Source organism: Scandinavium tedordense, from assembly GCF_024764965.1.
Lineage (GTDB): Bacteria > Pseudomonadota > Gammaproteobacteria > Enterobacterales > Enterobacteriaceae > Scandinavium > Scandinavium tedordense.
On the sequence record NZ_JALIGG010000050.1, the window covers coordinates 1 to 57,147 of the forward strand.

Genomic DNA, 57,147 nt, shown 5'->3' on the forward strand with positions numbered 1-57,147 from the left:
GCTTTGTTGTAATTGCGCCAGTTAGTGACTTTAAACTTCTGTTTTGCCATGGGACGACCCGTGTTGCCGGATGATGCGTGATCTGATCCTTTAACTCAGCAAAAGTTCGATTTATTCAACAAAGCCGGTCTGAGTCAGTAAACGGACAAAGTTAAGCAAATAAGGATGGGTATTGCTTGGATCATAGATACCGCAGATATGCGCCGGAATTTTTTCTTCCAGCGGGATGAAATTGATATCATCCCAGTATTGATTGGCGAAACTTTGCGGCACGATAGAGATACTATTGTTCATTGCCACTAAAGCCATCAAGGTGTGTGGTTCGAACACCTCTTTTTCGATGCAGAGATCGATGCCTAATAATTCACAGGTATTTTTCACTAGCAGAGTCGAAGCCGAGTCTTGCCGTTTCATCATGATAAATTGGGATTCCTTTAAATCAGTGAGATGAATCTTTTCAAGTGCGCAAAGCGGATTTTTATTTGAAGTAATCACGCACATCTCATCATGATATATTTTCTTATAATGTAAAGGGGATATATTGATAGTATCGGCATAGCGGGATAATCCAAGATCGATTTTTTTGTTTTTTAGCGCCTTCTTTTGATCCTCCGGTGTCATTTCAAAAATCTGAACTGTAAGGTGAGGTTCTCTTTCATTTATTTCCTTTAAGGCGCGAGCGAGTCCTGCCCAGAAAAAAGAGCTGATTACGCCAATATTAATAGTGGAGTTTATCTCTCTGCTAATTCTTGATATTTTGTTCAGCGAGTTATTGACAATACGGAAAATATTTTCACACTCAGCATATAGTGCTTCACCTAAAATAGTGAGTTCAACGGTTCTGGTGTTTCTTGAAAATACTGTGCCGCCAATGATATCTTCCAGATCTTTTATCATGGTACTTAGCGGTGATTTAGAAATGTTTAAATCTTCTGCTGCTCGGGCAAAATGTTGATATTTTGCAACAGTGTAAAAATATTTCAACATTTTTAACGTGATACGATCAGAGTGGTGCAGCATTGCAGGCATGCAGTTACCTCTTTTAAGTGAGATGGATCACATCTATAATTATTAAATATTTCCCAGGACTCTCATTCCAATAAATGTATCATGACAGGACTTTGTTCTGTATCCGTCTTTTTGTTGTTTATCACACAACAATTGTTCTTTAAAACAGAATGATAGTGGCTTGTCGTCTCTATTGCATTGATTTGTGGTTATTTTTCTATAGACAACATCACTGCTATTTTCAGAGATAGCCGTATAGCTGTCATTTTTTTTAGAATTCCCGGAGATTCTTAATATCTGTAATGTGGCGATGAATTAAAATAGTCGGGAATTTTTCATGATGAACGCTAATCGAATCATAATTGATACTGATATTGGAGATGATGCTGATGACATTCTGGCCATTGCGTTAGCTCTGACGTATTCGCAGGTACAGATTGTCGGCATTACCACTGTGTTTAAAAACACAGGGCTTAGGGCGAAAATAGCCAAACATCTGCTGGCGTTGGCTGATACTCCACAGATACCGGTTTATGCCGGCGCCGGTCATAGCCTGCTGTGTGCAAATGATATCCATGAGGTTCCTTGCCAATATACGGCTGATATGGAGCAGTACACGGCACAAGGAGATGCGCAGGTATTCCTTCGTCACTTTTTTACTTCGGAGAAGGCTGCATTTGTAGCCCTCGGTTGTCTGACGAATCTGGCCATATTTATAGAGGAAAATCCTGAGCTGGTTAGTAATATTTCAGATGTTTATATTATGGGAGGATGTTTTCATCGGCACGCCAATGAATGGAATATTGTATGTGACCCTGAGGCGGCTAGTCTTGTTTTTAATTCCGGATTAATGATCAAGTGCATCGGACTGGATATTACGGCGCAATGTAGGATGACGCAGGAAGATGTTGAGCGTATGGCATACCATGCTAATACACCGTTAAAAAAACTGCTATTGGCAAGCTGCCATCACTGGTTTAACAAGACGGGTTTTCTCCCCATTTTGCACGATCCTCTGGTCATTGGTGCATTGGCTGAACAAATGGATATGGGGTGGCGTACCGAAAATGTCAGCATAGAATTAGCCGGGCAACATACCAGGGGGATGACGGTTTGTACCGACGAACGGATTTGGGGAAAAGAACCCGTCGCTGCCAATGTGCTGGTTGCGACAAAAGTAAATGCGCGTGAATTCATTGATGCTTTTATAGACAGAGTTTTTGTGCAGCAGGGAGGCACGCGATGAAATCTAACAAGCTGTCGGTACGTGAGAAAATTGGCTTTGGTACAGGGGACTGCGCCATCAATCTTTCTCTCATTTCTACTGGTATGTTTATTTACGCATTTTATGTTCAGGTGGTGGGGATTTCCCCGGTAGATGCCGGATGGTTGTTATTAGCCGTCAGGTGTCTTGATGCCTGTACTGATCCAATGATGGGGTGGGTGGCTAACCGCTATAAAACACGCATAGGGCATTACCGACACTGGATATTGCTAGCGGCAATCCCAATGGGTATTTCCATGTATCTGATGTTTATCAACGTTGGCGATAGTTATGGAATGAAATTATTTTGGGCCTATAGCACCTATATCTTCAATTCGTTGATGTTTACGGTGGTGACGATCCCTTATATCTCTATGATTTCGGTGATTACTGACAATCAGAATGAACGCATCACCGCCAATACCTGGCGTTTCTCAATGGCCAAAACTGCGACATTGCTGTGTACCACGATGGTGCCATGGCTTGTCACCGTTCAGGGAGGAACGGCTTCGGCTTATTCGTTATCATTCGTGCTGTTGGGCACTATAGGTGCATTACTGCTGCTGTTCTGTGGGCTGACAACGAGAGAACGCATTAACCTTTCTGCCAACAAAACGCCGTTATTACAGCAGATGAAGTCCGCATTGCGTAACGATCAGTGGGTCATTTTGTGTTCAGCTTGTGTGACTTTGATGCTGGCTTTTCTGTTACGGGCCAATATTGCGTTTATCTATGTAACCGATTTTGCGGGGGCAAAGGGGGGATATGAAGTGTCACTCTTTTTGGGAATGTGGTCTATTGGGGGTGTAATTGCGGCGATTGTGTCTAAACAACTTACCCGACGCTACTGTAAAATCAACGTATTTCGTCTCTCTATGTATTTGTCGGCTGCGTTTGGCATTGCCATGTATTTCATTGTTGATCAGGATAATTTCATGGCGGCGGTAATTTGCTATCTGATTTATTGCTTTCTGACCGATCTCAATACCCCTATTTTTTGGGCTCTTATTTCAGAAGTCACAGAATACGGAAAGCAAAAAAATGGGGTAGATACCGCAGGCTTGTCAATGGGCGCTATCTCTTTCTGCCAAAAATTGGGGATGGGGCTTTCGGGTATTGTCACCGGCTATACGCTTAGCTGGTTTGGATATTCGGTTGCGGAGGAAAAAACAGCGAGCGCGATGATCGGATTGTCACTGTCGCTCTGTATTGCTCCGGCACTCTTTTTCTTGATTACCGGGTTAATTATGGAATAATATATCATTACGAGTGTTTACTACGAAAAAATGAAACTGAGTAAATCAGCGCTGTAATAAGAAAACAAATTCAATGCACTGAGTATTAATCTCGCCAGGGCGCGATCAAGATGCCAGCGAATGTTAAACCTGGTGCCCGGTGGCGCTGTCGCCTACCGGGCCTCTCAGGAAAAATTACCCGCCGAATTGATCCGGGTCTGGTCCGAGCCGTTTCTCTTGGTCCAGCTTTGCAATCTCACCCAGTTCGTCTTTATCCAGACGGAAATCCCATACGTCAAAGTTTTCCGCAATACGCGTTGGCGTAACGGATTTCGGGATAACCACCAGTCCGCTATCCAGATGCCAGCGAATCACAATCTGCGCCGGTGTCTTGCCGTATTTCTCCGCCAGATGGCGAATAATAGTCTGATCGAAAACCCCTTCGCCGCCCTGCGCCAGAGGGCTCCATGACTCGGTCTGGATCTTGTGCGTCGCGTTCCAGGAATGCAATTGACGCTGCTGCATCAGAGGATGAAGTTCAATCTGGTTAATGACTGGCGAGACGCCGGTTTCATCAATCAGACGTTGCAGGTGGCTCACCTGGAAATTACATACGCCGATGCTTTTCACCAGACCCTGTTTTTGCAGTTCAATCATCCCACGCCAGGCTTCAACGTAATGATCGATAGCCGGGACCGGCCAGTGCATCAGATAAAGATCGACAAAATCGAGCTGCAGTTTATCGAGACTTTCCTGGAGCGCTTCGGCCGGACGTTTCTGATCGTCATTCCACAGTTTGGTGGTAATGAACAGATCATCGCGCGCGACGCCAGCACTGGCTAATGCTTTGCCCACGCCATCTTCATTTTTATACGCGGCGGCGGTATCGATAGAACGATAACCTATCTCCAGCGCTTTATGAATGGCGGTAACCACTTCCTCGTTGCCTGCTTTCCACACGCCGAGACCCAGTTGCGGCATGATGTTGCCGTCATTGAGCTTGATTACGGTTGGATGTGTCATGCATTCCTCCTTAGATGAAATTCACCAGAGTGCGGTGGGCGCTCCGGTGAAGTAGTAGCATTAAGTCTGGACGAAATACGAGAAAACGAAAGGCTGAGCGGAAAAACCCTTAGCGTGCCGCTTCGTAAATGCGACGGCTCACGTCGAGAGTAATATCCTGATTTTCACCGATTTGCGTCATGCCGTGCTCTTCCAGTTTTTTCAGCAGCGCGGGGATAGAGCTGCCGTCCAGACCGTAGCCGGACAGGCGCGTCGGCACACCCATCGCTTCGAAGAACTCGCGAGTCGCAGCAATGGCGGCATCAATGCGGGCATCTTCAGAACCTTCAGTAATGTTCCATACGCGTTCTGCGTATTGCAGCAGTTTGGCGCGTTTGGTGTCGCGTTTTTCATTCCACAAAGCAGGCAGAACAACCGCCAGCGTCTGGGCGTGATCCAGGCCGTGCATTGCCGTCAGCTCATGGCCGAGCATATGCGTCGCCCAGTCCTGCGGCACGCCAGCGCCAATCAGACCGTTCAGTGCCTGAGTCGCCGCCCACATCACGTTGGCACGCACGTCGTAGTTTTCTGGCTCTTTCAGCGCTTTCGGGCCTTCTTCAACCAGCGTCAGCAAAATACCTTCGGCGAAACGGTCCTGAATTTTGGCGTTTACCGGGTAGGTCACGTACTGTTCAACGGTGTGAATGAAGGCATCCACCACGCCGTTTGCGACCTGACGTGGTGGCAGGGTGTAAGTGTATACCGGATCAAGAATGGCGAAGACCGGCTGTACGTTCGGATTCATGAACGCCTGTTTGTCGCCAGTGGTTTTGCGAGAAATTACCGCACCCATATTGGATTCAGAACCGGTCGCAGGCAGCGTCAGTACGGAACCCATCGGAATAGCACTTTCAATTTTGCTGCCGCCGGTTTGCAGGATTTCCCACGGATCAACGCCGTCAGCATACTGCGCAGCCGCCGCGATGAATTTGGTGCCATCGAGTACGGAACCACCGCCCACGGCCAGCAGGAAAGTGATTTTTTCTTCGCGGGCAATTTTCACTGCATTCATCAGCGTTTCATAAGATGGGTTTGGCTCGATACCGCCAAACTCCAGCACGTTAAGGCCGTCCAGCGCGGTCATGACCTGGTCCAGAACGCCGGTTTTTTTGACACTGCCGCCGCCGTACGTGACGAGGACGCGCGCATCTGCCGGGATTTGCGCCCGCAGGTCTGTAATAGCGTCTTTACCGAATAAAATGCGCGTTGGAGTGTGCAGATTGAAATTAAACATAGGTTTTCCCTTCATAACGGGTGAAAAAGACGGTAGCGACAGGGCTACCTGATGGAGGGTATTGTGGTCTTGTAGGCTGTTTGTCTCAATGCACATTCCTGCCTATGTATTGCCCATTTCTCCTGCGGGCTGGAGAATATGAATATTATTGTCCACAATACATCCATCGAAATACGTTCCGGATATCGCTAAAAATGAACCGTGAAGAGACCTGTCTGCTGCTGACAGAGAAAATTAAGCAGCTGAAAAGTAATGAAGAAAAACTCATTCATCTGTTGCCGGATATTCGCCTGTTGTACGGCACGCAGCCGGGGACCCGCACGCCGGTAATGTACCAGCCGGGGATCGTATTCCTCTTTTCCGGCCATAAGATAGGCCACATTAACGAGCGTGTTTTCCGCTATGACGCCACGGAATACCTGCTGTTGACGGTGCCGTTGCCGTTTGAATGCGAAACTTTTGCCACGCCGGAAGTGCCGCTGGCGGGTCTGCGTCTGAATGTCGATATTCTGCAATTGCAGGAGCTGCTGATGGACATCGGTGAGGACGAGTTGTTTCAACCTTCGATGGCCGCCAGCGGGATTAACTCCGCCACGCTCTCCGATGAAATCCTCTGTGCCGCCGAGCGTCTGCTCGACGTGATGGAGCACCCGATGGATGCGCGCATTCTTGGCAAACAAATCATCCGTGAAATGCTTTATCACGTGCTGATGGGGCCACGCGGTGGCGCGTTGCTGGCGCTGGTCAGCCGCCAGACGCATTTCAGTCTGATTAGTCGGGTGCTGAAACGGATTGAGAGCCAGTACACCGAAAACCTCAGCGTTGACCAGCTGGCTGCGGAAGCCAATATGAGCATTTCGGCGTTTCATCACAACTTTAAGTCTGTGACCAGCACCTCTCCGCTGCAATATCTGAAATCCTATCGGCTGCACAAAGCGCGAATGATGATGGTGCATGACGGCCTGAAGGCCAGCACGGCGGCAATAAAGGTGGGGTACGAAAGCCCTTCGCAGTTCAGTCGTGAGTTTAAGCGTTACTTCGGGATCACGCCGGGCGAAGATGCGGCGCGTATTCGGGGAATGCAGGGGATGTAGTTTTCCCTCTCTCTAGCCTCTCCCAAAGGGAAGAGGTCATTATTCCCCTCGCCCCTTTGGGGAGAGGGCGAGGGGGAGAAATCAGGCGCTACAATACTTCTTCTTAATCACCACAATCACCGTGCCCAGTAAACCCACAACCAGCAGGAAAATAGGCAGGATCATCAGGAACGTCATCACCTGATCTTCGTGGCGTTTAACGAAGGGGATCATGCTCAGCGCATAGCCGAAGCCAGTCACCACTCCGACCCAGAGCACGGCGCTCAGCCAGTTGAAAATCTGGAAGCGACGGTTAGACAAACCGGAAATACCTGCCATCGTTGGCAACAGGGTACGCACGAATGCCAGGAAACGCCCGGCGAGCAGTGCCAGTAGCCCGTGGCGGTCAAACATGCAGGTTGCACGGTCGTGATATTTGTCCGGCAGTTGCGCCAGCCAGCCTTTCACCGTTTTGGTGTTGCCAAGCCAGCGGCCCTGAACATAGCTCAGCCAGCAGCCGAGACTGGCGGCGGCGGTCAGAATAGCGAGTGTAGGCACAAAATCCATCACGCCTTTGGCGATCAGCGCGCCGGCGAGCAGCAATAGGCTATCCCCCGGCAAGAAAGACGCGGGCAGCAGGCCGTTTTCTAAAAACAGCGTGGCGAACATCACCAGATAAACAACACCCACGACGTGGGGATCCGCCAGCGCGGCAAAATCATGCTGCCAGAGTGCGGCGGCAATCTCCTGGATAACAACCATGGGCTTTCCTGTGGACTGACATTTTCTGAGTGTATTGTACTCCTGAATCGCCCGGGATGCCTTGATCCCAGGCGCAACAATTCCGGCAGTTTTTGCAGGGACTGTCTGAAATTGTGTCCATCAGCTTGCCACTTTACACGATGCGCTCGAAACCGGCCGATAAATCCACAAGAAGATCGTCAACATTCTCTAAACCAATGTGCAAACGAATCAGTGTACCGCTGAAGTCGGGTTTGCCGTTGGGGCGAATGTCCGCCAGCTGTTCTGGCTGCGTCGGCAGGATAAGCGACTCGAAGCCGCCCCAGGAATAGGCCATGCTGAACAGCGTAAAGTTATCGAGATACGCCGTCAGCTCGCTATCGTTCAGGCGCTTTTTGAGTACGAAGGAGAACAGGCCGCTGCTGCCCGTAAAGTCTCGTTTCCAGTACTCATGACCTTTACTGCCCGGCAGCGCTGGGTGGTTGACTCGTTCAACTTGCGGATGCTCAGCCAGCCATTCGGCAATTTTCAGGCTGCTTTCGTGATGCTGACGCAGACGCACGCCGAGTGTACGCAAGCCACGGCTGGTCATATACGCGGTATCTGCATCCACCATTTGCCCCATCAGATAGGCGTTTTCGCGCAGCTGATCCCAGCAGCGAGCATTGGAAACGGCGGTGCCAATCATGGCATCGGAATGGCCAATCAGGTACTTGGTGGCGGCCTGAATCGAAATATCGATATCAAATTCGAGTGCTTTAAACAGCACGCCTGCGGCCCAGGTATTATCGATCATGATGATGGCGTCAGGCGCTACGCGACGGACGGCACTGACAATGGCCGGAACGTCATGCACTTCCATGGTGACGGAACCCGGGGATTCCAGGAACACCACTTTGGTGTTGGGCTGAATCAGGTCGGCAATACCGGCGCCAATAAGCGGGTCGAACCAATCGGTGGTGACGCCGAGCTTGGCGAGGATTTTGGTACAGAAATCCTGGCTCGGTTCGTAGGCGCTGTTGGTCATCAGCACATGATCGCCCTGTTCGACAAACGCCAGAATCGTGTTGGCAATCGCCGCCGCGCCGCAAGGGAACAGAGCGCAACCGGCACCGCCTTCCAGTTCGCACATCGCTTCCTGCAAGGAGAAGTGGGTCAGGGTGCCACGACGACCATAAAACAGCTCGCCTTTGGCACGATTGCGGGTGGCCAGTTTCTTGGCTTCAACGGTCTCGAAAACGAGCGACGAGGCGCGCTGAATCACGCTGTTTACCGAGCCCTGCGTGTATTTTTTACTGCGGCCAGCATTCACCAGCACGGTATCAAGTTGTTTTTTGGACATGTTTTTACCACCTGTTTTTATACGTCTGGACGTCTAAACTAACATGATTGTTTGGGGTTGTACCTTGTGTGAACAGATTAAGCAGAAAATTTTGCCAGAATACGCCAAAGCACCTTTTTTAATGCGTGAGCGCAATGAAAGTTAGCGATGATTGCGTCAATATGTAAATAGTAATGAGAACGACTATCAATTCGACGACGTTTTGATATTATTACGCTCAGATTTTGTGATTTAGATCCTGGAGATACAGAGTGGGTAATAATTTGATGCAGGCGGATCTCTCCGTTTGGGGTATGTATCATCATGCCGACATCGTAGTTAAGGTGGTAATGATCGGCCTGATTCTGGCATCGGTTGTCACTTGGGCAATCTTCTTCAGCAAAAGTACCGAACTGCTGTCGCAAAAACGCCGCCTCAAGCGTGAGCAGCAGCAGCTCGCCGAAGCCCGCTCTTTGAATCAGGCCAGCGAAATTGCTGCCGCTTTCCCGGCGAAAAGCCTCAGCCTTCAGCTGCTGAACGAAGCGCAGAACGAACTGGAACTTTCTGAAGGTGCCGAAGACAACGAAGGTATTAAAGAACGTACCGGTTTCCGTCTGGAGCGCCGTGTCGCTGCTGCTGGTCGTCATATGGGCCGTGGTAACGGTTATCTGGCAACAATTGGTGCGATCTCCCCGTTTATCGGTCTGTTCGGCACCGTATGGGGCATCATGAACAGCTTCATCGGTATTGCCCAGACCCAGACCACTAACCTGGCTGTTGTAGCGCCGGGTATCGCAGAAGCGCTGTTGGCGACCGCCATTGGCCTGTTCGCCGCAATCCCTGCGGTGGTTATCTACAACATTTTTGCCCGCATGATTGGCAGCCACAAAGCGCTGCTCGGTGATGTGGCGGCGCAGGTTCTGCTTCTGCAAAGCCGTGACCTCGATCTCAATAACAGCGGCGCTCAGCCGGTACGTACCACCCAGAAATTACGGGTAGGGTGATAGCCAATGGCAATGCGTCTAAACGAAAATCTGGACGATAACGGCGAAATGCATGAAATCAACGTGACGCCGTTTATCGACGTCATGTTGGTACTGCTGATCATCTTCATGGTAGCGGCTCCGTTGGCCACCGTTGATGTGAAAGTGAATCTGCCGGCGTCCTCCAGCCAGCCGCAGCCGCGTCCGGAAAAACCGGTGTACCTGTCGGTGAAAGCGGATAACACCATGTTCCTCGGCAACGATCCGGTGACCGACGACACCATGGTGAATGCGATTAACACGCTGACCGAAGGCAAGAAAGACACCACTATCTTCTTCCGTGCGGATAAAACCGTAAACTACGAGACGATGATGAAGGTGATGGATACTCTGCATCAGGCGGGATATCTAAAAATCGGCCTGGTCGGTGAAGAGCACGCCACCGCGAAAAAATAAGCGGCACCATTAATGAAATAACCGGCCTCGCGCCGGTTTTTTTATGCCCTAAGTAAAATGGATAACTCGCTGATATATTCTTTTTTTCTCATCTTAACGCCGCCCGAATTTTTGTTGATCGCCACTGACGAGCGGGATAAACCTCTCTACGCTTATTCAGGCGCATCATAAAAAAGCGCGGTGAAAACGGGGCAAAGCACCACCTGCCAGCATGGGCGTTCAGCATGACCCTGGCGACTTTACTCCGCACAGAGCTTCCCCCTTCTCGTGACCTCATTTCACTCTCTGGCATTCGTCAGCGGGCCGATCGCCTGCTAACGGCGCAGACCATGCAGGAGCAGCAACAGGTAAGCCGGAGACCGCGATTTCCGTCTTCAGGCTGGTGTAATCAAGCTTTTTTAGCGACTGGCGTCGGGAGGTTTTCTTCAGGTGCCACAATATTGACGCTGGCGGTACGGCAGTTACCGTCGGCGAGTTTACGCGTCAGGCGCAGGGTGGCGGTTTCGCGCGCCAGAATATGCTGATAGTTCGCTTCAACATGCGCGAGGATTTTTTCTTTTAGCTGCGGGTTTCGGGTCATTACCTCGACCAGCGCCGCGCCATAGATCTCTTCTTTCACCTGGAAGGCGTAAATCTCCCGGCGGTACTGCCACTTCATGCGTACCAGCGCCGCGGGAATCGACACCAGCGCTTTGGCTGTCTCTTCAATCACCGCATTCTTTTCATTTTTTAGTGCCTGAAGATTATGCTTCAGAATGATGGTGTCGCTGTTTTTGTCGTCCAAAGTCAAATAGACGTTATTATCTTCACCCTTTTCCATTTTTATTCGTCCTGAAAATCATAAAAAAGAGGGGCTGCTTTCTCGCGCGTAATCAAATTAATCCAGATTTCGTTTCCGGCTTGATTAATTTTGTCGGTGTGTTCAGCGATAATTTTACTTAATTCCTGACTGTCTATTTCGCCTTCCAATTGCAGATCGTTGAGAATCCGAGCGAATGCTTCTATTTTAACCACCCGAAACAGCCGGTCTTTAATATGGCGGTCACGTTCCTCCAGCAGCATATTTCGCGATTGGCCATGACGAACCGGTGCGGCTAATATATCTGCGGCAATATTTTCGAGGGTAATCTTTCCTTGAGTTAAATCAGTATTATTTTCTGCTGTGCTGGAAATGTGAAAATGGGCCGGAATCAGCGACTCGGGTATCATGCCTGATGTCCTTTTGGTTTCAACAGGATAATGGCGATAAAGGTGTGAGGTTCGTTGACAATATCATGGTGTAAATTTAAAATCAAAAAAAATGGAGCCAACCATGAACAGTATTATCTATTTCGTGATAGCCCTGCTATTGCTGACGGTTGTTATTCTTTTAGTTATCTCTGGTTTGTTTAAAAACGACATGGGGGCAGAAAAAACGCTGCCGGTTCAGGTGAAATCGCTGAGTAAAGAGGAAGGTGAAGACCATTTTGCGATGCTCATGAACGCGATAACGCCGGTATGGTATTGGCGGGTAAATCACGAATATATTGATTTTCTTCACGCCACAATAAAGCGGATGAGTATCACCGAATTAAATGCTGCAGCGGGCTTATTCGAGGCCCAGCGGCGGTGCAGCGATCTCAATTCGGCAGTGTATAAATATTACGACAATATAAAAAAGCGCTGTCTTAATGGGGAGGAAGTCTCGCGTGGCGACCTCGACGTGTTGAACCTGCAGCAGTGTTTTAGGGAATTTAGTTTACATGCTTACCCGGAGCTGGTGGCACTGGTGTGGCCGGAATTTCAGCGGCCAGAGGTTGATCCGCTGGCAGTGTAGGAAGCCTCTCATCTTTAGCGCCTAAGAGCAGAGGGTTTCAATGCTATGCTCATTTCTTTCCTGAAGCGCATAAACGAGGGGAAGAATGGCGACAATCAAGGATGTAGCACTGCTGGCCAGAGTCTCTACGGCGACCGTCTCCCGGGTAATCAATCAAACTGCATGGGTTGAACCCGTCACCCGAGAGCGGGTGGAAAAAGCCATGCGTGATCTCAACTATCGACGTAATGCTGCAGCTCTCGCGTTGGCGAAGCGCAGTGGTGACATGCTTGGTTTGCTAACGGGTAATCTGGCCGATCCTTTTTTCGCGCGTCTGGCCCGTGGCGTGGAAGAGGTGACGCGCAAACATCAGTTCCGGCTAATGGTTTGCAGTGGTGGGCATGATGAGAGCATGGAGAAAGCCGGGCTCGATTTTCTGGTGAACCAGGGGTGTGAGGCTATCGTGGTGCATGCCAGCAGGCTGTCAGACAAAGAGCTGCTGCGCTACAGCGCGCATTTTCCGGCGATGGTGGTAGTGAATCGCTACATTGCAGGCATGGCCCACCGTTGTATCTGGCTGGAAAATCGCAGTGCGGCCCGTGAAGCTACGCTTCACTTGTTAGCGCAAGGTCATCGCTATATTGCCTGTGTCACCTCCGATTTACCGATTATTGACCGCCAGGACCGGCTCGAAGGCTATCGTCAGGCGATGGCTGAATATGGCGTTACGGTGGAAAAACAGTGGGTGATAAGCGTACCGTTTAACGAAGAAGGCGGTGAGCGCGCCGCACATTTGTTGCTTAATAGTGGTATTGCGTTTACCGCGGCGCTGACGTTTAACGATGTGATGGCGGCGGGGATCATGCGTGTTCTTCACCAGCAAGGCGTTAACCTGCCACAAAAGCTTTCCCTTGTCGGTTTTGATGATGTGGTGTTGGCCCGTTATCTCCATCCTGCGCTGACCACCATGCATTACCCAGTCGAACATATGGCTCGTCGTGCTTCGGCATTGGCGATTCAACTTTATCAGGGCGTGACATTGCCACCCAGTGCGAATAGCTTTAGCGCAACGTTGGTCATCCGAGATTCCGTTTTTCCCTTGATTTCAGCCGAAAAATAACCGTCAAGCAGCAAGAGTGTGATTTGCCTCATGGTTTGCAGTTCCATGTAATCGCTTACATGGTGGCGAACTCTCGATCACAGTTGCTGCAAGCCTCTGCGCCTACTCTTGGGCTACCTTACAGACAGGAGCTCTACTATGAGTGCATCACAAAACAAGAAAAAAACGCTTTCATTTGGTTTAGCGCTGATCCCGATCGTCGCGATGCTGTTATTGCTGGTGGTGGGTTATGGCGTCATGGGGTTACGTATCGAACCCCTGCTGCTGTGTTCTGCGACAGTGGCGGCAGTGATGTCATGGTGGCAAGGCTACAGCTGGGACGACATCATTAATTCGGTGGTCGATAAGCTAGCAAAGGCGATGCCGGTTATCATGATTTTAATCTGTGTGGGCGGTTTGATTGGCACCTGGATGTTCAGCGGCACCATTCCTTACATGGTTTATTGGGGACTGAAGCTGATCAGTCCGGAATATATTCTGATTGCCGCCTTCTTTCTGACCAGCGTCGTGTCGGTATGCACGGGTACATCATGGGGTTCTGCCGGAACGGTGGGGGTTGCATTGATGGGGGTGGCTGCAGGGTTAGATGTTTCGCTTGCAGCTGCTGCTGGTGCCGTCGTGTCCGGGGCCTATTTTGGCGATAAAATCTCACCACTTTCAGACTCCACGAACTTTGCCGCCATTGTCGCGGACACCACCTTGTTTGAGCATATTCAGCATTTAATGTGGACCACTATTCCCAGCTTCTTGTTGGCAACCGTGGTTTATCTGATTGCAGGACACAACGACATGCTGGGAGAGGTCGCCACACCACAGCGCGTTACCGATATCGTGAACTCACTGGCGTCGTTGTATCACTTCAATATTCTGCTGATCCTGCCACCGGTGATTGTGCTGTGGGGGGCGATTCGTAAGAAACCTGTTATCCCGTTGATGCTAAGCGCCTGTGTGCTGGCATTGATCCTCGGCGTTGTTTTGCAGGGATTGAGCATCAAACAGGGGCTGGATGCGTTCATCGACGGTTTTAACATCACTATGTTCCCTCAGGGGAGCGAAGGAATCGTCGCAGACGTCCCACGGTTGCTTAATCGTGGTGGCATGTTCTCAATGATGAGTACCATTCTGCTGGTGTTCTGTGCCTTTTCGTTTGCCGGAGCGTTAACCTTAACCGGCGCCTTAACCATCATCATTAACCGTTTGCTGACGGTTATTCATAGCGTGGGGCAGCTGATCGCCGCCACGATTGGCACCACTATTCTGGTTACAGGGGCCACCAGTGACGGCAAACTGGCGTTATTGGTTCCGGCCGAGCTGTTTAAAGACGCCTACCGACGTATGGGGCTGGATACCAAAAACCTTTCACGCACGGTGGAAGACGCGGGGACGGTCATTGAGCCGCTTCTACCATGGACCTCGGCCGGTGTTTATATGGCGACGACACTTGGCGTCAGTACCCTGGATTTACTGCCTTGGGCCGTCCAGTGCTATTCGGCGATATTCTTCGCTCTGATTTATGGTTTCACCGGGATCGGTATCGCCCGGATAGCGCCAGCAGCACAAGCACCAGAACCTGACTCGACCATGATGGAAATAAAAAGGGAACAAGATGGATTTTAATCAGATTGTCGATCGGCATAACACCGGATCGGTAAAATGGGATTTTATTGCGCGTCATTTCGGCGAGGGTGCGGAAACGCTGTTGCCAATGTGGGTTTCCGATTTCGATTTTCCGTGTCCACCTGCGGTACAGACGGCGTTGCATCAGCGGATTGAACATGGTGTTTTTGGCTACAGCGAACGTCACCAGCGTTACTTCGATGCGCTGATTGGCTGGTTTGCGTCGCGTCATCAGCTTACGGTGAAGCAGGAGTGGGTGTGCAGTGTGGAAGGCGTGGTTCCCGGGCTGTCGTTGTTGGTACAACAGCTGACGCAGCCTGGTGAAAGCGTTGTGGTTCAGGGGCCGTATTATGGCTCTTTCGCGAAAATAGTGACGCTGAACGACAGACGATTAGTAGAAAACCCACTGTCTGAAACGGCTGACGCCGGTTACCGAATGGATTTGGCTCATCTGGAGTCGCTTTTTCGTCGCGAATGCCCGCCGCTGATGATTTTGTGTAACCCGCACAACCCGACCGGGCGCTGCTGGTCGGCGGAAGAACTTGAGCGCCTGCTGACACTGTGTGAAAAGTACAACGTGCGGGTTCTGTCTGATGAGATCTGGGCCGATCTCCTGTTGCCCGGGGAACGTTTTACGTCAGTGCTGCATTTGGGGGAGCGCTGGCATTCACGGGTGATAGCCGCGACATCCGCCAGTAAAACGTTTGGTCTGTCGTCGCTGCGTATTTCAAACTTTCTCATTCCGGACCCAAAACTACGCGCCTCTTTTACGCGACGGTTGGATGCGCACGGACTGGATGTTTTTAATGCGCTTTCCGTGCAGGCTGCAACGGCGGCATGGCAAGAAGGGGGCTCCTGGCTGGATGCGTTGCTGGATTATCTTGCGGACAATCGCCGCTGGTTTGAGACGAGAGCCGCAGCCTGTTTACCTTGGGCCAGAATTATTCCCGCCCAGGGCACTTACCTGTTGTGGATCGATTGTCGGAAATTGGGCCTGGACGATGAGCAGCTTAAAGGGGCAATGGCGGATATCGCGGGGATAGCGCCTTCGATGGGCAACAGTTTTGGCCCAACGGGCAGTGGTTTTATTCGTCTGAATCTGGGGTGTCCACGTACATATCTTGAAAAGGCGCTGGAAGGGTTGAGGCGCCTTTAGCGCTGAACAGAGGGAGGCGAAATGCCTCCCAATCACGTTACTTATCTGACGACGCATGCCAAAGGTTCAGCTGTCCGTCCGCCACGTGCTGGTCAATCTGCGCCAACTCCTGCGGCGTAAAGGTCAGATTGTTCAGCGCCTGAACGTTCTCCTCCAGCTGCTCCGGGCGGCTCGCGCCAATCAGCACCGACGTCACCCGGTTATCCTTCAGCAGCCAGCTCAGCGCCATCTGCGCCATGCTTTGCCCGCGTGACTGCGCCATTTCCTGCAACAGACGCAGGCTCTTCAAATTACTTTCGCTGAGCATATTTTCCGTCAGCCCGCGCGCTTTCTTGCCTTCGGTCTGCATCCGCGACCCGTCCGGGATCCCGTTCAGGTATTTACCCGTTAACAGGCCCTGCGCCAGCGGCGTAAAGGCAATGCAGCCGACGCCGTTATTTTCCAGCGTATCCAGCAGTCCGGTGTTATCCACCCAGCGGTTCAGCAAGTTGTACGACGGCTGATGAATCAGCAGCGGGATTTTCCACTCGCGCAGCAGACCCACCATTTGCTGAGTGCGCTCGGTGGAATACGACGAGATACCGATATACAGCGCCTTGCCGCTCTGCACCGCCTGAGCCAGCGCCGCGGCGGTTTCTTCCATCGGCGTTTTCTCATCCACGCGGTGAGAATAGAAAATATCGACATACTCCAGGCCCATGCGCTTCAGGCTCTGGTCGAGGCTCGCCAGCACATACTTGCGCGAACCGCCGGAGCCGTAAGGCCCGGGCCACATGTCATATCCCGCTTTGGTAGAGATAATCAGCTCATCACGATAGGTGATGAAATCGTCACGCAACAGACGGCCAAAGTTCTCCTCGGCGCTGCCCGGTGGTGGCCCGTAGTTGTTGGCGAGGTCAAAATGGGTAATGCCTAAATCAAAGGCTTTACGCAGCAGGTCGCGCTGTGAATCGAGCGACTGAATGTGACCAAAACTGTGCCACAAACCCAGCGACAGCGCGGGAAGCTGCAACCCGCTGTTGCCACAATAGCGATACTGCATTTGTTGATAACGTTCGGAACTGGCGAGCCAGGACATGGAAGCTCCTTGTGGTCTGTATTTTGAAACGACGTTTCTATACTAGCGCCTGAAAATGTTCCGGTAAGTTCGGGCGATCACATTGCTGGCGATTGATAAGGGAGAACCCCGATGACCCGACTGATGGCTGGCCCGCAGACGAACAGCCGAGCCTGCTGCTGCAGGCTGAAAGCAGGACTTCGTTTGCGAAGCTAACTCAGAGGCGGCGTTGGGCTGTTTCATGATTGACGGGTGCTTCGGACATCGACTCTTCTCCTGAAAGGGAGATAAGCGTCTGCCCAATGGCCGCGCCGTTTTTGCCGGTGTGTTTTATCTGATACATCGAGATATCAGCCCGCAGCAGCGCGTCGTTGAAATCGTCATCGTGCAGCACTTCATTAATCCCTATCGATGCGCCTACCGAGGCGGTGCCGCTGGCCAGTTCGAACGGCGTCAACGTCGCACGCAGACAGTTGTGCGCGGTGCTCCAGATAAGCAGGCTGTTGAGCGAAAACGGCAGCAGCAGCACAAACTCATCACCCCCCAGCCGCCCAACAACGGCGCCCGGAGGGCAGGCGTCACGCAGGCGCTTGCTAAGCTGAATGAGAAGCTCGTCACCACAGCGATGGCCGAACCGATCATTCACCGCTTTAAAATCATCCAGATCGATAAACGCCACGCACATGGCGTCGTCCCGTTGCATCAGTGCGAAGTGTTTTAACAACGCATGGCGATTGGCGAGCCCGGTAAGCGGGTCGTGATTGGCGAGCAGGGAAAGCTGTTCCTCGTACTGCTTCTCCTTGGTCATGTCGATGTGGGTGCCGGTGACCTTCAGCGGTTTGCCGTCATCATCCCACTCGCTCACGCGCCCGCGATCTAACACCCAGCTGACGGTGCCGTTTTTGTGCTGCATCCGATGCAAGGCTTCGTAATAGGGCGCTCTGCCTTCCAGATGACTGTAAAAGGCATCGAGAACCTGCTGGCGGTCTTCCGGGTGCAGGTGTTCCCGCCACACGTCAAAATGGGCGCTCAGGGCTTTCGGTTGATAGCCCAGCATCGCGCCCCAGCGACGGTTAAAAATAATTAATTTCCCGCTGGGGATATCCAGTTGCCATAAACAGAGCCCGGTGCCGTCGAGCGCAGCACTGAGCTTACTCTTCGCGTCACGAGCAATGCGTAGCAATCGGGCGTTATGCTTTTTCAGATTCTGGATCTGTTGTTTCAGGGCGATTTCAGACATTTAGATGCCATATGCCGGAGGAAGACATATTCATACTAATAATGTATTGGCGTGTAAATATACAGTGAGAAAAAAGTGACCGGGCCATGACGCCCGGTCGACGGGAAGGGCTTAGCCCTGACGTTTATCTTCGGTGTTGGTGTCGAAATCACTGGCAGAGTGACGCTCATGCAGCTGCTCGTTCAGCGGCCCTTGAGCGCGGTTTACGATGCGTCCGCGTTTTACCGCTGGACGGTTGCCCACGTCCTGCGCCCAGCGAAGCACATTTTTGTAGCTCTGTACGTCGAGGAATTCCGCCGCGTTGTACACCGCGCCCAGCACCACGTTGCCGTACCACGGCCAAATCGCCATATCGGCAATGGTGTACTCCTCGCCCGCCACATAGCGACTGCGCGCCAGCTGTTTATCCAGCACGTCGAGCTGACGCTTGGCCTCCATGGCGTAGCGGTCGATGGCGTACTCAATTTTGACCGGGGCGTAGTTATAGAAGTGACCAAATCCGCCGCCAAGGATCGGAGCCGCGCCCTGTAGCCAGAACAGCCAGTTCAGCGCTTCGGTCCGACCCGCCGGGTCTTTAGGCAGGAAGTGACCAAATTTTTCCGCCAGATACAGCAGGATCGAACCGGATTCAAACACGCGTAGCGGCGGGTTCACCGAGTGATCGCTCAGTGCCGGAATTTTCGAGTTCGGGTTCACGTCGACAAACCCGCTGGAGAACTGATCGCCGTCGCCAATGCGGATCATCCACGCATCGTACTCCGCACCTGTCACGCCGAGCGCCAGCAGCTCTTCCAGCATAATCGTCACTTTCTGCCCGTTCGGCGTGCCCAGTGAATAAAGTTGCAGTGGGTGCGTGCCCACCGGCAGGTCTTTCTCGTGCGTCGGGCCAGAAACCGGACGGTTGATATTGGCGAATGCGCCGCCGTTGTTTTTATTCCACTCCCAGACTTTCGGGGGCTGATATTCATTTTTAGACATACAGAAACCGCCTTGTTGTTTGAGATATTTCCCCGTCACTCTTCGAGTCGCAGGTGCGTTGACCGCACTCTCTAACCCCTGGCGCTTACTTAAGTAAGTGACTGGGGATTCGCTCTTTTGCCGCCTGCCTGCAACTCGAATAATTTAGGGGGACAAAAGGAGGAGTTTAGCAGGTGCGTAAGCTGAGCTTTAGCATTCAGAGTCGTGATGGCCTTAACGGCTTATTTTAAAAACATCTTATATAGATCAATAAGGATATAAGCTTAAGCGAAAATCGCATTTCAAATCGTGTGGGAAAGGCTCCAATATGCGCGCTGAACTGCGCCCGTTGGCAGACAATAATAATGATGGCAAGGAGTTAATAAAGCATGCGCAAGTTGGTTTTCTCCGCCGCGATGATGTCGCTGGCCTTAGGTCTCGCTGGATGCGACGATGCAAAAAATAATGACACCGTAAATGCTCCCTCCGCCGATCAGAATGCCGCACCGAAAGACGGCGGCTCGCTGATTATTGGCATTACCTCCGGCGATCCGCTGGCGGTGAACCCGATTTACGCCAGCGACCGCACCACGCTGACCATCATGCAGGCGCTTTATGCGCCGCTCTATAGCTACAATGACGGAAAAATTGAGTGGGCTCTGGCAGAAAGCCTGACGCCTTCTGCTGATAATCTGAGTTACACCCTGAAGCTGAAACCTAACCTGAAATGGCAGGATGGCCAGCCGCTGACCGCCGATGACGTGGTGTTCACCTTCAATAAATTGCTGGACGAAAAGCAGCACAGTTTTTTCCGCAGCATGTTCATGTTCGGTGGCAAACCGGTACAGGTCAGTAAAGTCGATGATCTGACAGTAAAATTCACTCTACCACAGGTCAGCGCCGCGTTTGTTGGCACCCTGGTGCAGATTTACCCAATTCCACAGCACGTGTTCGCCAATGAAAGCGACCTGGAAAAAAGCAGTAAAAACGATGCGCCGGTTGGTTCCGGGCCGTTCAAATTTAAGGAATATCGCGCGGGCCAGTATTACGCTTTGTCGCGTTTTGACGATTACTGGAATGGCAAAGTGAAGCTCGATTCCGTCACTTACCGTTTCGCCAAAGACAGCAACTCCGCCAACCTTGCGCTGCAAAACGGCGAAATCAACATGAAGATGGTTGACCCACAGGACGTGTCGCGCCTGAAAAACACCGGGAAATTCGACTTTGTGGTTTACCCGGAAGGGCGTCTGGCGTACATGACGTTCAACCAGAATGTGCCGGTGATGAAGAGCAAAGAGTTGCGTCAGGCGATAGCGTACGCCATCAACAAAGACGACCTGGTCACTACCGCGTTTACTTCTCAGGACTACGCCAAACCGGCAACGTCATTCCTGACGCCGGACACGCTGTACCATTCTGACGATGTCGAACAGTACAAATACAATCTGCAAAAAGCCAAAGATCTGCTGAAAGCCTCCGGCGCCCCGGCCAATCTCAAACTGCGTCTGGCCTACGTTAATACCAACAAAACCCAGGAGAGCATGAGCCTCTATATCCAGCAGCAGCTGAAAGCGTTAGGCATTAACGTTGAGCTGATGCCGCTGGATGCTAACGCCATGTCGCAGCGCAGTCTCGATATGCAAAGCACGGCGTGGGAGCTGAACCTCGGGGGGTACATCATGGGCGCGGAGCCGGACGGCTATAAATCGCTGTTCATGAGCAACGAAGCCTACAACTACGCGCATTATAAAAATCCGCAATTCGATGCGCTGTGGGATAAAGGCTCCATTGAGACCGATGCCGCCAAACGCGGTGAAATCTACAAGCAAATTCAGCAGACCGTTGCGAACGACATGACCTACTACCCGATTGCGTACACCAACGCTACCGTGGCAGTCGACAAGCGTTTTGGCGGCACCGCAGAAGCGGAACCGAAGCCGGTATATATGTTCCAGGATCTGTCGAAAATCTATCAAAAATAATCTGTTAGCCCCCAGCTTGGGTGATACCGTTATTTTAAGGTTGTGATATTCGGGGCGACCGCCGGGTCTGGCCTCCCTCCGGGAACCAGATCCCGGCGTTTCCCCGTGTGCATTGCCTGAGATAAACGGTGTCACCCTTGCGGGGGCTTTTTTGTGAAGGGAATGTCGTGAACGCAACGCTAACGCGTCGGCTGCTGCAACTGCTGCCGATGCTTTTCTTTATTTCACTGGTCGCTTTTTTACTGGTGAAACTCGCGCCGGGCGATCCCGTGCAGGCGTACATCACGCCGCGCATGGCCCCGGAGGATATCGAGCGTATCCGCCAGAGTCTCGGGCTGGATAAACCGCTGGTGACGCAGTACTTCCTGTGGCTGAAAAACCTGTTTCAGGGCGACCTGGGCTACTCGCTGATTTATCACCGCCCGGTGCTGGAGATGATCGTCGAACGTATGCCCGCCACGCTTGGCCTGATGGGCGCGTCGCTGTTGCTGGCGATCGTGCTGGCGGTGCCGCTCGGTCTGCTGGCCGGTGCGTTTAAACATCGCTGGCTCGATCACGTCCTCAACCTGTTTGCCTATATCGGCATATCGGTACCGATTTTCTGGTTCGGCATATTGCTGATAACGGTGTTTGCGGTACAGCTCAACTGGCTGCCGAGCATGGGAATGCGCACGATCGGCGTGGAAGACAACTGGCTCGACGTTGTGCGCCACGGTGTGCTGCCGTGTATCGCGCTGACCTTCTACAATCTGTCGACCTATGTGCGCTATGTACGTTCCAACACCATCAGCCAGCTGTCGGCGGACTATGTGCAAACCCAGCTGGCGTACGGCGCAACGTATCGCACCATTCTGTTTCGCCACGTGATGAAAAACGTGCTGCTACCTGTTATCACCCTGTTTGGCCTGTCGTTTGGTGAAATGGTAGTGGGCGCGTACGTCACCGAAAGCGTGTTCTCGTGGCCGGGCATGGGGCTGCTGGGCATTCAGGCGATCTCCTCGCTCGACTACCCGCTGATCATGGCGATCATTTTGCTGTCGTCGTTAATGCTGATCGTCGGCAACCTGCTGGCGGATCTGCTGTATCGCTTCGCCGATCCCCGCATTCGTACCCAGAGGTAACCGCCGATGAGCAGACGTTGGCAAAACGTACGTCACCAGCTGCGCCGCAATCGTCCGGCGCAGTTCTCCCTTTTGGTGCTCTTTATTTTCATCCTCGCGGCGCTGGCTGCGGGGTTAAGTCCTTACGATCCGGATCAGATGTCGCTCGGTGCACGCCTGCTGCCGCCCGATGCCGCACACTGGTTCGGCACCGACGAATACGGTCGCGATTACCTTACGCGCGCGCTGTACGGCGGCCAGATTTCACTGATGGTCGGCTTTATGGTGATGCTGTTTTCCACGCTGATTGGCACCGTCGTCGGCACCGTGAGCGGCTATTTTGGCGGATGGATAGACAACATCATGATGCGCGCCGTCGATATTCTTTTGGCGATCCCGGCGTTCTTTCTGCTGCTGGTGCTCAACGCGTATCTCAAGCCCGGCGTGGACAACATCATCATGATTATCAGCCTGTTGACGTGGATGAATATGTCGCGTCTGATCCGCGCCGAAACGCTGTCGGTGAAGGAGCGCGAATACGTGCTTTACGCCAGGGCGTCCGGCGAGCATCCGTTACGCATTATCGCGCGGCACATCATACCCGGCGTGTTGCCGACGATCATCGTCTCCGCGACGCTCAATATCGCGTCGGCCATATTGATGGAATCGACGCTGAGCTTTTTGGGCCTCGGCGTGCAACAGCCCGCGGCCTCGTGGGGCAGTATGCTCAACAACGCGCAGTCGTACATCGGGGAAGCTACCTGGCTGGCGATGTTCCCCGGCGTACTTATCCTGTTGACGGTATTCAGTTTTAACGTGCTGGGCGACGTGTTCCGTACCGCCTTCGAGCCGGGAGCCAATCGTGATGCATAACTTACTGGAACTCGATAACCTGCGAACGTCGTTCTTCACCCGCGACGGCGAAGTACATTCGGTGCGCGGCGTGAGTTTTGCGCTGAAGCCGGGCGAACTGGTCGGCATCGTCGGGGAATCCGGCTGCGGCAAAAGCGTAACCTGTAAATCGGTGATTCAACTGCTTGGCAAAAACGGCAAAATTACCGGCGGCAGCATTCGTTTTCGCGGCGAAGATCTGGCGCGTAAAACGCCGGAGCAGATGCGCAAAATTCGCGGGAACGATATCGCGATGATCTTTCAGGATCCGATGACCGCCCTGAACCCGGTGCTGACCATTGGCCGTCAGATGGCGGAGATCCTCATCCGCAATAAAAGTCTGTCGAAACGCGAGGCGAAAGCCCAAGCCATCGACATGCTGACCCGTGTCGGGATTGCCGATGCCGATCGTCGTTTCTTCCAGTATCCGCACGAGTTCAGCGGCGGGATGCGTCAGCGCGTGATGATCGCCATTGCGCTCTCCTGCAACCCGGAGCTGTTGATTGCCGACGAACCGACCACCGCGTTGGACGTCACCATTCAGGCGCAGATCCTGCGGCTGTTGAAATCGCTCCAGCAGGAAACAGGCACCGCCATTTTACTGGTCACGCACGATCTTGGCGTGGTGGCGCAGGTATGCAGTCGCGTCGTGGTGATGTACGGCGGGCAGGTGATGGAGGAGGGCAGCGTCGAAGATATTTTCTGGCGGCCGTTGCATCCGTACACCCGTGGCCTGCTGGCGTCGCTGCCGCGCGCCGACGACCCGGAACACCGTTTGTCGCCGATTGAAGGCTCACCGCCGGGGTTACTCAACCCGCCAACCGGCTGCCCGTTTGCCGAGCGCTGCCCGCAGCGGATGGCGCAATGCGACACGCCGCCGCCGTTTTATTCGAACGCTGAGGGTCACCGCACCGCGTGCTGGCTGTGGCAGGATAAGGAGATTCAGGCATGAGCCAGGAACCGTTAATTCGCGTTCGCGACCTACGTAAACACTACGCGCTGAATGGCGGCTGGCTGCGAAAAGGTCGTCAGGTGAAAGCCGTCGACGGCGTCAGTTTTGACATCATGCCGGGCGAGACTTTCGGCCTGGTGGGGGAATCCGGCTGCGGTAAATCGACCCTCGGGCGCGCTATGCTGCGGCTGTTTGATATCACGTCCGGCGAGATTTCCTTTGCCGGGCAGGAGATTGCCCACGCCTCAGAGAAAACCCTCAAACCGCTGCGCCGCCGGATGCAGGCTATTTTTCAGGATCCATATTCCTCGCTGAACCCCGGCATGACCGTCCAGCAGCTGGTTTCCGAACCGATGCAAATTCACGGCTACAGCAAACAGGCGCAGCGTGAACGCGCTGAAGAACTGTTGTACAAAGTAGGTCTTAAGCAGGAGCATTTGCAGCGTTTCCCACATGAGTTCAGCGGCGGTCAGCGCCAGCGGATTAGCATTGCGCGTGCATTGTCAGTGCGTCCGGAGTTTGTGCTGTGCGATGAGCCGCTGTCGGCGTTGGATGTCTCGGTGCAGGCGCAGGTGGTGAATATCCTGCAAGATCTACAGCAGGAATTAGGGCTGACATACCTGTTTATCGCCCATGATTTGTCGATGGTGCGCCACATTTCCAGCAGGATCGGCGTGATGTATCTCGGCAAGCTGGTGGAGGTGGCTGACGCAGACACGCTGTATCGGCAACCGGCGCACCCGTACACTCGGGCGCTGCTGGCCTCGGTGCCGCAGCCCGATCCGCGTGTGCGAAATCTGGAACACGGCGGGCTGAAGGGCGAGATCCCAAGCCCGACCGCAGAGATTAACGGCTGCCGTTTTTGCAGCCGCTGTCCGCACGTGATGCCGGTGTGTCAGCAGCTAGAACCGCCGATACAGGAGATCGCCCCGCGCCATTTCGCCGCCTGCTGGTTGTTTAAGGTGTAGGCGTTCTGTCGCGTATCTCGCGTACCAAATCGATGAACGCTTTCAACCCCGGTGGAACGTGACGTCTACCGGGGTAGTAAAGACGTAGCCCGCCAAACGGCTGACACCATTCGGCCATCACGCTGACCAGTCGCCCGGCAGCGACATCGTCCTGCACGAACAAATCCGAAATAAACGCCAGCCCGATGCCGCTCAGCGCGGCGCGGCGGATGGCGCGCATTTCATTAAGCACGATGCGCGGTGGCACGTTGACGGAGAATTTCTGCTGATGACGCTCCAACTCCCAGTGATAAATCCCGCCGTGCGCCATACGCATCCCGACGCTCTGGTGCTGACGCAGATCGTCAGGCGCCAGCGGCGTGCCGTGTTCGGCCAGATACTCTGGTGTGGCGACGACCAGCATGCGGATGTCCGGCGTGAGCGGCACCGCAATCATGTCCTGCGGCACGGATTCTTCGAGTCGAATCCCCGCGTCGTAGCCTTCCGCCACGATATCCACCATCCGCGATTCGCTAGTGATTTCCAGGCGCATTTGTGGATAACGTTGCAGGTATTCCTCAATCAATGGCTCGTATAAAATCGATACGCTCTCCTGCGGGGCGTTGATGCGTAACGTCCCGGTCGGCGTGTCCGGCACGGCGGTGATCTCTTCCGATGCGCGCTGAATTTCCGCCAGCGCGGGCGCGATGCGCTCGACATAGCGCTCGCCCGCAGGCGTCAGCGCCACGCTGCGCGTCGAACGGTTAAACAGACGCACCTTTAGGCGGCTTTCCAGCCCGGCGACGGCGTTGCTGACCGCGGTAGCCGACATGCCCAACTCCCGCGCGGCAGCGCGAAAACTCTGGCGGTGCGCGACGGCGAGCACAACTTCCAGTTCAGTGAATCCACTGCGATGCATAGATTATCCCGATTTTCGGTACAGTCCGTACAGGATAGACCCACTTATCGTAGCGGTCATCTGTTTCTATACTCCTTCCACGCACTGAAAAACAGAATACGTGGAGAACAACATGCAGCACATCGACAACATCTATATCAACGGTGAATTCGTTACCCCGCACGGCAATGAGCGTTTTGAGCTGTTCAATCCGGCCACCGAAGCGGTAATTGGCACCGTGCGTCTGGCGGATGAAGTGGATGCCGGGCGAGCGATTGCCGCCGCGAAAGCCGCATTTACGGGCTGGTCACGTACCACCAAAGACGAGCGTATTGCGGTACTGAAACGCATGCATAAAGCCGTCGCTGCGCGTGAAGATGCGCTGCTGGAGGCTATCGTTACTGAATACGGCGCACCGCAGGCTCGGGGCCGCTGGATGGCGCAATATCCGGCCGACGTTATCGCTCAGGCGATTGAAACCCTGGAAGAATTTGAATTCGTGGAACAGGCAGGAAGCGCGCAGGTGGTCATGGTGCCGGTTGGCGTGGCGGGGCTGATTACACCGTGGAACAGCAACGTCGGGTTTATTTGCAACAAGCTGGCGACGGCGATGGCTGCAGGCTGCACGGCGGTGATCAAACCGAGTGAAATGAGCGCTATGCAAACGCAGATAGTGACTGAAGCGCTGCACGAGGCGAACATTCCGGCGGGTGTGTTTAACATCATTACCGGGCGCGGTGAGGTAGTGGGCGATGTGATTAATCGTCATCCGGATATCGCGAAAATTTCCTTCACCGGTTCAACGGCGGTGGGCAAACATATTGTCGAAAGCAGCGCGCAATCGTTGAAGCGCGTCACGCTGGAGCTCGGTGGGAAATCTCCGACGGTTATTCTTGATGATGCCGATATCGAAAAAGCCGTCCCGCTGGCGCTGGCGGCAGGCTTTATGAACAGCGGGCAGGCGTGCATTGCCGGGACGCGTATTCTGGTGCCGCGCAGTCGCCAGGCGGAATTTGAACAGGCCTTTGCCCATGCGGTAGGCCAGGTGCAGTCCGGCGATCCGCGTGACGATAATACCGAAATCGGCCCGATGGTCAGCCGTAAACAATGGCAGCGCGTGCAGGACTACATTCGTCTGGGCGTGGAAGAGGGCGCAACGCTGCTGGTGGGTGGCGAAGGGCGTCCGGCGGGCATGGAAAAAGGCTGGGGCGTGAAACCGACGGTGTTTGTCGGGCATAACCAAATGCGCATCGCCCGTGAGGAAATCTTTGGCCCGGTGCTGATGATTATCCCTTACGAAGATGATGCCGACGCGCTGGCGATTGCCAACGACACGGATTATGGCCTGAATGCGATGGTGCTGGGTGGCGATACCGAACGCGCCGTGCGTATTGCGCAGCAGATTGAGTCCGGTCGCGTGATGGTCAACAGCCTGGCCAATGAACCTAAAGCCCCGTTTGGCGGCGTGAAACACTCCGGCCTGGGCCGTGAAATGGGCAAATGGGGGATGCAGGCGTATCTGGAAGCAAAAACGTTGATTGTGGGTTAAGCGTTTGAATGCTCGGCGGCACTGCGTTTGTCGGGCCGACGGGATCTGGATTGATAGCAATTGATTTGGTGTTTTTAAGCCCGGTAAGCGTAAGCGCCACCGGGCAAATTTCTGTCTAGCTCATGAGCCGTTCGGCCCATACGCTAATGTCATCTCCGCTACCCAAATCCGGCTGTACCAAACCATTCACCATAAAGGTCGGCGACACGTGGATACCGTTCTGACGGGCATATTTGCAATGCCATTTGATGACGGTTTGCAATTCCGGCACCGCAAACGGCTCGCTCACGTTTACCCCGCTGTAACGCTCAAGACGTTCAACAATATCCTGCGGCGTGGCCTGCATATTCGGGCCGCTGCAATGGTCGGTAAATTCAAATTCCTCACGATGATCGGCCACCGCCTGCAACACTTTTTTCGCCGCTGCTCTGCCGTCCGGCAAGGTCGATGCCGCCAGAATATAGCGAACGATCACGCCTGAAAACATGTGCCACGGCTGTGATTGCAGACGAATTTTTACCGTTACTTTGTCTTCCCCCACCGCTGCCAGCAGCGCATCAAGTTTGTTGAATGCCTTCACCGAATAGGGGCAAGTCGGTTCCAGAAAAACCTCGAAAGTCCGTGGACCGTGACCCCATTCCAGTGCCTGTGCTTGTAAGCTCATGTTGACTCCTGATGTTGTGTTGTCGTTTCGATTATCTTATCTGTGAGGTGTATGATTAAGCCACTTCTGCCACAGTGTTGGCAATGTGCAGACAACAACAACAGGATTTTCGCTAGCCGCCTGCTTCCCTGAACTGGAAAAATTAGGTTGGACGAATGAGTACTGGAAACTCCAGCAGCGATGCTCCCTTTGGTACGTTGTTAGGCTATGCGCCGGGAGGCGTGGCAATTTACTCCTCCAATTACGGCAGTCTCGATCCCCGCAATCCCCCGGATGACGTCTCTTTCCGCAGCTATATCGATAACGAATACATGGGCCACAAATGGCAGTGCGTAGAGTTTGCGCGTCGCCGAGCAGAATGTCGTTTATCACCCGCTGCCGCAGCCCGCGCTGCCGGGGAAAGCGCTCAACATTCAGGGCGCGCGTCTGGATAATCAGGGCCAGTTTGACGGCGCCTGGCTTAACGAGCAGGAGCTTATAAAAGCCACCAACGAGCTGCATCTGATGTATCTGCACGCTACCGATAAAGTGATGAAGGACGACAACCTGCTGGCGCTGTTTGATATCCCGAAAATCCTTTGGCCGCGATTGCGACTTTCGTGGCAGCTTCGTGTCACCCGGAAGGGGGGCTGATTCTGGAGCAATGGGCCAAAACGGGTTATCGCGGGGACGGGCATAATCCGTCGGAAGAGCTGCTCAGCGAGCTGACTGGCGCGTGGAAACACAGCACCGCCCGACCGTTTGCACACATCATGCAGGACAAGGAGCTGGAGGAAAACTATCACGCCCGCTTTATGCAAAAGGCGCTGACGGATGCCGGGTTCGAAAGCAAAATTCTGTATGGCCTGGACGAACTGCGCTGGGATGCCGCAGGGCTGCTGATTGACGGCGATGACCGTCCGGTGAACTGTGTGTGGAAAACCTGGGCGTGGGAAACCGCCATCGAACAGGTGCGCGAAGTGAGCGAAACCGAATTCGCGGCGGTGCCGATCCGTACGGGACACCCGGACAACGAAGTATGGCTGATTGACGTGCTGTTGCGCCCGGAAGTGATGGTCTTCGAACCGCTGATAGTGAAGAAGGGCGAGTCGTAAACTCGGGGTATTCAGGGGCATGACGCCCCTGAATACTGTATGGCTGTAAACGAATCACAGCGTTTCATTAAACTGCAGCAAGCGGCCGGTGTTCAGTAACACCAGCAGCGTGCTGAGGTTATGCAGTATCGCGGCAATCAATGCCCCGGAGGATCCGAGCATTCCCAGGGCGGCGGCGATAACAATGAGTACCGTCCAGCCCAGCCCGATAATCACATTGACCTGCAACGTGGAGCGACACTGCCTGCTCAGCCTCACTGCAGTCGCCAGGCGGCGTAAATCGCTGCCGGTTAACACCACATCCGCCGAAGCCAGGGCGATATCGGCGCCGTTGCTGCCCATCGCGATACCGACGGCACCCGCTTTTAACGCCAGTGCGTCGTTTACCCCGTCACCGACCACCATTGGCCGCCACCCTTCATTCACCGCCTGATGCACCTTCTGGAGTTTTTCGGCGGGAAGTACTTCTGCGGCCAGCTCACTGATACCGGTCTGCTGCGCCACACGCTGCGCGGCAATCTGTCGATCGCCTGTAAGCAGAAGCTGATGGTCGATACCCAGCATTTTCAGCGTCGCCATCGCCTCGGGGGCTTCCGGACGAAGGGTATCCTCCAGCAGAAACCAGCCGAGAAACACGCCATTTTCTGCAAGGCCGACGACCGGACCGTCATGGATGGGTAACGGAGAGACGCTGACCCGGTAACGCTCAAACAGTTCGCGTCGGCCCAGCAGCACCTGACCTGCGTCCGTCGTGGCAATAACACCCAGGCCGTGCATTTCCTCCACATCACGCAGTGAGATCGCTTTATGATTGTGGCGGGCGTCGACCAGCGCCCGGCTGACCGGGTGATTGCTGACGGCACCCAGCGCTGAGGCCAGTTGCAACACGGCCTCGCGCGAGCGTTCGCTAGACTGAATCAGTTCGGCCAGTCGCAATCGGCCCTGGGTCAATGTGCCGGTTTTATCAATAATCAGCGCGTCAACGTCGGCCAACTCCTCCAGAAATGCCGCATTGCGGATAAGGATCCCGTGCCGGGCGGCGACGGCAATCCCTGCCATTGAGGTGGCTGGAGCCGATAACACCAACGCACACGGGCATGCGGCAACCAGTACTGCCAGCATGGCCTGGCTGTTATAGGTTAAAAACCAGGTGGTCGCGGCAATCAACAGCACCAGGATCAGATAGTGGCCGGCGTAGCGTTCCAACATCCGCGTAATCGGCGGTTTGGCCTGCTCGGCATCTTTCATCAGGGCGATGACTTTGCCCAGTGTCGATTGCTCGCCGGTATGGGTGACTTCGAGGCGCAATAAACCGTTCAGGTTCAGTGTGCCGCCGAAGACGGACATCCCCACCGAGACTTCAACTGGCACCGATTCGCCGGTGATCGACGCTACGTCCAGACTGGCATGACCGGAAAGGATCCGGCCATCGGCAGGGATTTGATCGCCCGCGCGGACCTCGACAATATCCCCAGGTTTAAGATGCTGGCTGCTGATGCTTTCCAGCGAACCATCGGCCCGCACGCGTTTCGCCTGGCTGTGCGTCAGCTTACTCAGACCGGCAATGGCCTGGCGGGTGCCCATCACGCTGCGCTCTTCAAGGATATGGCCGAAAATCATGATGACCGGTAGTAACGCGGCGGTCATCAGGTCGCCCAGTGCCCACGCGCCGAGCATCGCCAGGACGATCAGTTGGTCAGTGACGCCGTGAAGATCGGGGTGACGTAAACTGTGCCATCCTGCGCGGAACACCGGTACAGCGACCAGTAACCATGCGACGCCTGCCAAAATATCGCTGATTGCCGGTTGCTCTGGTGCCATTGCGCGCCAGAGCAGGCTTAGCAACAGCAGCCCGATGGTGACCATCGCCAGCGTGAGCTGACGCGACATGCGACGCTGTTCAGCCGGGGTTTGCAGGTTGTTGCTGAAGTGAATATGTCCGTGACTGCACTGATGGCTCATGGCTGTTTCTCGCTGGCAGGCGGGGTGGCTGATTGCGGCATAAGACCTTGTAAGATCAGACGGCTATCGTCGCCGGGCGCGACGGTAATGACCTGTCCGGCCTGCGCCAGAATTTTGGTGACTTTTTCGCGCCACAGTCGCTGCAACATCCCGCCGTCGGTGCCATCCCGCAGGACCTGTGACAGTTGCAGGATGAGTTGCGTATCGGTGCTGGCTTTTGCCAGCGTTTCCTGGCGGCTGGCTTCGGCTTGCTGAAGCATGCGGTCTGCCTGTTGCTGCGCCTGCTGAGTGCGCAAGGTGGCGGCGGTGCGCGCCGCGGCAATCGCCTGATCGGCCTGCTGGCTGGCAGTCAGTACCGCATTGAATGCCGCAACGGCGTTATCCGGCAGTGAGGAGATAATATCGACCCGCTCAATAGTGATGCCCGGATAGTTGCCGCTGGCACGCATTCGCGCGAGGCTTTGCTGCATATTCTGTTTGAAATCGCTGCGCAGACGGAGTCGTTCCTCGGCAGAGTGCTGGTCATTCAGCGGCGTCTCAGGGCGTGCGACCAGGATAGCATCCAGATTGCGTTCCATTGCAACAACGGCAGCCGCCCGCTCGGCGAGGCGGTCGATCAGCGGATCGATATGCGGACGCTGGAGCGCAAAGCTGATGGGATCGCTGACACGCCAGAACACACGTACATCCAGCTGCACAACCCCTTCATCGCCGGTCAGAAGATATCCCGCCCCGGCGCCGGCATCACCGTCACGATCCCAGCTATTGACGAGATCTAACTGCTCGCCGCGGCGCAGCATCAGGACCTCTCGCTCCATAATCCGTTCTGAGGCTGGTACCCGCTCGATGCTGCCGACGGGATGAGGCCAGACAAACAGCAGCCCCGCATTAGCCACGCGAACCGGTTTGCCAAACTGATAGACCACCGCTCGGCTATCGGGCGACACCTGGTGGATGCAGGAGAATAGCCAGACACACGCGGCAATGATGGCCGTGCCATAAAGCGTGAAGAAAGCGATGCGATAAGACTGCCCCCACGGCGTACGGACGGGCATCATGGTTGAGTTTTCTCTTGCGGCTGGCCCGGCTCCTGCACCAGCGTTTTAAACGGGGCAGCATCCGTCCTCAACACCAGACGGGTGCTGGAGTTCACGATCGAACTCAGGGTGTCCAGCGAGCGCAGAAGGTCATAGAGCTGCGGGTCACTGTGCCAGGCTTTGCCGTATATTCCGGCGGCGTCGCGCTGGGCATTGGCGGTGATGGCGGCGGCTTTTACCGAGGCATCAGCTTCTAGAATGCGGGCATCGCGATCGGCTTTGGAATGAATTTCTGCCGCCAGCCGTTTGCCTTCTGCCGTGCGTTCGGCGGCGATGGTCTCACGTTCCGCACGCATCCGGTCGACGGTGGCATTTAAGGTCACGGCAGGCAGCGTCAGGCGTTCAATGCCGGTCTGGATAACCTCAATGCCATAGCTGTTAAGTAACTGGTTTTTAAGCTGTGACTGAAGCTGCTCTTCCAGTTCGGCAATTTTGACCTTTTTGCCATCGACGTTAACGATATCTGATAGCGCGTAATTGCTGGCGGTGGTTTCCAGCGCCGAGCCAATAAAGGTGCGGATCTGGCGAGCGGCTTCATCCGGTTGGTTTTGTACGGCACGGATGAAACGCAGCACGTCGTCGTTGTCTGATTTTACTTTCCAGATAACCCAGGCTTGCATCAGGACCCGCAGTCCATCCCGGGTGCCGACGTCCTGCAGGCCACTTGAAGTGGAGCGGATGCGTAAATCGACATCAACCGGCGATTCAAAGGGCGCAGGTATCCGCCATGCCAGGCCGGGTGTGAGCAGAACCCGCACCGGATCGCCGAACCGGGTAATGACCGTCGCGCTACCGGCGCGAACTTCCAGCAGACTGGCTGTCAGCACTGCCAGCATCACCAGTAAGGCCGCCACGCCGAAGCGCAGAGCACGTTTTCGTGGTGACGGGGCTTTGGGAAACGTCTGCCTTTTAACCGCATTGGGCGCGTCGTTGGCGGGGGTTATCGCGGTTATCTTCATTTCGTGCTGGCCTTCTGTGGAGCGGTGCTGTCCGTTAACGCGGGAAACTGGCGTAAATCCAGGACGGGTTGGTTCGCGCCCTGGAGGTGAGCGTCGAGAATTAAAAGCGGGGTATGGGCCAGGGTCTGGCTCAGGATTTGGTAGCGTCGTTCAGTGATAAACGCGTCACCCGCCAGGTGCCATGCTTGCTCTTCTGCCGCAAAATTTGTTGCTGCGGCTTGGGCCCGTGACAGATTTTCTGCGGCAGTGGCCTGCGCGCTATGCATACCGGTCTGCGCATTACGTTGCGCTTCGCTGGCCACCGTGGCGGCATAGCCTTTTTCGCGGGAGATTAACGCATTACCCGCGATTTGCGCGGCCTGAACACCATGATAAGCATCGGCTGCCCCGGCGGGCGGATGAATCGCTTCAATACGCGTGAACAGCAATTCCACCCCGGTATTGAGTGCAGTCAGACGCTGCTGGATTTGCTGGCTTAGGGTGGTCGCCAGCGTCGCCCGTTGCTCATCGAGTAATTCATCAAGTTGCTTGCTGGCAAATTGGGTCATCAGCACCTGGCGTGCGACGCTGCGTATCAGGCCTGGCAAGTCTTGCGTCTGATACTGACTGTTAAGTGCGTCTTTATCGGTGAGGCCAACGCGCCAGATCAAACGAATATCAGTATTGACCATCTGGAAGTTCTGACTGTCCATCGCTGTGCTGGCAATAACCTGCGACTGATCGGTGGCATGGTCGTTATCCCACAGACGCCAACTGCTCTGCGGCGCAGGTGCTTCCGCGCTGTCGGGGGGCGTTTCCGCTTGACTCACCTGTGTGTTATCACTGAGCTGTAACTCATGCACTGTACCGTTTTCAACGGCGATAACCCGACCAAAGGGCCAGGGTAATCCGGCGTGCAGACCGGGCTGCAAAATGGCCGTCGGGCGGCCAAATCGTTCATAGATTCCCCGCTGATGTAACGTAATTTCGGTTAATCCGCTGAGTAACCAGCCGAGTGCGGCGATGCCACAAGTCACCGGTAACAGCTTTTTAGCCATCAGGCGGAAGGCCTGGATCTGGCGCAGATCGACGCCAAAACGCTGATGGAATGCGCTCAGCAAAAAAACGAACGGTCGCAGCGGCCACTGATACAGCGCGGTCAGCAGACTCCGCGTGAGAAAACGAGGCTCAGACTCCGTGGGAAGAGGGTGCGTCACGGCCGCCAGAGCGCGTAGCAGATACTCAAACGCCATCAGTAGCGGGATGAGCGTCGCCAGCTTAACAGCCCACAACGCCAGGGCAGGGGAAAGCTTCGCGCCGAGCAGGGACAGCGAAAGTAATATAAAGATGCTGAGCAAGGCGCGGGCAAGACCAATATGCTCCTGTTGATATTGCCATCCCCGAACCACTTTGAAGCTGAGCATTCGCTCAATCAGCAGCAGCGCAAAGCACAACAGAATAAAGACGGCGCTGACGGTCAAGGGGGGAACATCGCTCGGATCGACAGGCGTTGTGTCCGCTAAATTTGAGATGGCAAACGCCAGAGCCAGGCCTGCAGTGATCACCGTAGTGGCCAAATGCTGGTGGAAATAATTCAACCAGGCTTGAACGTTGGGCGGCAATAGCTGACGGCGTGGGCGTGATTGTGCGGCGGGATCAGCAATGAGTTCAGGTTCTGATGACTGAATACCTTCACAGCGGAGTGAATTTTCGACAAAGGCCAGGGCGACAAACGATGCCGACAATACCAGGCGAGTGATTGATAACCATAAACCAGGGCTGGAAAAGAGTTCCAGTAAGGCATAAGACATGCCAAAGATGACCAAAATACCGAAAAGACAGGCCTGAGTGATGAGCAAACGCTGGCCACGCGGCGTGCCTTTAGGCGATGCCACCGGGGGTGAGGACGGGGTCATAATCCGCTAATTCTCCTGATAGGGTCCAGGATGATTCTCATCTAAAAGCGAAATAGTTCGTAATGTTATATTGTTACGATATGTACAATGACAGGTGCGAGATGATGAAGAGGAGTGCTGCCGCCACCGCATTAGTGGCTAACAGCAGTAAGACAGAGATGCGTCGCTCGATAAAGAGATAGCTGATAATGCTGATCCCAATGGCCGCCGCAATACACAGCGCCATGGACAGGCCGGTTATCTGCCGCTCAAAGAAGTAGGTCGCCCAGACAATAACCGGCCAGTGCCAGAGATATAGGGAATAAGAAATTCGTCCTACCGGTGAAAGTGCGGCGAGTAGATTGTTTGCCGGGGCATCAGGAAGCAGAAGTAATATGGCAGCAGAAAGGCAGGGTATTAGCGCCCATAGTGATGGGGTGGCATAGGTTCCCTGATACAGAAGGCTGCAGACCACAATGCTGGCCGTAGCCAGACAATAGATGAGCGATGATAACCAGGGGGCCAGTGAACGTCGGTCGGGAAGCCAGGCAATAATCCCCCCCATGGCGAACTGCCACAGACGCTCGATAAAACCGTAGTACCCCATTCCCCCATTGAACTGGCCTGCAACCAGGGAACCAACGGCAATGCAGCAGAGCGCCCCCCATCCCCGACGAGTGATCCCCAGAAGTAGTATCAGCAAATAAAACTGCATCTCGACAGAGAGCGACCAGGTATGCAAAAAAGGATAGGCCAATGATTGCCCGGCAAAATAACCAACATGCTGCGATGCCCAGAAATTTGAGACGTAAAGCAGTGCCGTCCAGCCATTGTACGCAATATCCTGCCTGTCCATGGGTAATACCCACCACAGTGTAGCGAGCGAAATAGCGGTAACCATGCAAAGCAGTGCCGGTAATAACCGCTGTATTCGCCTGGCGACAAATTTCCATGGCGTAAAGGGGGTATTCATCAGCGCTGTTTTGCTCATATAGTAGCCAGATATGACGCAAAAAATATCAACGCCTACAAAGCCGCCAGAAAGCCAGCCAGCATGAAAGAATACAACGAGTAAAACGGCCAGGCCACGTAACCCATCAATATCAGCACGTCGGGAAGCGATCAGTTTTTTTCGCCTTTCTTCTCAAGGAGGGGCAATGTCGCGTCCACAATATCTGCTCCCCATGCTTTATAGCTTTGAGGTGTCAGATGTAGTCCATCGACAGTTTTGACGGTATTACTCTGCATGAGGGAGGTACTGTCAATATAGGTGCAGGGTGTCACGTGTGAGCTAAGAAAATCTGAGATGCGTTGGGTTTTTTGCTCAGTTTTCCCGTAGCGAGGATTAAACGTGCCCCACGTTGGCCCGACCCAGATGCAACGGGTTTTACTACTGATGGCAGTAGTAAGGGGTTTTATCTCGCTTTCTAACCATTCAGTGGGGAGAGTATCTGTGCCATAGGCTCCGATGGTATCACCGTACACCACAATCACTGCGGTAGGATCCCACTTTTTGATCAGCGTATCGATATCAGGAAAAGGAAATTTTGCGTCGTAAGGATCGGTGATTGGGCCGGTCCCTTCTCTTATCGTGCCGCCACAGCCAGTATCGACCGGTCCCTTCAGCCAAGCATCCGGAGTGGAGGAGCAAACACCATAGGTAATGACTTTGGCACCCATCTGCTCATAGGTCTCTGGAAGTACAGAAAGTAGTGAACCCTGAAAGGCCACATGACTATCCCCTATGATAAGAAGGGTTATCCCAACCAGTGCTGCTTGCACGCTTTAACTCCCTTTAAATTCAGCATAAGACAGAGAGAGATAACTCTCCCTGGAAAAGATCACATTACAAACCACTCATTTACACCTGGGAGGGAGCACCTAAAGCGTTGGCACGATAACCCTATGATTTTTTTTCATACAGTGTAAGCGTGTCACCCTCACATGCCGCCCATCAGTCCCATGGCCTACATCATCAATTTTCCAGCGTACCTTTAGCAATGGGTAAATAGCGTAGTGAGAAATAAATACGGTCTTTATCACAGGCTGTTTTTTGCGTCAGACGAGTAGTGAGTTCTGTTGATGATAATGCTTTCGTATTAAACGTTTTGCCCGGTTGGGTCTGAAAGAGCTCGTAGACGATACCTTGCGCAGGCGTCAAAGACTCACAACCCGCGCTGGCATCGAGATAAAGCGCTCTTTCCGATCTCGTTAGCGTATTTACGCCCTGACCATCCTGAACCCAGACCTGAAGCCCCAATTGATGAATTTCCGCAAGCATACGCCCATAGCTTTCCGGCGTCATATTTCCGGCGAAGAAACTGCTGATATACACCGGCTTGTTATCTACCGTGGTAAGTTGCGTGCGGGTAGTGCTCAGCCACTGCCGGAGTTGCGCTCTGGCCCCTGGATTACGCCAGTTCAGGTCGTCAATTTCTGCGCTGATATACCAGCCGTCGGCATACGCTGACCATTTTTTTGCCTGTTGAATATCCGCGACGCGCAGGCGATTGAGGTAATTCGTCAGGGCGGTGGCAGTTTGTTTCTGGCGCTGAAAAAAGTCAGGATCGGCATGAAGACCAATAATGACATTCAGACCAGCGGCGCGTGCGTCTGTTGTCCGTTGTTGTAACAGGTTGAGTTCATTGCCGTTGCTGAATGCCTCGCCGTAGCGGGTCCATTGCAGCACCAGGGTGTCAAAACCCGTCTGGCGAACGTTTTGCATCAGACTGCGCCATTGTTCAGGCGGAATGCTGTTATCCCGCAGTTGTGGCTGCCAGAAGATGGCATTCATGGCACAGGCCAGCGGGCTGAACAGTGCCAGCAGCAGTAAAAAGTGACGTCGTTTCATTACCAGTGAACCCCCACGGTGAAGAACGCGTTATTCCGTTCACCCGTATCCTGATTGATCGCTTTGAACGTATGCTGATATTCCAGACCCAGACTCACTTTATGCGGCCAGGCGTCGTATTGTGTTTGCCCGGTCCAGATATTCCAGCGCACGCCAAGCCCACCAAGCTGAGTTCCTTCTGTATGGCCGTCACGGTATCCATTTATCTGGATATGCGCATAAGGCTCAATGGTTTGATGCTGCCCCACTTTTTGGTGCCAGCTGGTCCGGTAATCAGCGGTCCAGGCCTGAATATCCTGGCGGATGTATTCTGCCGCATCCAGATAAAGGTTTTGGGCAAACCAGCCACTGCCGTTCGGGTGCCATTCATCACTGTACTTGCCATCGTTGAAAAACGAGGCGCTGGCACGCAGCATCGTGTCGGTTTCGCCGTGATGATGGTCAAGAGCAAACTGCTCTTCAACTGCCAGAAAGAGCGTCTGGTCATGCAGCGGCTTCCAGCGAAGTCCCGTGCCGAGCATCGGATTTTTAACCGGCAGCACGACGCCGCTGTCATCGGTACCGGCAAACAGGCGGGTATAGACTGACAACATATCGCCATCGACCAGCATATTGCGGCCAAGACGGTACTCCGCTTCCAGTTGTCCGAAACTGCGATAACTTTGTGCTGAAGAAGGACCGCTCAGCGGGTTACTGAATGGACTTGCTGCCGCTGAGTTTAAGCCAATGGAGGTGTCGAAATTGATTGTCCAGCGACGTCCGATATCTTCATGCAGGCGGCGGACATCATAGCGCTCCTGGTTTTGCGCCGTGATGAGCGGCGTGACCTCTGAGGCAGCATCCAGCTCATCAACCACCTTGCGGGCATAGAGTTGTGTCTGTGGGATATTCCCCAGTCGTTCGTTGACGTACATCAACTGACGAATGAGCTGAGGATCGTCCGGCGAGGTGTTACGCGCTTTTTCCAGCGCATCGCGTGAAGCAGCGTAATCGCCATCACTCCATAGCGCATAGCCCAGAGCGGCCTGAACGGAACCGTTATTGGGATCCAGCACCAGCGCCTGGCGGAGATCGGCAATGGCTTCTGGCTTCTGGTTAAGTTCCCGGTATAGCGCAGCGCGCGACGTCAGGACGCTCACCGTCGGTTCAATCGCGGCAGCCTGATTGAGATCGGCTAAGGCGCGCTCTGGCTGTGCCGGAAGATAGCGCTGGGCATGCAACCACCACCAGTTTTCGCTGTGATCAAGACCGCGCTTGCGTGCTTCATCCACCCAATTATCGCGTGCGATACGGTCTCCGGCGGACTGAGCTGTATTCGCGGCAGCCATCAAATCGTCGTTGCTCATCTGTGCGACAGGCAGCAACTTCCAGGCTTGCATCGCGGTGACGTAATCCTCTACAGCATACGCCTGATAGGCCACCGCACGGCGTTGATAGATATCCGGCTGGCGTTGTTCTGCCTGTTGTCGGGCATAGAGCGCCATACCGGGAAGCGTGCTGTGATAGCACTCCGCCAGTCGGCTCCAGGCCGCGGCCTCATACTGCGGTGAGAGATCGCCAAGGAGTTTACGCGTGGCCTGACAGTCGGTGTTAACTCCCGGAAGCTGACTCTGGATCTGCCGCAGTGAAGCGCTTGAGAGTGGGGTACTCAAACGTGCACGTTGTGACTGGGTGGCGAGATCAGGATAACGCAGTAGCAGCCCGGCCAGGCGGATAACCAGTTTCTCCGCTTCAGCAGATGCGGCCCCAAAGGGATAACGCGCCAGCAGCAGAGACGCCGCCTTGCGGGATTGACCATTCTGCATCAGCTGCCAGCTGTAGTTATCAAGCAGTGAGATATTGCCGGGCGCGTGCTGATACATGAGCCCGGCCAGCCGGGCACTTTCCGCACGATTGTGGGTTACGGTGCTCAGGGCATAACGTTCAGACAGCATCTGATCTTCAGGCAGCGCATCCAGCAGTTTTTGTGCCTGCTCGTACTGTCCTGCTTTCATCGCCGCAGGGAAGGTGGCGCTGGTGACGTAGCGCTGGTTGGCCGTAAATTGCGGCGTGTACTGCTGTAACGTCTGCTCAGGGTCTTTACTGTAGCGGGAGATAAGATAGAGCCAGTTCTGCTCCTGTGTTGCCGTGTCAAAATGCGGTTGATTATCGGCAAGGTAGCGCTGTAATTCGGTATTTTTACCGCGTGTGGCAAGAGTACTGGCAAAAGCCAGTTGCTGCCCGGCATTGGCAAATATGCCCTGTGACTGGAGTGTCCGGATACGGTTATCGAGCTGACCGGCAAGTAAAACATCGAACCACTGTTGCTGTTCTTCGGCGCTCAGGGTGTGCTGTTCGTTTTTCCGACTGAAGATAGCATCTGCTGTCTGCCATGCTTTCAGATAGATGGCCCGCTGGAGAATACTATCCTCAAGCGCCTTTCCATCGGGAGTACCAGCGAATGCCGCATCATTAAGCTGTGCCAGCGCAATATCGAGTTGTTTCAGCTTCAGCGCATTTTGCCCTGTTTCGCTGCGACACTCCGCGGTGGGTGCCGTATCGCAACGCTTCTGCTGTGCCAGAAGTTGTTCAACGGTGGTGACAGGCTGTATTTTCCGTGGGATCGCAGCCAGTTGCTGTTGCAGACGTGGGTCATTCGGATGGCGTTTTAGCTGTTCCTGCAACACCTGTCGGGCCTGATTGTCATGGCCAAAATGGCGGTAGGATTCCGCCAGATAAAGGGTCAGTGCAACGTTATCGGGCGCTTGCTGATGGATATGACGGAATTCCTGAAGGGCTGTTTTTTCGTCGTTATCCTTTTGCGCACGTAACGCTTTTTCCAGATGAGGATAAATAACAAAGTGACGATAGTCGCTTAATCCGAGCGCTTTCGCGCTGGTGTCTGTTACGCCATCCTGCGCAAATGTGCTGGCACTGAACAGTGAGGCGACCAGCACGCTGACCACGCAGGGTGAAAATCGACGAGTATTTTCCCTGCTCATGCGTGCTCCTGCTCTTGTTGTTGCTGAAGTTCTTCTAGTTGCAGGTCGGTGAAACCGGCACTTTTCAGCAGTTCCGGCATGGAGATCTGAAGCTCTTGCTGTAACTGGAGAACCTGATTCAGGGTTGCCTGGGTCACGACACCTTCGTCCACCAAAAATTCGCCCAGGGGTTTCTCGCTACGTTCATGACGAAGCAGTAACGCATTCATGGACGAGTTGTTGATGTGGCCGAGGGAGGTCAGCACTTCTGCAAATAATAGCTGGCGCGGTACATATTGCTGCCACAGGGCGTCAGCCTGCTGAGGAGTGAGCCAGCCTTTCGCTACCGCTGAGCGTAGGAGTTCACGGCTGTCCTCGCCACGATGGCGGGCATACCAGTACCGCAGCCCTGTCACAACCTGCCCACGTGGAACGATGACATATTTTACTGCGCAGCGCATTTTACGCTCCAGAGCCGAGAGGGAGACCGGGTCGATCCCCTCCTCGCTGGCGACGATCAGCACATTTTCTTCGAAACGGAGTGGCAAGACGGCGTAACGTAGAGCGATGGCCGCAGGCATGTTGTCGATAAGCGTGCTATCGATCTCCCAGGCATCGATCGATTCCATCTTCACACCACTTTGCTCTGCAAGCGCTACGGCGAGCTGCTTTGCCGTAATGAACCCTTGATGCATAAGTGATCCCCCAAGACGTAGACCAATAACTCGATGCGTCAGCGCGTGCTCCAGCTGCTCTGCGCTTATCACCTGATGTTCCAGCAGGATCTGACCTAAAGGTCGCAGCGCTCGGTTTTCACCGGTCACACTCGGAAAATCATGGGTGGTTTTATCCCAGGCGACACGCCGCGGATCGCCATGCTGAATGACCTGGCGCAGGGCACGCCAGTTAGCCATAAAGTTGATCAGGTTGCCCCAGAACAGGCGCAGCACTGACAGTAACCCTTGCGTGAGACCGTAATAGACCGTTACGAAGATCACGCGCTGCAGGATACGGTTGGCCATCAGAGCAAAGTTTATCCACAGCAGTGTCACCAGCCAGGGGCCGCCGGTAAATATCGACAAGAATTGCCATGCATCCGGCCAGACACGCTGATAGATAAGCAGCAAAACCAGCTGAATCATAATAATCATCGCAAAGAAGCTCAGGAAGTTACTGATGGCTCCTTTACGGTCACGCCAGAGAAAATAGTTGAGTGTCGGGCTTTTGGTCCAGCGATGGGTTTTGAACCCCTGAAAGACAATACCGATAATCCAGCGAGATTTCTGGCGCATCGCGGTGGTAAAGGTATCAGGGAAATATTCCCGAACGCAGATCACGGAAGAGGAGCGGGCGCGTTGCAAAAATTTGCGTGAACGTCTGGCTTTGTCATCCACGACGGGAAAGCGCACAAAAACTTCCGTCATGCCTTTGGCTTTTAAGCGAAAACCGATGTCGTAATCTTCCGTCAGACTCTGTACATCGAAGGCGATACCGTCACCATCGGCCAGCAGAGCCATGACCGCCCGGCGACTGAAACAGGTCCCGACACCTGCGCTGGGCACCTGCCCGGCGATGGCTTCGCGGACAGGCACATCCTTGCCATGCAATTCGGCGAACTCATCAATATAGGACATGCTTGTGAAATGATGCCATTTACGTTCAAAGGGATACACCGGGATCTGAATGAGATCTTTGCGGTCAACCAGATAGTTAAACAGGCGCAGTTCCATGGGAGAAATAACATCTTCGGCATCGTGCAGAATGAAACCAGAAAACGTGAAATTTGCACTGCGCTCAAACTGAGTGATGGCGTCAAGAATGTTATTCAGGCAGTCGGCTTTGCTGGTGGGTCCTGGGCGTGCACACACGACTTTATGCACGTTCGGGAAACGGGCACAGACCTCATCAACATCGCGTTGCGTATCAGGATCGTTAGGGTAGGTACCAACAAAAATATGGTAATTCTCATAGTCGAGCGTCATGGCAGCCAGCTCAGCCATGTTGCCGATTACTCCGGTTTCGTTCCATGCCGGTACCATAATGGCGAGCGGTTTTTCATCGGGCTCATACAGTGCCTGGTAGTCCATATGCTGGTGACGACGATAAACTGTAGCCGCCCGTACAGCACGACGAAACCAGTAGATGATATCGATGATTAAGTCATCCAGTCCACTGATTAACATCATTATTGCCAGAGTAATGGCAACCACCTTGAGTCCATAAAGGTAGGCTGAAAAAACATCCACAAACCAGCTCATTATTTCACCAGATATTATTAGTTATAATTTACAGAGACATAAGCCTAACGCATAAGTTGCTATAGATGGAAAAAGTCTTTTACCGCCCGGACTATTTTCATACTTGCCTGACCATCACCGTAGGGCGATGTACCAATAACCATCTTCCTGTATTCATTCGGGTTATCAAGCAGAGTTGAGACGTGATCAATGATGTCCTGTTCATCGGTACCGGCCAGACGCGTTGCACCGACCGCCAGCGCTGCGGTGCGCTCCGTTTCCTGACGAAGTACCAGAACGGGTTTCCCTAATGCCGGGGCTTCCTCCTGAACACCGCCAGAATCCGTCAGAATGAGATGCGCCTGTTTCATCGCGCTGACAAATTGCTCATAGCCCAGCGGATTAATTAATTTGATACGGTCATTTTCGGCAAGGATGCCGTAGACCGTTTCCCTTACATGCGGGTTCGGATGCACCGGGAACACAATACAAACATCATCATATTTAGCGATGATGCTACGTAGTGCGTTACAGATATTCTTCAGCGGTTCACCAAAGTTTTCCCGCCGATGTGAAGTCACCAGAATCATTCGGCTGTTTTCCGGTAACGTAAAGCCGGGTTCAACATCTTGCTTTGCTGTCTCAAGTAATGCATCGATGACGGTATTGCCCGTCATGACGATTTTGCAGGCATCTATCCCTTCACGAATCAGGTTGTCCTGGGCTAAGGTTGTTGGGGCAAAATGAAGTGCTGCCAGATGCCCGGCAAGGATACGGTTTCCTTCTTCAGGAAAAGGGGAATACAAATCGCGACTGCGTAAACCTGCCTCGACATGAGCAAACGGTGTTTTGCGATAAAACGCGGCCAGAGCGGCGGTAAAGACCGTAGTCGTGTCCCCTTGAGCGATAACCATATCGGGGTTGAAACTTTCCAGAACAGAATCAATACCGGTAATTAATTTTGCCGTGAGCTCCGGTAATGTCTGGTTAGGGGTCATCACATCCAAATCGTAATCATAAGCAATGCCAAACAGGCTAAAAACCTGATCCAGTAGATGTCGGTGCTGTGCGGTGGCAAGCACACGGACCTCGAAGGCGTTGTCATTTCTCAGCGCCATGATGACGGGCGCCATTTTTATCGCTTCAGGGCGGGTACCTACAACACACAACAGCTTCATTTTGTTCATCTTTGCCTTTTAGGTAATTGTGGATAAAACTTTTTTGTTAAATTTTAAACAACAATGAAGAATTACCGAGCAGTTCATTTATGCAAAAAAAAATATGTGAATCATTTTGTTGTTTCATTGTATGGGAGCGGGGTTAGTCCAACTATAGAACAGGATCGTCTACCGGGGTGGGGTCAGTCCATAAATGACTCTGAGGTGTCTGTTATAAACCCGTGGTGATTCAGATTGTTGCATCAGTAAGCAACAAAAAAGGGCTCCTGAGTGATTTGAAGGTACAGAATTCTGTCGAATCAGACTATACCCTCGCAAGGGTATTGATGTGGGTAGAATGTGGTTGAGTTGGGTTGAAGTAATGCTTTGGGACGTGTTGATTCTGAAGGGCGTAGAAAGCAAAAAACCCGCCATAGACGGGTTCTTCTAAATGTGGTGCCGGACTCGGACTAACGCCGCAGGCGTTTGAACAACGCGCTTGTCGCGTTGGCCCCGAAGGGGTGAGCCGCTTGCGGCGAATAATCGAACGGAGTTCGATGGAGAGTCCGTATCCCAGAAAGCAAAAAACCCGCCATAGGCGGGTTCTTCTAAATAGTGGTGCCCGGACTCGGAATTGATTTGGTGGTGTATTTGTATTGATATATATGGTTTTTATTGAGTTTCATGAAATCATGGGCCCCCAGTAAGGCCCCCATCTGCAGAGCGTCAAAATTTGACGGTTGAACGGGAATTTTTACGTCCATTTGAAATGGATTTGATAGTACGATGTTTTGACCATGTGCGGAATCGCAGCGAGCATTATTGGCGTTTGAAAATAATACCATAACCTAGCTCCTTAGTGTTTAGTGGGCAACGCCCCCGGATAGTGTCGGGCGATGATGTCGTTCATCCTGTCAATCAGCTCTGGCCGTTTGAACGTGATGTGCGCTGAGCCCTTCTGGAAGTAGCGTATCGAAAAATAATCATCTTCAAACACCGCTGATGTCCGTTGTGCATCAATATGCTGGTCCAGCCTGACCCCCAGGTCATTGCGATTCTCTGGCACCGGTTTGCCGTCCAGCAGATTCAACATGCGTTCCAGATCTGCGAGTTGATCGCGCCGCTTTCCCCAATTGAGCCGAAAACCCCATTGGGTGTAATTCACCAGGCCATTGACGATGATCTTCTTACCAAACTTACAGGGTGAGTTCGTTTTGTAGTCCCAGCTCAGGCTTTTGAAAACGTTAATGACGCCACGCTCAAAGACCTCATTTTTACTGTGGTGCAGTTGCGTAAACGTCGAGAGGATGTTGTCTTCACTGATAGCCGGAATATCATCCTGCTCAAGATTCCGGTACCACTCGTCACGGGCAGCGGCATCCATCAGTGATATCATCCCGGATTTGAGCATCAGATCGCGCCAGATACTGCGGTCGAGATTGCAGGTAATGACCTTCATGGCGGTTTCTTCTTTCTCTGTCAGCCAGCAACCGCAGCGGAAATCCTGCTTCATGGCCCAGTCCAGGGCTGTTTTCCCTCCGATGCTGCTGGTGAGCGCAGAGATCCCGGCCAGCTGGTGGATCATCGCCCTGATTCGCTCCAGTGCAACGTTACGTCCGGTGACGACACGCTCAATATTGGTGGAACTGATGATTTCGGTGTGCCCCGATATGACATCATGATCATTAAACATGTGTTGTTCAGGCATTTTTCTTTCCTTTATATAAACAAAAACGCCAGCCGGTAAGGGCTGGCGTGTATGCGCGTGGCGTTTTTGCCGGGTGAATCATGGTGATTCAGGGCGGCGCAGAAGCTGAAGATGCCGGAGATCGGCAACATCACGGCGTACCTGCCGGATCAAGGGCAGCAGTACGGCGGGATCGGTCCGCTCCTCATCGTTGTCGAAGATGATGTGTGTTCCGCAATCGATATTGTCCTGAAGCCAGTCAGACAGGATATCCAGTGCGGCTTCAGCGGTGAATGTCGGCATGTTGTACCTGTGTTGGGTGGGGAAGGAATTACCAGTCAAAAATCGCAAAGTCTGGCAGCAGTTCGCCAAAGGCATCCAGATGAATGATGCCCAGTTGATAACGACGCATCAGGATGAGTAACAGGCGGCGACAGGCGCCGGAGAGTCCCAGGCGTTTGAGTCGCAGGATCGGAAACGTCCATGCATCAAGGCGGATCAGATAGCCACTGCCGGTATAGTGGATCCATTCGGCGTTGCCATACTCCGGATCCTCATGCGACAACGCATACAGCAGCGAATTGTCTTCACGAGTGATATGCGCCGTGCTGCAACATAGCCCACTGAGCCGGGTCCTGAAGGGCACCGGACTTTCGACGCTAACGGTTCCCGGTTCATCCGCAATACGCAGTGTGCAGCCGTTGCTGTTCACGGCATCGACCAGCTGGCTGAGTTCAATGCCGTCCATATCGATGGCAATCCGCCCCTTATTGAGCGCCAGTACGTTGATGCTGTCAGCTTCAATATTGAGAGAGAGCTTCATTGTGGTGAATCCCCTCTGGATGGCCCCGTACCGCAGGTGATACGGGTGACCTGCTGATAGCCGTTACGCTGCATCAGGCCGGTAGCACGACGGGCGCGAAGAATGTCGATACTGCTGATGAGCGGCGACTGCTCCATCGCGGTGAATCCGCCACGGTCGGTGCGTACCAGGTCATATTTCTCGACAATGAAGTTCACGGCGTCGCACAGTGAAATTCCGGCGTCGATATGCTCCTGAATGACAGCATCGTTGCCAAACGGTGTATCGCTGAGTGCCAGGCCATAGTGCTGACCCAGCAGGTGAGTAAGCAGGGTCTGCCAGATTTCCACGGGCGCAGGATGTGACGATGCCGCCCTGGACGGGAGTAAAGGTAAAGTTTGCATACTGTGTTCTCTGTGGAGGTGTGGGCGGGAGTGGCGTGTAAGCCTTAATGCGTGATGGGCTGGCCAGGATAGATGGCAAGACAGACATAGCCGCAGCTGCCGAGCGTATCGGCGTCGCAGGTCAGGCCATTGTGGGACAGGGTCACGCAGTGCCGATGGCGTGGGTTGAGTTCACCGGAGACCAGCATTAACTCAAGCTGTTTGAGTATTAACGAGAATGCCTGGTCAAGCTGGCGGGCTTCAGCCTCGCTGAACTGACCGGTGATACTGGCACGGTCGGCCAGATAGTGCAGCCGGTGGCCTTCCTGCACCAGGCGAGCGCCAGGCCGTGGGTTGATACCACGCTTCAGTCCCCATTCGGGAACAGGGATACCGGCAGTGTTGTTATCTGACATTTAAGCCCTCCTTAAAAATCACATGATGAAATTAATTGAGCGTGACGCTGCGCAGGATGACATACGGGCCATTGCGGTCCTGTCGGCGCTCGGCGAACACGGCCAGAACACCGCTGATATCCTGCACCTCCCGCCCGGCGTAATGGCAGATACTGCCACTCCACTGGTATTTGCCGGTGCAGAAGCGAAACAGCCGGGAGCCCGGATGCTGGCGGTATATCGCCATGGCCTGACGTTTGCTGATGATGTTCATAACCAGCCCCGTTCACTGAGCGAGACCATCTCCATCCCGCCGATGACGAAATGGTCCAGCACACGGACGTCAACCAGCGCCAGCGCCTGCTGTAGCCGCGTCGTTATCCGGCGGTCTGCCTGGCTGGGTTCAGGATGTCCACTGGGATGATTGTGGGCGAAAACAACCGCTGCGGCATTGTGCTTCAGGGCGGATTTCACCACCTCTCGGGGATGCACGCCGACATTGTTGACCGTGCCACTGAACAGCGTTTCGTGAGCGATAAGGCGATGCTGGTTGTCGAGATACAGCGCCATAAACACTTCACGATCCTGACCGGCCAGATGCAGACGCAGCCAGTCGCGGGTGGTGCTGGTGGAGAGAAACGGTACCCCGGGTTCACGCAGTTGCTTCTCCAGCAGGCTGATAGCACGGCGGATGGTCTGCTGCGCGTACGATGACAGTGTGGAAGGCGGAAGTGTTTCAGGTAAGAGCGGGAATAAATCGGGCTGAGTGGAGGGAGGTGATGAGTACGTTGTCATGGTCTGGCCCTCAGTCAATCAGCCGCATAATGCCGTGACATTCCGCGTGCTCCAGTGCGTAATCGCGCAGCCGGTAATAGTGCGCCGTCATCGCATTGCATCCGGTACGGCAGGCGTGGTGGCTGTATGCTATCAGGCATACCGTAATACCCGCCGCTTCACTGCTGAGTTCAGCCCCGTTCCCGTTCATCTTGTTGAACAGTGACCAGCGCAGGTCGTTGTCCTCGTCTTCAGGCGCGATAAAGGCACCGCCGTTGCTCAGGGTGTAGAAATTCCAGATGCCTCCACTGTAGTCGTCACTGAAACGATCCATCCAGGCAAAGATATGCGGCTCAAGGATTATCCACTGGGGGACCTTGCTGAATCGCTGCGGCCAGAAGCTGATGCGATCTTCATCGGCTACGGGCGTCACGGTAATTCGATTGGGTTCTGCGACAGGAACGGTTTCAGCAGGAGTGAACAGCGGCAACGTGTTATCGATCATGGTGATTCTCCATAAATAGAAGCTGTGGGCGTGAGTTGCCCGTGAGTGGGTAAGAAGGGAAAGTAAACGGGTGAAGCAGCAGCGTTTCGCTACTCTGACTGCTTCCGTCAGGACGCCGGTGTACAAATGTAAGGGCTGAAAGCCCATAAGCTCATAGCGACAAGGGGGGATGAAACCGGATACGCGTCACATACGGGCTGCGTTTGAGACGATCCCCGCGCCGGTGCTCTGGTCATGCCGGTGGAGGCTGCGGTATATTTTCTGCAACCGGCCTCAGATCGGTGCTTTTAGTCATCAGATTTACCCCGCTTTGTCCCCCGTACTTATGATGGCAAAGTCGGGGCATTTTTCAGCTCAGCGCCTGCTGCAGCTCTTCCGCCATCACCCACAATGCACGATTGAGTTTGATATCTCCGTCGATACCGTTAACGGCACGGGTACGACTGCGTTTCCCCTGGACTGAGCGACCGCTGAGGCCCCCTTTGCTCAGGTTCTCCTGCAGCCGGTTGTAGACGGTCCACAGGTCGCTGCTCTCATCCTGCCAGCGGCGCGGAGAGAGGATTTGCGCTTCGGTTACGGGCTGATGCTCTTCGCTAAAGCGATACGTCAGGGCTGCTTTCGCCAGTGCCTGCTGTGCCGGGAGAGGCAACAGCAGCGACTGCATGCTCTCACGCTTCTCCTCCACCCGGTCAAAGACCCCAAGCACCTCATACGCCCCCTCAATAACGTTTTCCACCACATTTCCCCTATGCGGGACGCGTACTTCGCCAAACGACTGACCGCAAACGAGCCCGTTGGTACAGACGGCTCTGAAGAGCCCTGGCAGCATCTGGTATGAACTGGAGCCGTCATGACTGTTGAGCAGAATGATTTCCGCCACCTGCCTGTCGGCTATCTGTCCGGCACGGCGCAGGCGTAGCATGTGTTTGGTGTGCTCACGCTTGCTGAGGTCACGAACCCGGGTCTGGCAGGCAAAGAACGGCTCGAACCCTTCTCGTCTCAGGTTCTCCAGCAGCGTGATAGTCGGAATATGGGTATAGCGCGCTGAACGTGACTCGTGCTTGTCACTGCCGAACACGCTGGGGACGTGGGTCATCAGTTCGTCGTGGGTCAGTGGACGGTCACGACGTATCTGGTTGATTCGGCCAAAGCGGCTGGCTAATCGCATAATGAAAACTCCTGTGTGGTGAACGGCATAAACGCAGACAGGCCACACTCCCGGTAAGGGGGGCGTGGCCTGCTGCGATGAATGTGGTATTGATGAATCGAGGCAGTAAATGTATTGCCGGAGAGGGTGATGCTGATGGTGATATGCGTGGAGACTAACTGTTGTCCACCGGGATAACCCGGATACCCTCGCTGGCAATGTAGCGGTTGAGCATGGCTCCGGCTTCGGGGGCAAAGTTCCAGTCGTGCCAGAGCAGCATGCCTTCACTGTTGCGGATGACAAGACGAAAGTGCGAGCCCTGGTCATCTTCAAGGGCAACGTTGGTGTACATCGCGGCAACGGCGTCAGCCTGAGCGCGGGTGAATTCACCCGCCGGTAACGGCCCGTCGGGTCTATTCTGGTGCATCATGAATCCCCCTGCGTGGTGCTGCCCAGGCCGGGTAGCGGTCTGAGGAAGGTATTGCAGGCAATGCGCCCGACGGTGCGGGTGGTGGTCACATCCACCGCCCCGCTGACCATACCGCCTGCCAGGGGAACCAGACGGACGAATTGTCCACCGGCGCTCACCCCGGCGCGGGCTGCCATCAGAATCAGCGTCTTCTGAATAATCTGCTCAGTGAAGGTCCGGCTCCAGCGCTCTACGGCTTTCATGGTCACGTCATGCAACAGGGCACGAGCAGCATTACCGCACAGGCACAATCCCGCTAACGCCCGGATGCGTTCATCAGCAAGACGGTGTCCGCCCAGGCAGGCGAGTGCGGCAATCAGACGCGTCTGCAGAAACAACACGCTGGTGACGTTCAGCGGCAGCGTAAATGGCAGCGCCACCACGCCCCCGATACCGGACAGAAACCCACTGCTGCCTGCCTTGATGCTCTCCCAGTGCACCATGCTGCGGGCGGCCAGCTGCACATCGCCCTTTGCATCCTCCAGATAGCGCTCTGCCAGTGTTTCGGCGGACTCAATCCCGGCGATACCGCTCACCGCTTTGTCATAGAGCCAGCCCATCACCGACCCCAGGCCACCCGGCGGCGGGAGGTCACCGATAACATCCTCTTCCTCGCCATTGTGCGGGTCATGTTCAAATTCCATGTCTTCTTCGAATGCGTCGTCGTGATTCATTGATTTTCCTGATGATTAATTAGCGGACATAAAAGAAAGCCGGACTTCCCTGCGAAGAGAAATCCGGCTGTGTGTCAGTAAGGTGATATGGGGCTGAAAAAATCTGGAATGCAGGATGGCGACAACCCACTGATGGGGAATGGGCTTATTTCTGGCAGGTTTTAGTATTTGTTACGAACGGAACGGTTAATGCATTGATTTGTCTTACCGACTGATATCGATGTATCAATCGATATTGCAGAACACTTTAAGCCATGCGGTTTATCACCAGAAAACGATATGATTTTTTTTGACAGTATCGTAGGCGTGGTTGCTGGTGGGGCTGCCGCCCCACTCCAATATAAGCAGTTTATTGCCCGAATCCGCATACTACCCTCAGTAGCTCATCGACTAAATATTCATTAAAAAAGCCTGATTACGCAGCCTGTCTCTTAGGCCGCTAAGAGCGAAGAGCTGACGCCCCTGTTGAAAGATGAAGATGAATTTTATAAGGATTTCTTCATAAATATCCGGCTTGTACCTTCCGGCTCGCAGCCAATACGCCCAAATTCCTCCCAACCGTGTTTTTTGTAAAAATCAGGAGCCTGAAAGCTTATCGTATACAAAAATGCAGCTGTGCAGCCCCTTCTCCGCCCTTCATCCTCGAAACGGTTGAGGATATCTGTACCAAGCCCCATTCTCCGCAGCTCCGGTGGAAGATAGAAAAGATCTATAAAAAGGAGACCCAGTGACGAACGTCCTTGCATTCCTCCAAGTACTTCACCAGTTTTAGTTGATTTTATTAATACAGATAATGGTTTACGGTCACTTATTCCCGTCATTAAATCGTTGAAATGATTGAGCCCTTCTTCAATAGGTAATGATTGTTCCGCATCAGTGTTTTCACAAATCTCAAAACTTATCTCTTCAACCGAGCCATTCATTTCAAAAGTCCTATTTGCTGGATAAATAACTGTTTAAATTTACAGTTGTAGAGTCGAATTTCAAGCCTTTTATTTTCTGCTTTGCCTTTCCACTGTACAACTGAGGCATCAACGTCCGCTGTTGGCACAGGGCTGCTATTGCAGCCCTGACAACCTTAGACTTCAATCGATTCAGAGATCTCTAACGCATCATCGACTTCAATGCCCAGATAACGGACTGTGCTTTCCAGTTTCCTATGGCCCAACAGAAGTTGGATCACCCTGAGATTCTTAGTTTTCTTGTAGATAAGGTAAGGTTTTGTTCTTCTCATGGAATGTGTGCTGTAAAGCGAATCGTCGAGACCAAGCTTTGCTACCCACCCATGAAAAATCCGGTTGTATTGCCGGGTTGATATGTGCTGGTTAGTACCGACCCGGGATCGAAACAAGAAGTCATTACTATGTAAATTACCAATATTTATCAATGCAGTAACAGCTTCTCTTGTCCCTTTGGTTATCTCAAATTGGACAGGGCTACCGGTTTTCTGCTGCAACACCGTTGCCCTGCTTGAAACAGAGTTACCATATGCAACATCAGATACTTTAAGTTTTACCAGATCGCAGCCTCGTAGCTTACTGTCCAGGGCCATATTGAACAGAGCCAAATCGCGCGTCTTACCTTCCAGTTCAAGCCTGATTCGGATCCCCCAGATATGAGATATCTGAAGTGGTCTTTTTTGGCCTACGATACGGCCTTTGTTCCATGATGAAGTGTTCATACTCAAATCTCCTGCAATATGGGAGATTTGAGTATGGTTGTCCCTTATGAGCGATCTGCGGACATTGCTAACAGCGTTCTGAGTGAACTAACAGGAGGCAGGTCATAACGGGCATGGCGTTCTCCAAGTGCGCAAGGCTTTGCCATACAGAATGGAGCTTAAGTTTCTTTAAATTCATAAAGTTAAATGCGGCCCTAAATACGCCACATATATCCGCTGATTTACTGCGTCAGCATAAAAATGTAGGCGGTAACCGTCAGGTAGTTTTACATGATTCTCGCAATTGACCTGCCGTCCATCATCTAACCAAAATATGCGCTCTTTCTTCTTTTTGGGATCATTATTTACACTGTCCGATTCACCGCTAACTTCAGCTGCCAAACCCAAACTTCTTAAATACTCATGACGGTAGTCTACATACTCACCTAAAAGCCATTTCTCACTAAACGACTCCAGCACATTTAGCGCATCTCGCGCCTTGAACAAGACATCTTGCCTAGCAGACCAACCTTGCAGACTTGTACCAATTTGATTTGACAATAAAGTGAGATGAGGAAACAAATCTGCTCTTTTCAACCAGATATCCTTAGCGGAACTTAACAACGCATTACGACGTTGTTTGAGTTCATCACCATGCACACCCAGGCTCGCAGAATCACTCAGATTTAAAAGCGTTTCATCCCTTTGCTCTGGTGTTGCATCAAGCTCGAAAACCCATACTTTAAAATGGCTATTTGCCCAAGCAGCCAAAGCCGTAAAACTGGCAAGAAAAGTTTCAAAATAAAACGCGGCTAATAGTACCGAATTACCTGAATCTTCCCCTGGCAAGCCAACTTCTAATACATCACCAACACTTTCAATATCCGCGGTTTCAAAGAGAGGCTGTTTCGTTTCAAGGGACTTAAGAAATCGGCACCAATCCGCAAGCTCCGCAACTTTGCTTGCAGAGGCAAGCCAATTGCGCACAAAGTATCCGTTCGCCAGCTCCAGCCCCATTAGCGACTTGTCTTGATCTTCATCGACTAGCAAAATTTTCAGCCCAGCAGTTCGGCAAACCTTAAGCACAGTAAAGAAAGCCAATAGTCCTTCATCTGCATCCTCTTTGCTGGAAAATGGCAAAGAGTGATGGTTCAACACAATTCCATTACTCATAACAGATGATCCAGCTCCTTATCCCATTGGTCAAAGAAGCCTTCTGGCCAGCAGTCTATTCGTCCCTCATCATCAATATTGGGATACATGACTTCTGAGGCGTGAATAGAGTTATGAACATCTCGCTGCAAGAAAAAGACTTTAACATCGTCAGCTGCAACCACTTTCTGCTTCACCGCAACCCGTATACCGTTAAGAAAATGATCAGAATGAGATTCAACGATTAATTGCACGCCATTATTGGCAGCAATGGAACACAATTTACCCATCAAGGATTGCCCTGCGGGGTGCAAGTGTGACTCTGGGTTTTCAATAATCAGCAAATCACCTTTTGCCGCACTTAATATACTGGTTACGACAGGTAACACATAACTTAATCCAAACCCCACATTCTGTGGTTTAAAATCTTCGGTCGTGTCTTTCCCTTGATTGAAAGAGTAACTAAGGCTCGCCGAATTAAACTGAGGCTGCGCCACTGCTTTGATTTTTAACCCGGGCGTAATATCCGACATCCATGCTTCAATATTAGAAAGTAGAGTCCCTGAAACAGCCTTTTGATGGCGTAACGCTTCTATTTCCAAGTCTTTAGCGCCATTAACCGCGATAAAATGAACCGCAAATTCACCATGATGGCCAAGCGATTTTAAATCACGAATATGAAACTCAGACAACTGGTGATGACTTTGCGGACCTAACCTATCGGCACATAAATACTGAAAATTAGAGTTAAATAAGCTTAGCGATTCTGAATCACCGTCAATACCCGATGTACGCAGCGGCAGCAGATCTGAGTCATGTTGATAGTCAAACTCAAACCGTGTTGCCTGTTCTTTCTCGAGCCATTTAATGGTAAAAATAATCTCTTCTTGTTCACTAAAACTAGAGAGCGCGTCTTTACCCGTACCGATATTGACATAATCACCATTTAACAGCAAACCCTTGGTTTTAAGGGTATTGCGTTCATAAGACTGCCTTAAAAGCAACAAGCTTTGCATAAGTGTTGATTTTCCCATGCCATTAAGGCCTGAGAATAGATTCAGATTACCCAGTGGAAAACTAGCATTTAACAAGGTTTTAAAGTTATGGATATTAATAAACTCAATCATTAAGCATCTCTTTAATCAACGCATTGACTTTTTCGTAGCGTATTTCCACATGCTCTTTTCGCTGAGTAGAATAGCTAATAACATTAATAAACTCAGCATCTTCCAATAACGCCCGTACCTTTTCCTGGAACTCGGATTGATTATAAACTAAGCGGTTAAACTCGTTTTCAGTTAATTTCACCAACATAACCATCCAGACTTCAAATAGCGTTGCATTTTTTGACCGTCTTCTTGATACAGGATTTTTTTCAAACCCCTTTTCTCCTAACAGCTGGTAACAGCGCTCAATTGCAGTTGAATACCTAGCTTTAAAATCTGCACGGTAGACATCATCGCCTTTTTTGATGTCTTCCATGGCTTTATCTAAAAACGAGGAAATTTCCTTTTTGTTTTTAGGGTCTAAATAATCAAAGCGATAGAATGCCCAGAATCGCAATACTAGTTCCTGATCCTTCATACGTTTTGAAAGGTCACCTAGCATGGCTTTCGAGCATGCTGAATTGGCTAACTCTTCGAGCAATTCTCTGTCTCGTGGCTTAGCGAGCGCATTACGGATCTCTTGATTATTGAGCGTTAAGCCGCCTGTATTGATCCGGCGAAACACCGAATACTTAACATCCTCAGGCGTACCCGGCTTAATCATGTACACAGTAACAGGGCATTCTTCAATACGGCGCTGATATTGACGATGCAATTTATCGAAGGTTTTACCATTGAGTTCCGTTAAGAATTCCAGCCCATTAAGGCGAAGCTTTTTATCTAACACAAACTTGCGAATCGTAGATAACCGCTGTAAACCATCCACAATTAGCCAATTATTTTCATCTGACGCATCAAAGTAGAAAGCCGGTAACGGGAACCGAATTAAAATGGATTCGATTAACCGGCTCATCTTGCGGTTATCCCATAACTCCGCATGACGCTGAAAATCGGTATTCATGTCGATCTCATTGTGCTGAATTCGCTTAATCAAGGCATCCAACGACTTCGGCTCAACGACGATATCAATATCGGTCGGGTTAAACGGGTGCATCACCTCATCAAGCAGTTCCGGCTCTTCCTCTTCCGTACCTGGCGCAACCAATTCTTCGTCAAGCTCGGTTTCTTGATAATCAACCATGTGCTTCCCCTTTTATTAATCGTGTCTTACCCGTAAGCAACTCTTGCATCATACCTTGTTTGATTTGGTGGATTCTACCTAGCTACTACCGCTTTTGGCACGAAGCTGCCGGTGATGGTGATGGTTGAAGTTCTTCATCTAACCGGCGTGAAAGTTAATCGATGGGTCTGACTGCCGTGTCGTCTCTGTGTATGGCAGTAGATGGCTGGTGATAACGAACCAGCCATCAAGGTTGTCCTTCGTTACCGCCCCATATACAACACTTCAGCACCAGCCACACCGCCATTATAGCCTACCAGCACGCGCACGCGGTCATAGGTATGATAGCCGGCGTTATAACCTTCCCACTGAAGAACACGCAGCTTCTTACCCGGATTCGCCGGGTCTTTCATCCCGGGGACTTCTTCATAAGTGGACCAGTCAACATCGCTGACATCGTTGCCGGTTACCGCTTCATACGTCTTTTGTGCGGTTTCGGTAGCGGCCTGCACAGTTGCAGCATCAATCTGCGCCAGCGCCGGGGCTGACAGCAGGCTGGCGATTATAAACATGCTCAGTTTCTTCATTTGGTTGTCCTTCATTTGGATACATAAGTTGGAAAAAGAGACGGGATTCTAAGCGAGCAACATGACGACGAATGTCGCAATCCACACCCAAAAAGTTGTTGCAGTTAAACGCAACTCTTTCGCCCGCTTCCAGAGGTATACGGGGACGAGCCAGGCCATTTTCCCGAACAAATCGGTGTTCACTCCGGCCTTT

At 52.9% G+C, this 57,147-nt stretch carries 56 protein-coding genes and 2 pseudogenes (1 of these 58 only partly in view); 16 read left to right on the forward strand and 42 right to left on the reverse strand.

Features of this window, described 5'->3' with window-relative positions; all coding sequences use genetic code 11:
- Positions 1–115 (reverse strand): annotated as a pseudogene (locus MUU46_RS23090) (hypothetical protein); the annotation flags it as partial.
- On the reverse strand, positions 112–1,029 hold the full coding sequence (locus tag MUU46_RS04145) for a LysR substrate-binding domain-containing protein (protein ID WP_258964837.1): 918 nt from the start codon (positions 1,027–1,029) through the stop codon (positions 112–114). The gene MUU46_RS04145 and the pseudogene MUU46_RS23090, both read right to left, overlap by 4 nt.
- Positions 1,030–1,345: 316 nt before the next feature.
- Here MUU46_RS04145 and MUU46_RS04150 point away from each other — a divergent pair, with 316 nt between their 5' ends.
- Complete coding sequence (locus MUU46_RS04150; RefSeq protein ID WP_258964838.1) at positions 1,346–2,254, forward strand: nucleoside hydrolase; 909 nt, start codon at positions 1,346–1,348, stop codon at positions 2,252–2,254.
- Complete coding sequence (locus MUU46_RS04155; RefSeq protein ID WP_258964839.1) at positions 2,251–3,528, forward strand: MFS transporter; 1,278 nt, start codon at positions 2,251–2,253, stop codon at positions 3,526–3,528. Before MUU46_RS04150 ends, MUU46_RS04155 begins: the two co-directional genes overlap by 4 nt.
- A gap of 174 nt (positions 3,529–3,702) precedes the next feature.
- On the opposite strand, the gene dkgA is transcribed toward MUU46_RS04155, so the two are convergent.
- Both dkgA and yqhD read right to left on the reverse strand, forming a co-directional pair.
- The gene (dkgA, locus tag MUU46_RS04160) at positions 3,703–4,530 is read right to left on the reverse strand and encodes a 2,5-didehydrogluconate reductase DkgA (protein ID WP_159759903.1); all 828 of its coding nucleotides are present in this window, start codon (positions 4,528–4,530) and stop codon (positions 3,703–3,705) included.
- Positions 4,531–4,639: 109 nt separating this feature from the next.
- Positions 4,640–5,803, reverse strand: a complete 1,164-nt coding sequence (gene yqhD, locus MUU46_RS04165) for an alcohol dehydrogenase (protein WP_258964840.1) — start codon at positions 5,801–5,803, stop codon at positions 4,640–4,642.
- A gap of 194 nt (positions 5,804–5,997) precedes the next feature.
- On the opposite strand from yqhD, the gene MUU46_RS04170 reads away from it, so the two are divergent.
- Entirely contained in the window at positions 5,998–6,897 is a 900-nt protein-coding gene (locus MUU46_RS04170; RefSeq protein ID WP_159759899.1) for an AraC family transcriptional regulator, read from the forward strand.
- An 81-nt stretch (positions 6,898–6,978) separates the two neighbouring features.
- Here MUU46_RS04170 and yghB read toward each other — a convergent pair whose 3' ends face one another.
- Positions 6,979–7,638 (reverse strand): DedA family general envelope maintenance protein YghB, encoded by a 660-nt coding sequence (yghB, locus tag MUU46_RS04175; RefSeq protein WP_159759897.1) that lies wholly within the window; start codon positions 7,636–7,638, stop codon positions 6,979–6,981.
- A gap of 133 nt (positions 7,639–7,771) precedes the next feature.
- Positions 7,772–8,959, reverse strand: coding sequence for a cystathionine beta-lyase (gene metC, locus MUU46_RS04180; protein ID WP_258964841.1), 1,188 nt, complete (start codon positions 8,957–8,959; stop codon positions 7,772–7,774).
- 251 nt (positions 8,960–9,210) lie between these two features.
- Between metC and exbB the strand changes: the two genes are divergently transcribed.
- Together exbB and exbD are read left to right on the forward strand one after the other, a co-directional pair.
- The gene (exbB, locus tag MUU46_RS04185; RefSeq protein ID WP_258964842.1) at positions 9,211–9,942 is read left to right on the forward strand and encodes a tol-pal system-associated acyl-CoA thioesterase; all 732 of its coding nucleotides are present in this window, start codon (positions 9,211–9,213) and stop codon (positions 9,940–9,942) included.
- Between the two features lie 6 nt (positions 9,943–9,948).
- On the forward strand, positions 9,949–10,377 hold the full coding sequence (gene exbD, locus MUU46_RS04190; protein ID WP_159759891.1) for a TonB system transport protein ExbD: 429 nt from the start codon (positions 9,949–9,951) through the stop codon (positions 10,375–10,377).
- Between the two features lie 388 nt (positions 10,378–10,765).
- Here the strand turns inward: exbD and MUU46_RS04195 are convergent, their stop codons facing one another.
- Complete coding sequence (locus MUU46_RS04195) at positions 10,766–11,197, reverse strand: cytoplasmic protein (RefSeq protein ID WP_258964843.1); 432 nt, start codon at positions 11,195–11,197, stop codon at positions 10,766–10,768.
- A 2-nt stretch (positions 11,198–11,199) separates the two neighbouring features.
- Positions 11,200–11,586, reverse strand: a complete 387-nt coding sequence (locus tag MUU46_RS04200; RefSeq protein WP_258964844.1) for a hypothetical protein — start codon at positions 11,584–11,586, stop codon at positions 11,200–11,202.
- Between the two features lie 103 nt (positions 11,587–11,689).
- On the opposite strand from MUU46_RS04200, the gene MUU46_RS04205 reads away from it, so the two are divergent.
- From MUU46_RS04205 to MUU46_RS04220, 4 genes are all read left to right on the forward strand, one after another.
- Positions 11,690–12,193, forward strand: coding sequence for an ESA_00282 family adhesion-associated protein (locus tag MUU46_RS04205; RefSeq protein WP_159759885.1), 504 nt, complete (start codon positions 11,690–11,692; stop codon positions 12,191–12,193).
- A gap of 85 nt (positions 12,194–12,278) precedes the next feature.
- On the forward strand, positions 12,279–13,292 hold the full coding sequence (locus MUU46_RS04210) for a LacI family DNA-binding transcriptional regulator (RefSeq protein WP_258964845.1): 1,014 nt from the start codon (positions 12,279–12,281) through the stop codon (positions 13,290–13,292).
- A 138-nt stretch (positions 13,293–13,430) separates the two neighbouring features.
- Entirely contained in the window at positions 13,431–14,909 is a 1,479-nt protein-coding gene (nhaC, locus tag MUU46_RS04215; RefSeq protein WP_258964846.1) for a Na+/H+ antiporter NhaC, read from the forward strand.
- A complete protein-coding gene (locus MUU46_RS04220; RefSeq protein WP_258964847.1) occupies positions 14,899–16,065 on the forward strand; it encodes a MalY/PatB family protein in 1,167 nt (388 codons plus the stop codon). The genes nhaC and MUU46_RS04220 overlap by 11 nt, the downstream gene beginning before the upstream one ends.
- A 37-nt stretch (positions 16,066–16,102) precedes the next feature.
- Here the strand turns inward: MUU46_RS04220 and MUU46_RS04225 are convergent, their stop codons facing one another.
- The 3 genes from MUU46_RS04225 to yghU all read right to left on the reverse strand — a co-directional run bounded on the left by MUU46_RS04225 (position 16,103) and on the right by yghU (position 19,340).
- Positions 16,103–17,143 (reverse strand): aldo/keto reductase, encoded by a 1,041-nt coding sequence (locus MUU46_RS04225; protein WP_258964848.1) that lies wholly within the window; start codon positions 17,141–17,143, stop codon positions 16,103–16,105.
- Positions 17,144–17,339: 196 nt separating this feature from the next.
- A complete protein-coding gene (locus tag MUU46_RS04230; protein WP_258964849.1) occupies positions 17,340–18,362 on the reverse strand; it encodes a sensor domain-containing diguanylate cyclase in 1,023 nt (340 codons plus the stop codon).
- 111 nt (positions 18,363–18,473) lie between these two features.
- Entirely contained in the window at positions 18,474–19,340 is an 867-nt protein-coding gene (yghU, locus tag MUU46_RS04235) for a glutathione-dependent disulfide-bond oxidoreductase (RefSeq protein WP_159759879.1), read from the reverse strand.
- Between the two features lie 368 nt (positions 19,341–19,708).
- Here yghU and MUU46_RS04240 point away from each other — a divergent pair, with 368 nt between their 5' ends.
- The 5 genes from MUU46_RS04240 (at position 19,709) to MUU46_RS04260 (ending at position 25,212) form a co-directional block, all read left to right on the forward strand.
- Positions 19,709–21,301 carry an ABC transporter substrate-binding protein gene (locus tag MUU46_RS04240; RefSeq protein WP_258964850.1) on the forward strand — a complete coding sequence of 531 codons (1,593 nt, stop codon included), beginning with the start codon at positions 19,709–19,711 and terminating at the stop codon, positions 21,299–21,301.
- A 167-nt stretch (positions 21,302–21,468) separates the two neighbouring features.
- Positions 21,469–22,422 (forward strand): ABC transporter permease, encoded by a 954-nt coding sequence (locus MUU46_RS04245; RefSeq protein ID WP_258964851.1) that lies wholly within the window; start codon positions 21,469–21,471, stop codon positions 22,420–22,422.
- Positions 22,423–22,428: 6 nt separating this feature from the next.
- Complete coding sequence (locus MUU46_RS04250; RefSeq protein WP_258964852.1) at positions 22,429–23,274, forward strand: ABC transporter permease; 846 nt, start codon at positions 22,429–22,431, stop codon at positions 23,272–23,274.
- Positions 23,264–24,244 carry an ABC transporter ATP-binding protein gene (locus tag MUU46_RS04255; protein WP_509908878.1) on the forward strand — a complete coding sequence of 327 codons (981 nt, stop codon included), beginning with the start codon at positions 23,264–23,266 and terminating at the stop codon, positions 24,242–24,244. The genes MUU46_RS04250 and MUU46_RS04255 overlap by 11 nt, the downstream gene beginning before the upstream one ends.
- A complete protein-coding gene (locus tag MUU46_RS04260; protein ID WP_258964853.1) occupies positions 24,241–25,212 on the forward strand; it encodes an ABC transporter ATP-binding protein in 972 nt (323 codons plus the stop codon). Before MUU46_RS04255 ends, MUU46_RS04260 begins: the two co-directional genes overlap by 4 nt.
- Here the strand turns inward: MUU46_RS04260 and MUU46_RS04265 are convergent.
- Positions 25,202–26,110, reverse strand: coding sequence for a LysR family transcriptional regulator (locus MUU46_RS04265; RefSeq protein WP_159759877.1), 909 nt, complete (start codon positions 26,108–26,110; stop codon positions 25,202–25,204). The two genes, MUU46_RS04260 and MUU46_RS04265, sit on opposite strands and share 11 nt — an antisense overlap.
- Before the next feature lie 112 nt (positions 26,111–26,222).
- On the opposite strand from MUU46_RS04265, the gene MUU46_RS04270 reads away from it, so the two are divergent.
- Positions 26,223–27,638, forward strand: coding sequence for an aldehyde dehydrogenase family protein (locus tag MUU46_RS04270; RefSeq protein ID WP_258964854.1), 1,416 nt, complete (start codon positions 26,223–26,225; stop codon positions 27,636–27,638).
- A 115-nt stretch (positions 27,639–27,753) separates the two neighbouring features.
- Here the strand turns inward: MUU46_RS04270 and MUU46_RS04275 are convergent, their stop codons facing one another.
- A complete protein-coding gene (locus tag MUU46_RS04275; RefSeq protein WP_159759873.1) occupies positions 27,754–28,302 on the reverse strand; it encodes a DsbA family protein in 549 nt (182 codons plus the stop codon).
- A 155-nt stretch (positions 28,303–28,457) separates the two neighbouring features.
- On the opposite strand from MUU46_RS04275, the pseudogene MUU46_RS04280 reads away from it, so the two are divergent.
- Positions 28,458–29,372 (forward strand): annotated as a pseudogene (locus tag MUU46_RS04280) (glutathionylspermidine synthase preATP-grasp family protein); the annotation flags it as partial.
- A 78-nt stretch (positions 29,373–29,450) separates the two neighbouring features.
- On the opposite strand, the gene MUU46_RS04285 reads toward MUU46_RS04280, so the two are convergent.
- From MUU46_RS04285 to MUU46_RS04425, 29 genes are all read right to left on the reverse strand, one after another.
- Positions 29,451–31,358, reverse strand: a complete 1,908-nt coding sequence (locus MUU46_RS04285; protein WP_258964855.1) for a heavy metal translocating P-type ATPase — start codon at positions 31,356–31,358, stop codon at positions 29,451–29,453.
- A complete protein-coding gene (gene hflK, locus MUU46_RS04290; RefSeq protein ID WP_258964856.1) occupies positions 31,355–32,416 on the reverse strand; it encodes a protease modulator HflK in 1,062 nt (353 codons plus the stop codon). The genes MUU46_RS04285 and hflK (MUU46_RS04290) overlap by 4 nt, the downstream gene beginning before the upstream one ends.
- Positions 32,413–33,414, reverse strand: a complete 1,002-nt coding sequence (gene hflC, locus MUU46_RS04295; RefSeq protein WP_258964857.1) for a protease modulator HflC — start codon at positions 33,412–33,414, stop codon at positions 32,413–32,415. The genes hflK (MUU46_RS04290) and hflC overlap by 4 nt, the downstream gene beginning before the upstream one ends.
- On the reverse strand, positions 33,411–35,309 hold the full coding sequence (hflK, locus tag MUU46_RS04300) for a protease modulator HflK (RefSeq protein WP_258964858.1): 1,899 nt from the start codon (positions 35,307–35,309) through the stop codon (positions 33,411–33,413). Before hflK (MUU46_RS04300) ends, hflC begins: the two co-directional genes overlap by 4 nt.
- Before the next feature lie 73 nt (positions 35,310–35,382).
- On the reverse strand, positions 35,383–36,414 hold the full coding sequence (locus tag MUU46_RS04305; protein ID WP_309582936.1) for an acyltransferase family protein: 1,032 nt from the start codon (positions 36,412–36,414) through the stop codon (positions 35,383–35,385).
- Positions 36,411–37,070, reverse strand: a complete 660-nt coding sequence (locus MUU46_RS04310) for an SGNH/GDSL hydrolase family protein (protein WP_258964859.1) — start codon at positions 37,068–37,070, stop codon at positions 36,411–36,413. Before MUU46_RS04310 ends, MUU46_RS04305 begins: the two co-directional genes overlap by 4 nt.
- A 193-nt stretch (positions 37,071–37,263) precedes the next feature.
- The gene (locus MUU46_RS04315) at positions 37,264–38,139 is read right to left on the reverse strand and encodes a DUF4434 family protein (protein ID WP_258964860.1); all 876 of its coding nucleotides are present in this window, start codon (positions 38,137–38,139) and stop codon (positions 37,264–37,266) included.
- On the reverse strand, positions 38,139–41,120 hold the full coding sequence (locus tag MUU46_RS04320; RefSeq protein ID WP_258964861.1) for a phage receptor: 2,982 nt from the start codon (positions 41,118–41,120) through the stop codon (positions 38,139–38,141). Before MUU46_RS04320 ends, MUU46_RS04315 begins: the two co-directional genes overlap by 1 nt.
- Complete coding sequence (gene nfrB / locus MUU46_RS04325) at positions 41,117–43,357, reverse strand: cyclic di-3',5'-guanylate-activated glycosyltransferase NfrB (protein WP_258964862.1); 2,241 nt, start codon at positions 43,355–43,357, stop codon at positions 41,117–41,119. Before nfrB ends, MUU46_RS04320 begins: the two co-directional genes overlap by 4 nt.
- Positions 43,358–43,416: 59 nt before the next feature.
- Positions 43,417–44,514 carry a non-hydrolyzing UDP-N-acetylglucosamine 2-epimerase gene (wecB, locus tag MUU46_RS04330; RefSeq protein ID WP_258964990.1) on the reverse strand — a complete coding sequence of 366 codons (1,098 nt, stop codon included), beginning with the start codon at positions 44,512–44,514 and terminating at the stop codon, positions 43,417–43,419.
- A gap of 587 nt (positions 44,515–45,101) precedes the next feature.
- Positions 45,102–45,338: a hypothetical protein gene (locus tag MUU46_RS04335; RefSeq protein ID WP_258964863.1), complete on the reverse strand. Its 237-nt coding sequence runs from the start codon at positions 45,336–45,338 to the stop codon at positions 45,102–45,104.
- Positions 45,339–45,349: 11 nt separating this feature from the next.
- Positions 45,350–46,201: a DUF4942 domain-containing protein gene (locus MUU46_RS04340; protein ID WP_258964864.1), complete on the reverse strand. Its 852-nt coding sequence runs from the start codon at positions 46,199–46,201 to the stop codon at positions 45,350–45,352.
- Between the two features lie 78 nt (positions 46,202–46,279).
- Positions 46,280–46,483 carry a hypothetical protein gene (locus MUU46_RS04345; protein ID WP_258964865.1) on the reverse strand — a complete coding sequence of 68 codons (204 nt, stop codon included), beginning with the start codon at positions 46,481–46,483 and terminating at the stop codon, positions 46,280–46,282.
- A 28-nt stretch (positions 46,484–46,511) separates the two neighbouring features.
- Positions 46,512–47,003 (reverse strand): DUF5983 family protein, encoded by a 492-nt coding sequence (locus tag MUU46_RS04350; protein ID WP_258964866.1) that lies wholly within the window; start codon positions 47,001–47,003, stop codon positions 46,512–46,514.
- Positions 47,000–47,386 (reverse strand): TA system toxin CbtA family protein, encoded by a 387-nt coding sequence (locus MUU46_RS04355; protein ID WP_258964867.1) that lies wholly within the window; start codon positions 47,384–47,386, stop codon positions 47,000–47,002. Before MUU46_RS04355 ends, MUU46_RS04350 begins: the two co-directional genes overlap by 4 nt.
- Positions 47,387–47,430: 44 nt before the next feature.
- A complete protein-coding gene (locus MUU46_RS04360) occupies positions 47,431–47,781 on the reverse strand; it encodes a type IV toxin-antitoxin system YeeU family antitoxin (RefSeq protein ID WP_258964868.1) in 351 nt (116 codons plus the stop codon).
- Between the two features lie 31 nt (positions 47,782–47,812).
- A complete protein-coding gene (locus MUU46_RS04365; protein WP_258964869.1) occupies positions 47,813–48,034 on the reverse strand; it encodes a DUF987 domain-containing protein in 222 nt (73 codons plus the stop codon).
- The gene (gene radC / locus MUU46_RS04370) at positions 48,031–48,555 is read right to left on the reverse strand and encodes a RadC family protein (RefSeq protein WP_258964870.1); all 525 of its coding nucleotides are present in this window, start codon (positions 48,553–48,555) and stop codon (positions 48,031–48,033) included. The genes MUU46_RS04365 and radC overlap by 4 nt, the downstream gene beginning before the upstream one ends.
- A 10-nt stretch (positions 48,556–48,565) precedes the next feature.
- A complete protein-coding gene (locus MUU46_RS04375; protein ID WP_258964871.1) occupies positions 48,566–49,039 on the reverse strand; it encodes an antirestriction protein in 474 nt (157 codons plus the stop codon).
- Between the two features lie 349 nt (positions 49,040–49,388).
- The gene (locus MUU46_RS04380; protein WP_258964872.1) at positions 49,389–50,207 is read right to left on the reverse strand and encodes a DUF932 domain-containing protein; all 819 of its coding nucleotides are present in this window, start codon (positions 50,205–50,207) and stop codon (positions 49,389–49,391) included.
- A 154-nt stretch (positions 50,208–50,361) separates the two neighbouring features.
- Positions 50,362–50,616 (reverse strand): DUF905 family protein, encoded by a 255-nt coding sequence (locus MUU46_RS04385; RefSeq protein ID WP_258964873.1) that lies wholly within the window; start codon positions 50,614–50,616, stop codon positions 50,362–50,364.
- Positions 50,613–51,329: an EcsC family protein gene (locus tag MUU46_RS04390; protein WP_258964874.1), complete on the reverse strand. Its 717-nt coding sequence runs from the start codon at positions 51,327–51,329 to the stop codon at positions 50,613–50,615. Before MUU46_RS04390 ends, MUU46_RS04385 begins: the two co-directional genes overlap by 4 nt.
- Before the next feature lie 485 nt (positions 51,330–51,814).
- Complete coding sequence (locus MUU46_RS04395) at positions 51,815–52,252, reverse strand: GNAT family N-acetyltransferase (RefSeq protein ID WP_159870772.1); 438 nt, start codon at positions 52,250–52,252, stop codon at positions 51,815–51,817.
- A gap of 155 nt (positions 52,253–52,407) precedes the next feature.
- The gene (locus MUU46_RS04400) at positions 52,408–53,010 is read right to left on the reverse strand and encodes a site-specific integrase (RefSeq protein ID WP_159870775.1); all 603 of its coding nucleotides are present in this window, start codon (positions 53,008–53,010) and stop codon (positions 52,408–52,410) included.
- Positions 53,011–53,184: 174 nt separating this feature from the next.
- Complete coding sequence (locus tag MUU46_RS04405) at positions 53,185–54,162, reverse strand: hypothetical protein (RefSeq protein ID WP_258964875.1); 978 nt, start codon at positions 54,160–54,162, stop codon at positions 53,185–53,187.
- Complete coding sequence (locus tag MUU46_RS04410; RefSeq protein WP_258964876.1) at positions 54,159–55,268, reverse strand: AAA family ATPase; 1,110 nt, start codon at positions 55,266–55,268, stop codon at positions 54,159–54,161. Before MUU46_RS04410 ends, MUU46_RS04405 begins: the two co-directional genes overlap by 4 nt.
- Positions 55,261–56,388 carry a DUF262 domain-containing protein gene (locus MUU46_RS04415; protein WP_258964877.1) on the reverse strand — a complete coding sequence of 376 codons (1,128 nt, stop codon included), beginning with the start codon at positions 56,386–56,388 and terminating at the stop codon, positions 55,261–55,263. The genes MUU46_RS04410 and MUU46_RS04415 overlap by 8 nt, the downstream gene beginning before the upstream one ends.
- Positions 56,389–56,630: 242 nt before the next feature.
- Positions 56,631–56,954, reverse strand: coding sequence for a hypothetical protein (locus MUU46_RS04420; protein ID WP_258964878.1), 324 nt, complete (start codon positions 56,952–56,954; stop codon positions 56,631–56,633).
- 48 nt (positions 56,955–57,002) lie between these two features.
- Positions 57,003–57,147, reverse strand: partial view of a DUF4339 domain-containing protein gene (locus tag MUU46_RS04425; protein WP_258964879.1) — the 3' portion only. Its footprint extends 392 nt past the window's final position; 145 of the gene's 537 nt are visible here — the last part of the coding sequence; its start codon lies off the right edge, out of view; its stop codon occupies positions 57,003–57,005.

Excerpts from the sequence above, each read along its gene's own strand:
- MUU46_RS04260 (WP_258964853.1), top strand. The coding sequence starts at position 24,241 with ATGAGCCAGGAACCGTTAATTCGCGTTCGCGACCTACGTAAACACTAC.
- nfrB (WP_258964862.1), bottom strand. The coding sequence starts at position 43,357 with ATGAGCTGGTTTGTGGATGTTTTTTCAGCCTACCTTTATGGACTCAAG.
- MUU46_RS04415 (WP_258964877.1), bottom strand. The coding sequence starts at position 56,388 with ATGGTTGATTATCAAGAAACCGAGCTTGACGAAGAATTGGTTGCGCCA.
- MUU46_RS04345 (WP_258964865.1), bottom strand. The coding sequence starts at position 46,483 with ATGCCGACATTCACCGCTGAAGCCGCACTGGATATCCTGTCTGACTGG.
- MUU46_RS04365 (WP_258964869.1), bottom strand. The coding sequence starts at position 48,034 with ATGAACATCATCAGCAAACGTCAGGCCATGGCGATATACCGCCAGCAT.
- MUU46_RS04275 (WP_159759873.1), bottom strand. The coding sequence starts at position 28,302 with ATGAGCTTACAAGCACAGGCACTGGAATGGGGTCACGGTCCACGGACT.
- hflK (WP_258964858.1), bottom strand. The coding sequence starts at position 35,309 with ATGACCCCGTCCTCACCCCCGGTGGCATCGCCTAAAGGCACGCCGCGT.
- MUU46_RS04210 (WP_258964845.1), top strand. The coding sequence starts at position 12,279 with ATGGCGACAATCAAGGATGTAGCACTGCTGGCCAGAGTCTCTACGGCG.
- MUU46_RS04145 (WP_258964837.1), bottom strand. The coding sequence starts at position 1,029 with ATGCCTGCAATGCTGCACCACTCTGATCGTATCACGTTAAAAATGTTG.
- MUU46_RS04340 (WP_258964864.1), bottom strand. The coding sequence starts at position 46,201 with ATGCCTGAACAACACATGTTTAATGATCATGATGTCATATCGGGGCAC.
- MUU46_RS04150 (WP_258964838.1), top strand. The coding sequence starts at position 1,346 with ATGATGAACGCTAATCGAATCATAATTGATACTGATATTGGAGATGAT.
- MUU46_RS04240 (WP_258964850.1), top strand. The coding sequence starts at position 19,709 with ATGCGCAAGTTGGTTTTCTCCGCCGCGATGATGTCGCTGGCCTTAGGT.
- MUU46_RS04320 (WP_258964861.1), bottom strand. The coding sequence starts at position 41,120 with ATGAGCAGGGAAAATACTCGTCGATTTTCACCCTGCGTGGTCAGCGTG.
- radC (WP_258964870.1), bottom strand. The coding sequence starts at position 48,555 with ATGACAACGTACTCATCACCTCCCTCCACTCAGCCCGATTTATTCCCG.
- MUU46_RS04270 (WP_258964854.1), top strand. The coding sequence starts at position 26,223 with ATGCAGCACATCGACAACATCTATATCAACGGTGAATTCGTTACCCCG.
- MUU46_RS04360 (WP_258964868.1), bottom strand. The coding sequence starts at position 47,781 with ATGTCAGATAACAACACTGCCGGTATCCCTGTTCCCGAATGGGGACTG.
- MUU46_RS04170 (WP_159759899.1), top strand. The coding sequence starts at position 5,998 with ATGAACCGTGAAGAGACCTGTCTGCTGCTGACAGAGAAAATTAAGCAG.
- wecB (WP_258964990.1), bottom strand. The coding sequence starts at position 44,514 with ATGAAGCTGTTGTGTGTTGTAGGTACCCGCCCTGAAGCGATAAAAATG.
- MUU46_RS04380 (WP_258964872.1), bottom strand. The coding sequence starts at position 50,207 with ATGCGATTAGCCAGCCGCTTTGGCCGAATCAACCAGATACGTCGTGAC.
- hflK (WP_258964856.1), bottom strand. The coding sequence starts at position 32,416 with ATGATGCCCGTCCGTACGCCGTGGGGGCAGTCTTATCGCATCGCTTTC.
- metC (WP_258964841.1), bottom strand. The coding sequence starts at position 8,959 with ATGTCCAAAAAACAACTTGATACCGTGCTGGTGAATGCTGGCCGCAGT.
- MUU46_RS04200 (WP_258964844.1), bottom strand. The coding sequence starts at position 11,586 with ATGATACCCGAGTCGCTGATTCCGGCCCATTTTCACATTTCCAGCACA.
- MUU46_RS04220 (WP_258964847.1), top strand. The coding sequence starts at position 14,899 with ATGGATTTTAATCAGATTGTCGATCGGCATAACACCGGATCGGTAAAA.
- MUU46_RS04400 (WP_159870775.1), bottom strand. The coding sequence starts at position 53,010 with ATGAACACTTCATCATGGAACAAAGGCCGTATCGTAGGCCAAAAAAGA.
- MUU46_RS04410 (WP_258964876.1), bottom strand. The coding sequence starts at position 55,268 with ATGATTGAGTTTATTAATATCCATAACTTTAAAACCTTGTTAAATGCT.
- nhaC (WP_258964846.1), top strand. The coding sequence starts at position 13,431 with ATGAGTGCATCACAAAACAAGAAAAAAACGCTTTCATTTGGTTTAGCG.
- hflC (WP_258964857.1), bottom strand. The coding sequence starts at position 33,414 with ATGAAGATAACCGCGATAACCCCCGCCAACGACGCGCCCAATGCGGTT.
- MUU46_RS04250 (WP_258964852.1), top strand. The coding sequence starts at position 22,429 with ATGAGCAGACGTTGGCAAAACGTACGTCACCAGCTGCGCCGCAATCGT.
- MUU46_RS04385 (WP_258964873.1), bottom strand. The coding sequence starts at position 50,616 with ATGATGCACCAGAATAGACCCGACGGGCCGTTACCGGCGGGTGAATTC.
- MUU46_RS04355 (WP_258964867.1), bottom strand. The coding sequence starts at position 47,386 with ATGCAAACTTTACCTTTACTCCCGTCCAGGGCGGCATCGTCACATCCT.
- MUU46_RS04155 (WP_258964839.1), top strand. The coding sequence starts at position 2,251 with ATGAAATCTAACAAGCTGTCGGTACGTGAGAAAATTGGCTTTGGTACA.
- yghU (WP_159759879.1), bottom strand. The coding sequence starts at position 19,340 with ATGTCTAAAAATGAATATCAGCCCCCGAAAGTCTGGGAGTGGAATAAA.
- MUU46_RS04205 (WP_159759885.1), top strand. The coding sequence starts at position 11,690 with ATGAACAGTATTATCTATTTCGTGATAGCCCTGCTATTGCTGACGGTT.
- MUU46_RS04335 (WP_258964863.1), bottom strand. The coding sequence starts at position 45,338 with ATGGTATTATTTTCAAACGCCAATAATGCTCGCTGCGATTCCGCACAT.
- dkgA (WP_159759903.1), bottom strand. The coding sequence starts at position 4,530 with ATGACACATCCAACCGTAATCAAGCTCAATGACGGCAACATCATGCCG.
- MUU46_RS04195 (WP_258964843.1), bottom strand. The coding sequence starts at position 11,197 with ATGGAAAAGGGTGAAGATAATAACGTCTATTTGACTTTGGACGACAAA.
- MUU46_RS04405 (WP_258964875.1), bottom strand. The coding sequence starts at position 54,162 with ATGAGTAATGGAATTGTGTTGAACCATCACTCTTTGCCATTTTCCAGC.
- MUU46_RS04315 (WP_258964860.1), bottom strand. The coding sequence starts at position 38,139 with ATGAAACGACGTCACTTTTTACTGCTGCTGGCACTGTTCAGCCCGCTG.
- yqhD (WP_258964840.1), bottom strand. The coding sequence starts at position 5,803 with ATGTTTAATTTCAATCTGCACACTCCAACGCGCATTTTATTCGGTAAA.
- MUU46_RS04395 (WP_159870772.1), bottom strand. The coding sequence starts at position 52,252 with ATGAATGGCTCGGTTGAAGAGATAAGTTTTGAGATTTGTGAAAACACT.
- MUU46_RS04350 (WP_258964866.1), bottom strand. The coding sequence starts at position 47,003 with ATGAAGCTCTCTCTCAATATTGAAGCTGACAGCATCAACGTACTGGCG.
- MUU46_RS04420 (WP_258964878.1), bottom strand. The coding sequence starts at position 56,954 with ATGAAGAAACTGAGCATGTTTATAATCGCCAGCCTGCTGTCAGCCCCG.
- MUU46_RS04265 (WP_159759877.1), bottom strand. The coding sequence starts at position 26,110 with ATGCATCGCAGTGGATTCACTGAACTGGAAGTTGTGCTCGCCGTCGCG.
- MUU46_RS04285 (WP_258964855.1), bottom strand. The coding sequence starts at position 31,358 with ATGAGCCATCAGTGCAGTCACGGACATATTCACTTCAGCAACAACCTG.
- yghB (WP_159759897.1), bottom strand. The coding sequence starts at position 7,638 with ATGGTTGTTATCCAGGAGATTGCCGCCGCACTCTGGCAGCATGATTTT.
- exbD (WP_159759891.1), top strand. The coding sequence starts at position 9,949 with ATGGCAATGCGTCTAAACGAAAATCTGGACGATAACGGCGAAATGCAT.
- MUU46_RS04390 (WP_258964874.1), bottom strand. The coding sequence starts at position 51,329 with ATGAATCACGACGACGCATTCGAAGAAGACATGGAATTTGAACATGAC.
- MUU46_RS04225 (WP_258964848.1), bottom strand. The coding sequence starts at position 17,143 with ATGTCCTGGCTCGCCAGTTCCGAACGTTATCAACAAATGCAGTATCGC.
- MUU46_RS04230 (WP_258964849.1), bottom strand. The coding sequence starts at position 18,362 with ATGTCTGAAATCGCCCTGAAACAACAGATCCAGAATCTGAAAAAGCAT.
- MUU46_RS04375 (WP_258964871.1), bottom strand. The coding sequence starts at position 49,039 with ATGATCGATAACACGTTGCCGCTGTTCACTCCTGCTGAAACCGTTCCT.